61 protein-coding genes (1 of these 61 running past the window's edge) are annotated in these 54290 nt (G+C 70.7%); 28 read left to right on the top strand and 33 right to left on the bottom strand.

Annotation, left to right across the window (positions count from 1 at the left end; translation table 11 throughout):
• The 5 genes from trpE to EXE47_RS05830 all read right to left on the bottom strand — a co-directional run.
• Positions 1-233, bottom strand: the start of a protein-coding gene (trpE, locus tag EXE47_RS05850) for an anthranilate synthase component I (protein ID WP_137708088.1). Its footprint begins 1459 nt before the window's first position; the window shows 233 of its 1692 coding nt (coding positions 1-233); the start codon lies at positions 231-233; its stop codon lies off the left edge, out of view.
• Positions 230-874: a phosphoribosylanthranilate isomerase gene (locus EXE47_RS05845; protein ID WP_086219377.1), complete on the bottom strand. Its 645-nt coding sequence runs from the start codon at positions 872-874 to the stop codon at positions 230-232. The genes trpE and EXE47_RS05845 overlap by 4 nt, the downstream gene beginning before the upstream one ends.
• Positions 874-1947, bottom strand: coding sequence for an anthranilate phosphoribosyltransferase (trpD, locus tag EXE47_RS05840; RefSeq protein ID WP_049929811.1), 1074 nt, complete (start codon positions 1945-1947; stop codon positions 874-876). The genes EXE47_RS05845 and trpD overlap by 1 nt, the downstream gene beginning before the upstream one ends.
• 151 nt (positions 1948-2098) lie before the next feature.
• Complete coding sequence (locus tag EXE47_RS05835; protein WP_086219376.1) at positions 2099-2797, bottom strand: universal stress protein; 699 nt, start codon at positions 2795-2797, stop codon at positions 2099-2101.
• A gap of 158 nt (positions 2798-2955) precedes the next feature.
• Entirely contained in the window at positions 2956-4239 is a 1284-nt protein-coding gene (locus tag EXE47_RS05830) for a tRNA pseudouridine(54/55) synthase Pus10 (protein WP_086219375.1), read from the bottom strand.
• Between the two features lie 121 nt (positions 4240-4360).
• Between EXE47_RS05830 and nth the strand changes: the two genes are divergently transcribed.
• The 6 genes from nth (at position 4361) to EXE47_RS05800 (ending at position 8749) form a co-directional block, all read left to right on the top strand.
• Positions 4361-5044 carry an endonuclease III gene (gene nth, locus EXE47_RS05825; protein ID WP_049929815.1) on the top strand — a complete coding sequence of 228 codons (684 nt, stop codon included), beginning with the start codon at positions 4361-4363 and terminating at the stop codon, positions 5042-5044.
• A gap of 151 nt (positions 5045-5195) precedes the next feature.
• A complete protein-coding gene (locus EXE47_RS05820) occupies positions 5196-5753 on the top strand; it encodes a DoxX family protein (RefSeq protein ID WP_049929816.1) in 558 nt (185 codons plus the stop codon).
• 197 nt (positions 5754-5950) lie between these two features.
• Positions 5951-7030: a glutamate--cysteine ligase gene (locus tag EXE47_RS05815; protein WP_089307757.1), complete on the top strand. Its 1080-nt coding sequence runs from the start codon at positions 5951-5953 to the stop codon at positions 7028-7030.
• Positions 7031-7118: 88 nt separating this feature from the next.
• Positions 7119-7700, top strand: coding sequence for a winged helix-turn-helix domain-containing protein (locus EXE47_RS05810; protein ID WP_089307758.1), 582 nt, complete (start codon positions 7119-7121; stop codon positions 7698-7700).
• Positions 7701-7790: 90 nt separating this feature from the next.
• Positions 7791-8285 carry a phosphopantetheine adenylyltransferase gene (locus EXE47_RS05805; RefSeq protein WP_049929820.1) on the top strand — a complete coding sequence of 165 codons (495 nt, stop codon included), beginning with the start codon at positions 7791-7793 and terminating at the stop codon, positions 8283-8285.
• Entirely contained in the window at positions 8282-8749 is a 468-nt protein-coding gene (locus EXE47_RS05800; protein WP_089307759.1) for a hypothetical protein, read from the top strand. The genes EXE47_RS05805 and EXE47_RS05800 overlap by 4 nt, the downstream gene beginning before the upstream one ends.
• Positions 8750-8785: 36 nt before the next feature.
• On the opposite strand, the gene EXE47_RS05795 is transcribed toward EXE47_RS05800, so the two are convergent.
• The 5 genes from EXE47_RS05795 to EXE47_RS05775 form a co-directional block, all read right to left on the bottom strand.
• Positions 8786-10213 carry an FAD-dependent oxidoreductase gene (locus EXE47_RS05795; RefSeq protein ID WP_089307760.1) on the bottom strand — a complete coding sequence of 476 codons (1428 nt, stop codon included), beginning with the start codon at positions 10211-10213 and terminating at the stop codon, positions 8786-8788.
• Positions 10214-10335: 122 nt separating this feature from the next.
• Positions 10336-10773 carry an RNA-binding protein gene (locus tag EXE47_RS05790; RefSeq protein WP_089307761.1) on the bottom strand — a complete coding sequence of 146 codons (438 nt, stop codon included), beginning with the start codon at positions 10771-10773 and terminating at the stop codon, positions 10336-10338.
• Between the two features lie 21 nt (positions 10774-10794).
• Positions 10795-10983, bottom strand: coding sequence for a hypothetical protein (locus EXE47_RS05785; RefSeq protein ID WP_006113388.1), 189 nt, complete (start codon positions 10981-10983; stop codon positions 10795-10797).
• A 100-nt stretch (positions 10984-11083) separates the two neighbouring features.
• Positions 11084-11665 carry a hypothetical protein gene (locus EXE47_RS05780; RefSeq protein WP_176454919.1) on the bottom strand — a complete coding sequence of 194 codons (582 nt, stop codon included), beginning with the start codon at positions 11663-11665 and terminating at the stop codon, positions 11084-11086.
• 137 nt (positions 11666-11802) lie between these two features.
• The gene (locus EXE47_RS05775) at positions 11803-11997 is read right to left on the bottom strand and encodes a methytransferase partner Trm112 (RefSeq protein WP_004596226.1); all 195 of its coding nucleotides are present in this window, start codon (positions 11995-11997) and stop codon (positions 11803-11805) included.
• 142 nt (positions 11998-12139) lie between these two features.
• Here EXE47_RS05775 and EXE47_RS05770 point away from each other — a divergent pair, with 142 nt between their 5' ends.
• Entirely contained in the window at positions 12140-12424 is a 285-nt protein-coding gene (locus tag EXE47_RS05770; protein ID WP_049929827.1) for a ribonuclease P protein component 4, read from the top strand.
• Between the two features lie 108 nt (positions 12425-12532).
• Positions 12533-13195 carry an HAD family hydrolase gene (locus EXE47_RS05765; protein WP_004596230.1) on the top strand — a complete coding sequence of 221 codons (663 nt, stop codon included), beginning with the start codon at positions 12533-12535 and terminating at the stop codon, positions 13193-13195.
• Between the two features lie 115 nt (positions 13196-13310).
• On the opposite strand, the gene EXE47_RS05760 is transcribed toward EXE47_RS05765, so the two are convergent.
• The 3 genes from EXE47_RS05760 to EXE47_RS05750 form a co-directional block, all read right to left on the bottom strand.
• Positions 13311-13994, bottom strand: a complete 684-nt coding sequence (locus EXE47_RS05760) for an HAD-IIB family hydrolase (RefSeq protein WP_086219216.1) — start codon at positions 13992-13994, stop codon at positions 13311-13313.
• An 84-nt stretch (positions 13995-14078) separates the two neighbouring features.
• Positions 14079-15251 carry a Cdc6/Cdc18 family protein gene (locus EXE47_RS05755; protein ID WP_049929831.1) on the bottom strand — a complete coding sequence of 391 codons (1173 nt, stop codon included), beginning with the start codon at positions 15249-15251 and terminating at the stop codon, positions 14079-14081.
• A gap of 94 nt (positions 15252-15345) precedes the next feature.
• Entirely contained in the window at positions 15346-15549 is a 204-nt protein-coding gene (locus EXE47_RS05750) for a hypothetical protein (protein WP_049929833.1), read from the bottom strand.
• Between the two features lie 160 nt (positions 15550-15709).
• Here EXE47_RS05750 and EXE47_RS05745 point away from each other — a divergent pair, with 160 nt between their 5' ends.
• Positions 15710-16108, top strand: coding sequence for a hypothetical protein (locus tag EXE47_RS05745; protein ID WP_049929835.1), 399 nt, complete (start codon positions 15710-15712; stop codon positions 16106-16108).
• Positions 16109-16221: 113 nt separating this feature from the next.
• Here the strand turns inward: EXE47_RS05745 and EXE47_RS05740 are convergent, their stop codons facing one another.
• Together EXE47_RS05740 and glpK are read right to left on the bottom strand one after the other, a co-directional pair.
• Complete coding sequence (locus tag EXE47_RS05740) at positions 16222-17388, bottom strand: hypothetical protein (protein ID WP_080508546.1); 1167 nt, start codon at positions 17386-17388, stop codon at positions 16222-16224.
• Positions 17389-18927 (bottom strand): glycerol kinase GlpK, encoded by a 1539-nt coding sequence (gene glpK, locus EXE47_RS05735; protein WP_049929837.1) that lies wholly within the window; start codon positions 18925-18927, stop codon positions 17389-17391.
• A gap of 380 nt (positions 18928-19307) precedes the next feature.
• Here glpK and glpA point away from each other — a divergent pair, with 380 nt between their 5' ends.
• From glpA to EXE47_RS05665, 14 genes are all read left to right on the top strand, one after another.
• Positions 19308-21140, top strand: a complete 1833-nt coding sequence (gene glpA / locus EXE47_RS05730; RefSeq protein ID WP_086215703.1) for an anaerobic glycerol-3-phosphate dehydrogenase subunit GlpA — start codon at positions 19308-19310, stop codon at positions 21138-21140.
• Positions 21140-22519, top strand: coding sequence for a glycerol-3-phosphate dehydrogenase subunit GlpB (gene glpB, locus EXE47_RS05725; protein ID WP_089307762.1), 1380 nt, complete (start codon positions 21140-21142; stop codon positions 22517-22519). Before glpA ends, glpB begins: the two co-directional genes overlap by 1 nt.
• Complete coding sequence (locus tag EXE47_RS05720) at positions 22516-24024, top strand: anaerobic glycerol-3-phosphate dehydrogenase subunit C (protein WP_086215701.1); 1509 nt, start codon at positions 22516-22518, stop codon at positions 24022-24024. Before glpB ends, EXE47_RS05720 begins: the two co-directional genes overlap by 4 nt.
• Before the next feature lie 128 nt (positions 24025-24152).
• Entirely contained in the window at positions 24153-25145 is a 993-nt protein-coding gene (locus EXE47_RS05715) for a hypothetical protein (RefSeq protein WP_049929843.1), read from the top strand.
• An 80-nt stretch (positions 25146-25225) separates the two neighbouring features.
• On the top strand, positions 25226-26632 hold the full coding sequence (locus tag EXE47_RS05710) for a CRTAC1 family protein (protein ID WP_049929844.1): 1407 nt from the start codon (positions 25226-25228) through the stop codon (positions 26630-26632).
• A 92-nt stretch (positions 26633-26724) separates the two neighbouring features.
• Positions 26725-26925, top strand: a complete 201-nt coding sequence (locus EXE47_RS05705; RefSeq protein ID WP_049929846.1) for a hypothetical protein — start codon at positions 26725-26727, stop codon at positions 26923-26925.
• A gap of 98 nt (positions 26926-27023) precedes the next feature.
• Entirely contained in the window at positions 27024-27749 is a 726-nt protein-coding gene (locus EXE47_RS05700; RefSeq protein ID WP_089307763.1) for a ribosome assembly factor SBDS, read from the top strand.
• 160 nt (positions 27750-27909) lie between these two features.
• Positions 27910-28395, top strand: coding sequence for an aminoacyl-tRNA deacylase (locus tag EXE47_RS05695; RefSeq protein ID WP_049929852.1), 486 nt, complete (start codon positions 27910-27912; stop codon positions 28393-28395).
• A 133-nt stretch (positions 28396-28528) separates the two neighbouring features.
• On the top strand, positions 28529-29557 hold the full coding sequence (locus tag EXE47_RS05690; RefSeq protein ID WP_137708087.1) for a metal ABC transporter solute-binding protein, Zn/Mn family: 1029 nt from the start codon (positions 28529-28531) through the stop codon (positions 29555-29557).
• Between the two features lie 100 nt (positions 29558-29657).
• Positions 29658-30398 carry a metal ABC transporter ATP-binding protein gene (locus EXE47_RS05685; protein ID WP_049929854.1) on the top strand — a complete coding sequence of 247 codons (741 nt, stop codon included), beginning with the start codon at positions 29658-29660 and terminating at the stop codon, positions 30396-30398.
• Entirely contained in the window at positions 30398-31474 is a 1077-nt protein-coding gene (locus EXE47_RS05680; protein WP_049929856.1) for a metal ABC transporter permease, read from the top strand. Before EXE47_RS05685 ends, EXE47_RS05680 begins: the two co-directional genes overlap by 1 nt.
• 98 nt (positions 31475-31572) lie before the next feature.
• Positions 31573-31857, top strand: a complete 285-nt coding sequence (locus tag EXE47_RS05675; protein ID WP_049929859.1) for a hypothetical protein — start codon at positions 31573-31575, stop codon at positions 31855-31857.
• Between the two features lie 78 nt (positions 31858-31935).
• Positions 31936-32379 (top strand): hypothetical protein, encoded by a 444-nt coding sequence (locus EXE47_RS05670; RefSeq protein ID WP_049929861.1) that lies wholly within the window; start codon positions 31936-31938, stop codon positions 32377-32379.
• Positions 32380-32416: 37 nt separating this feature from the next.
• Entirely contained in the window at positions 32417-32929 is a 513-nt protein-coding gene (locus EXE47_RS05665; protein WP_049929863.1) for a DUF123 domain-containing protein, read from the top strand.
• 62 nt (positions 32930-32991) lie between these two features.
• Here the strand turns inward: EXE47_RS05665 and EXE47_RS05660 are convergent, their stop codons facing one another.
• The 3 genes from EXE47_RS05660 to EXE47_RS05650 form a co-directional block, all read right to left on the bottom strand.
• Positions 32992-33474 (bottom strand): acyl-CoA thioesterase, encoded by a 483-nt coding sequence (locus EXE47_RS05660; RefSeq protein ID WP_049929865.1) that lies wholly within the window; start codon positions 33472-33474, stop codon positions 32992-32994.
• 79 nt (positions 33475-33553) lie between these two features.
• Entirely contained in the window at positions 33554-34012 is a 459-nt protein-coding gene (locus EXE47_RS05655) for a bifunctional nuclease family protein (protein WP_049929866.1), read from the bottom strand.
• A 72-nt stretch (positions 34013-34084) separates the two neighbouring features.
• A complete protein-coding gene (locus EXE47_RS05650; protein WP_049929867.1) occupies positions 34085-34774 on the bottom strand; it encodes a winged helix-turn-helix domain-containing protein in 690 nt (229 codons plus the stop codon).
• A gap of 123 nt (positions 34775-34897) precedes the next feature.
• Here EXE47_RS05650 and EXE47_RS05645 point away from each other — a divergent pair, with 123 nt between their 5' ends.
• From EXE47_RS05645 to purM, 3 genes are all read left to right on the top strand, one after another.
• A complete protein-coding gene (locus EXE47_RS05645; protein ID WP_089307765.1) occupies positions 34898-36682 on the top strand; it encodes a TraB/GumN family protein in 1785 nt (594 codons plus the stop codon).
• Positions 36679-37353: a metalloprotease gene (locus tag EXE47_RS05640; protein WP_086215691.1), complete on the top strand. Its 675-nt coding sequence runs from the start codon at positions 36679-36681 to the stop codon at positions 37351-37353. The genes EXE47_RS05645 and EXE47_RS05640 overlap by 4 nt, the downstream gene beginning before the upstream one ends.
• 82 nt (positions 37354-37435) lie before the next feature.
• Positions 37436-38461 carry a phosphoribosylformylglycinamidine cyclo-ligase gene (purM, locus tag EXE47_RS05635; RefSeq protein WP_089307766.1) on the top strand — a complete coding sequence of 342 codons (1026 nt, stop codon included), beginning with the start codon at positions 37436-37438 and terminating at the stop codon, positions 38459-38461.
• 328 nt (positions 38462-38789) lie between these two features.
• Here the strand turns inward: purM and EXE47_RS05630 are convergent, their stop codons facing one another.
• The 3 genes from EXE47_RS05630 to EXE47_RS05620 form a co-directional block, all read right to left on the bottom strand.
• Positions 38790-39086, bottom strand: coding sequence for a DUF6360 family protein (locus EXE47_RS05630; RefSeq protein ID WP_089307767.1), 297 nt, complete (start codon positions 39084-39086; stop codon positions 38790-38792).
• 31 nt (positions 39087-39117) lie between these two features.
• Positions 39118-40881 (bottom strand): nitrite/sulfite reductase, encoded by a 1764-nt coding sequence (locus EXE47_RS05625; RefSeq protein ID WP_089307768.1) that lies wholly within the window; start codon positions 40879-40881, stop codon positions 39118-39120.
• 86 nt (positions 40882-40967) lie between these two features.
• Positions 40968-41279, bottom strand: a complete 312-nt coding sequence (locus EXE47_RS05620) for a hypothetical protein (RefSeq protein ID WP_089307769.1) — start codon at positions 41277-41279, stop codon at positions 40968-40970.
• Between the two features lie 216 nt (positions 41280-41495).
• Between EXE47_RS05620 and EXE47_RS19185 the strand changes: the two genes are divergently transcribed.
• Complete coding sequence (locus EXE47_RS19185; RefSeq protein WP_255509785.1) at positions 41496-41621, top strand: hypothetical protein; 126 nt, start codon at positions 41496-41498, stop codon at positions 41619-41621.
• Positions 41618-41794 carry a hypothetical protein gene (locus EXE47_RS18680; RefSeq protein ID WP_167373061.1) on the top strand — a complete coding sequence of 59 codons (177 nt, stop codon included), beginning with the start codon at positions 41618-41620 and terminating at the stop codon, positions 41792-41794. The genes EXE47_RS19185 and EXE47_RS18680 overlap by 4 nt, the downstream gene beginning before the upstream one ends.
• Before the next feature lie 19 nt (positions 41795-41813).
• Here the strand turns inward: EXE47_RS18680 and EXE47_RS05615 are convergent, their stop codons facing one another.
• The 12 genes from EXE47_RS05615 to EXE47_RS05560 form a co-directional block, all read right to left on the bottom strand.
• A complete protein-coding gene (locus EXE47_RS05615; RefSeq protein WP_137708086.1) occupies positions 41814-42353 on the bottom strand; it encodes a CBS domain-containing protein in 540 nt (179 codons plus the stop codon).
• A 96-nt stretch (positions 42354-42449) separates the two neighbouring features.
• Positions 42450-42821, bottom strand: coding sequence for a DUF555 domain-containing protein (locus EXE47_RS05610; protein WP_006113355.1), 372 nt, complete (start codon positions 42819-42821; stop codon positions 42450-42452).
• A gap of 95 nt (positions 42822-42916) precedes the next feature.
• Positions 42917-43915 carry an isocitrate/isopropylmalate family dehydrogenase gene (locus EXE47_RS05605; RefSeq protein ID WP_049929873.1) on the bottom strand — a complete coding sequence of 333 codons (999 nt, stop codon included), beginning with the start codon at positions 43913-43915 and terminating at the stop codon, positions 42917-42919.
• A 5-nt stretch (positions 43916-43920) separates the two neighbouring features.
• Positions 43921-44544 (bottom strand): 3-isopropylmalate dehydratase small subunit, encoded by a 624-nt coding sequence (gene leuD, locus EXE47_RS05600; protein WP_089307771.1) that lies wholly within the window; start codon positions 44542-44544, stop codon positions 43921-43923.
• Positions 44544-46004: a 3-isopropylmalate dehydratase large subunit gene (gene leuC, locus EXE47_RS05595; protein WP_049929875.1), complete on the bottom strand. Its 1461-nt coding sequence runs from the start codon at positions 46002-46004 to the stop codon at positions 44544-44546. The genes leuD and leuC overlap by 1 nt, the downstream gene beginning before the upstream one ends.
• A 58-nt stretch (positions 46005-46062) precedes the next feature.
• Complete coding sequence (gene ilvC / locus EXE47_RS05590) at positions 46063-47121, bottom strand: ketol-acid reductoisomerase (RefSeq protein ID WP_049929877.1); 1059 nt, start codon at positions 47119-47121, stop codon at positions 46063-46065.
• A gap of 33 nt (positions 47122-47154) precedes the next feature.
• Positions 47155-47898 (bottom strand): acetolactate synthase small subunit, encoded by a 744-nt coding sequence (gene ilvN / locus EXE47_RS05585; protein ID WP_049929878.1) that lies wholly within the window; start codon positions 47896-47898, stop codon positions 47155-47157.
• Positions 47895-49706 (bottom strand): biosynthetic-type acetolactate synthase large subunit, encoded by a 1812-nt coding sequence (gene ilvB / locus EXE47_RS05580; protein ID WP_086215685.1) that lies wholly within the window; start codon positions 49704-49706, stop codon positions 47895-47897. Before ilvB ends, ilvN begins: the two co-directional genes overlap by 4 nt.
• Before the next feature lie 370 nt (positions 49707-50076).
• Positions 50077-51237 (bottom strand): LeuA family protein, encoded by a 1161-nt coding sequence (locus EXE47_RS05575; protein ID WP_179235213.1) that lies wholly within the window; start codon positions 51235-51237, stop codon positions 50077-50079.
• Between the two features lie 392 nt (positions 51238-51629).
• Positions 51630-52382: an ABC transporter ATP-binding protein gene (locus EXE47_RS05570; protein ID WP_089307772.1), complete on the bottom strand. Its 753-nt coding sequence runs from the start codon at positions 52380-52382 to the stop codon at positions 51630-51632.
• Complete coding sequence (locus EXE47_RS05565; protein WP_086215682.1) at positions 52366-53235, bottom strand: ABC transporter permease; 870 nt, start codon at positions 53233-53235, stop codon at positions 52366-52368. Before EXE47_RS05565 ends, EXE47_RS05570 begins: the two co-directional genes overlap by 17 nt.
• Position 53236: 1 nt before the next feature.
• Positions 53237-54214 carry an aliphatic sulfonate ABC transporter substrate-binding protein gene (locus EXE47_RS05560; protein WP_089307773.1) on the bottom strand — a complete coding sequence of 326 codons (978 nt, stop codon included), beginning with the start codon at positions 54212-54214 and terminating at the stop codon, positions 53237-53239.
• Positions 54215-54290: the final 76 nt, after the last annotated feature.

Raw genomic sequence — 54290 nt, 5'->3', positions numbered from 1 at the left:
GCCTTCCCGCCGTTCGTGAACGCGCCGTCAGGGTCGCTGGAGGCGACCTTCTCGCCGGACTCCAGGAGGAACCCGTACGGCCCCTCGCCGACGAGGGTCGCGTACGCGCCGAGCGGGGTCACGTCGGCGTCGAGCGACGCGGACGCGCGGACGACGACCGGCTTCTCGGCATCGGCGGCCAGATCGACGAACTCGGCCTTCGGGCGGTCGAGCGAGGGGGCCGCGTCGCTCATGCCAGCTCCATCTCCCGGCCCGCGTTGGCGACGAAGCGGGCCACCGCGTTGTGGTCCTTCCGGCCGCCCTCGATCTCGACGCCCGACGCCACGTCGACCGCGAACGGGTCGGCGACGCGGACCGCCTCGGCGACGGTGTCTGCCGTGAGCCCGCCAGCGAGCACGACGGGCGTGGTGAGTCGCTCGGCGAGCTCGCCGGTCGCGCGCCAGTCGTGCGTCTCGCCGGTGCCGCCCGCGCCCGAGTCGTCCGTGGAGTCGACGACGAAGGCGTCGACCGCGCCGTCGAACTCCTCGGCGCGGGCCGGGTCGTCGGCGTCGACCGTGAGCAGCACCTTGCGCTCCGTCTCCGCGCGGATGTAGCGGAGCTCGTCGACGGTCCACTCACCGTGGAGCTGGATCGCGTCGGGCGCGGTCGTGCGGGCGAGCTCGACCGCGCGCTCGGCGGACTCGGGCATCGTCACGAGCGTCGCGGTGACGAACGCGGGCACGTCCGCGAGCAGCTCTGCCGCCTCGGCGGGGTCGACCTCGCGCGGCGAGTCGACCGGCACCTCCGTGATCACGCCCACCGCGTCGGCCCCCGCGTCGACCGCGGCGCGGAGGTCGGCCTCGCGCGTGATCCCGCAGATCTTCACCCGCGCCATCAGTCGTCGTCCTCCGCGGTCGTCGCGCCGTCCGCCGCTCCGCTCGTCCCCGCGTCAGCCGGGGGCGCCTCGTCGCCGTCGCAGAGGGCCGCGAACTTCTCGGCGGCCGCGCCGGAGTCGATCGCCTCCGCGGCGCGCTCGACGCCCGCGGCGAGGGTCTCGGCCTCGCCAGCGACGTAGACGGCTGCGCCCGCGTTCGCGAGGATCAGGTCGCGCTTCGGACCGGTGACCGAGCCGTCGACGATCCCGCGCAGGTCCGCGGCGTTCTCCGCGGGCGTCCCGCCGGCGACCGCCTCGATCGGGGCGCGGTCGAGCCCGAGGTCGGCGGGCTCGATCGTGAACTCCGTCACGTCCTCGCCGTCGACCTCGGCCGCGACCGTCTCGGAATGGATTCCGATCTCATCCATGCCCGCGCCGTGGACGACGAGCGCGCGCTCGACGGGCATGTGCGCCAGCGACCGCGCGATGACGGGGACGAGGTCGGGGTCGTACACGCCGAGCACCTGCGCGTCGGCGCCGGCGGGATTGGTGAGCGGGCCGAGGACGTTGAAGATCGTCCGCATCCCCAGTTCCTTGCGCGGACCGATGACGGCCTTCATCGCCGGGTGGAAGACGGGCGCGAGCATGAAGCCGATCCCGTCGTCCTCGATCGCCGCCTCGACGGCTGGCGGCTCCGCCTCGACGTCGGCCCCCGCGACCTCCAGCACGTCCGCGCTGCCCGAGGAGGAGGAGACCGAGTAGTTGCCGTGCTTGGCGATCGGGACGCCCGCGCCCGCGGCGACGACGGCGGCGGTCGTCGACACGTTGATCGTGTCGTGGTCGTCGCCGCCGGTGCCGCAGGTGTCGACGAGCGGCTCGCGGTCGGGCTCGATCGTGCGCGCCGCGTCGCGCATCCCCTGCGCGAACCCGGCGATCTCGGCCTCGGTCTCGCCCTTCGCCCGGAGCGCGGCGAGCAGCGCCCCGATCTGGGCCTCCGTCGCCTCCTCGAAGACGAGCCGCGCGGCCTCGCGCGCCTCCTCTACGGTCAGATCCTCCCCGTCCGTCACGCGCTCGACCGTGTCGTTGAGATTCATTGTGTCCACCGATGTAGTATTCCGCGTTATGATGTACAAGTATGTACACTGTTTTAACGCTGTCGCCGAGACGTGAGACGGTAACACGCAGTCAACGGGGCCGAGAACGGCGAAAACGGGCCTTTGTCGTAGCAACGACGGCGGTCGGCGCCTACTCCGCGTCGAGGGCGGTCGACCCGTCGGCCTCGACGACGACGACGGGGACCTCGGCGTCGCCGACGACCGTGTCGGTCGTGGAGCCGAACACGAACCGGCCGACGGTACCCGTCGTCGGCGCGCCCACGACGACCAGGTCGTAGTACGCGGACTGCTCGACGACCGCGCCCGCCGCGGTCCGGTCCTCGACGAGCCACCGGTCGGCGCGGTCGAACCCGGTGAGCCGGTCCTCGGCCGCGTCGAGGAGTCGTTCCCCCGCCGCGGCGTAGTCGGGGTCGGCCGCGCCGGCGGGGGCGACGGTCCCGGAGGCGTCGTCGTCGGGTGCCGCGTCGGCGAGCGCCGCGTCGGAGGGCACGACGTGGAACAGTTCGAGCCACGCGTCCGTGGCGTCCGCGATCTCCCGGGCGACGTCAACGGTGGCTCCGGAGTGCGGCCCGGGCCCGACGGCGACGAGGACCGAAGAGACCCGGTCGGGTCGCTCCGCGCGGTCGGCACCGTTCAGCGATACGTCGGCGGCGGTCGGAACCGCCCCCGCGTCGTCGACGGCGGGGCGGATCACGGGGTCGCCCACCGCGGGCGAGCCCGCGCGACCGGCGTCGCCGGCCGCGGTCGAACCGTTCGACTCGCCGCCGGGGGCGCCGTTTCGGGTGCCACCCTCTCGGGCGTTTCCGCCGTCGGCGTCGCTCCCGTTCATATTCGAACGTCTGACGCTCGTCAGATAAATCCCGTTGATTCCGCGTCCGCGGCCGGCTCGGTACGGTGCGTCGGGGCCCCCGACCGGAGCGGGCGGCGCCGGATCGGATCGACCGGACCGGACGAGATGCGACGGCATCGGCCGGGCCTCGGAGCGCGCTACTCCCGGAAGAACTCGTCGCGCTCGAACGGCTCGTCTTCGCCCTCCACCGCGAGGACGTCGAGCGCGGTCACCTCGGCGCCGACGCCGAGCAGGCCCGCGAGGCTCGGCTCGGTCCGGCCCTCGTCGCCGGAGATCAGCTCCTTGATGTAGAGGCCCCCCTCGCCGCGGATCTCGACGGTCGCGTGACGCGCGTCGTCGAGGTCGGCCGTCGCTTCGTACACGTCGCGCTCGCGCGTGATGCTCGCGCGGCGGTGGTCGACCCGGTTCGGCGTGTACTGCTCGACGGTCGCCCCCTCCAGCGTGGCGACCGCGTCCGCGAGGGCGTCGGCGTCCACGTCGGCGTCGAACGTCACCGCGGCGCGGTACCGCTTCGCGGCGTCGTGCTCCTTGACGCGCTCGACCATCTCGTAGGTCGCGAGGCGGAGCCCCTCCACCTCGACCGCGCCGTCGGCGAAGGCGTTGATGTCCGACTGGAGGCGGTCGGTGTCGACCCGGCGACGGCGCGGCTCCTCCACTTCGACCACGAACGGGCGGCCGGTGCCGAGCATGAGCGCGTCGACGTCCTCGCGGCCCGCACCGTGGAACGTCGCCTCCGTCCCGTCCATCACGTCCTCGACGACCGGCGCGGTGTACTCTTCGACGCTGTCGTCGTACAGGTAGCCGGAGCCGCCGCAGTGGTCGCAGGGGTCGGCCCCTTGCCGCCCGGAGCCCTTACACTCGCGACAGGGCCACTCGGTCTGGGGGATGTCCCGCTCCAGTTTCCTGTAGCGGCCGTAGACGAACGTGGAGTTCACCTTCGCGTCGATCTCGTCTTCGGCCAAGTCGATCGTGAACTGGACGTCGGGGCGGTCGAAGGAGACCTCGACGCCCGTGAGCCGCCCGAACCGCTTGCCGACCTCGCGGTTGAACTCCGACTTGAACGGCTCGCCCGCGTCCTCGTCGAGGCCGGCGTCGGCGCGGAGCAGCGCCTCGTTCTCCTCGATCAGCGGTGGCGGGCGCGTGCCGACGTTGTAGGTGGCGAACTCGACGCCCTCGACCGCCTCGGCGGCGCGGTCGGCCCAGTCGTCGAACGCGGCGCAGCGACCCTCGCACACCCAGCAGTCCGCGGTGTCGACCGCTTCGTGGTCCTCGTCGTCGCGCAACGCCAGCGACACGCGGAGCGCCGAGCCCCGGTCGGCGTTCGACAACCCGAAGCTCCGGTCGGCGACGAGCCGGCCGAGGCAGGCGTCGCACACCGGCCCGGTCTCTGTCGCGCGGGCCGCGACGTCGAGTACGTCCATACGCTCACCAGCGCGCCGCGTGGTAACTGTCTTACTACTCGGCGGGGCGGGCGGCGTGCCGATCCGTCGCGGCGGGGCGCACAGTCGGATCGTTCAATGTCGCCCGGACGGAGGGATTCGTATGGGAACGCCACTCGATCCGCGTGAGGAGCAGGTCGCCGAGGTCCTCGACCGGCTGTACGAGGAGTACCCTGACTCGACAATCTCGCTCAACTACTCGAATCGGCTGGAGCTGCTCATCGCGGTGATCCTCTCCGCGCAGTGTACGGACGAGCGCGTGAACAAGGTGTGCGCAGACCTGTTCGAGACGTACGAGACGCCCGAGGAGTACGCGAACGCGCCCCAAGAGGAGATGGCCGAGGCGATCAACTCGATCACCTACTACAACAACAAGGCGAAGTACATCCGCTCCGCGTGCGCGGACATCGCGGAGGAGCACGACGGCGAAGTGCCGGACACGATGTCCGAGCTGACGGACCTCGCGGGCGTGGGTCGCAAGACCGCGAACGTCGTCCTCCAGCACGGCCACGACGTGGTCGAGGGTATCGTCGTCGACACCCACGTCCAGCGGCTCACGCGGCGGCTGGGGGTCACCGAGGAGGAACGGCCAGAGGCGATCGAACAGGACCTGCTGGACGTCGTCCCCGAGAGCGACTGGCAGCAGTTCACTCACCTCATGATCGACCACGGGCGCGCGACCTGTACCGCGATCAACCCCGACTGCGCCGACTGCGTGCTCGCCGACATCTGTCCCTCAGAGAAGGGGGACGCCGAGGTCGACCTCGCCAGCGGCGAGGCGTGGTGAGCCCGGAGAAGCGGTCCGATCCGATGAAGTTCGGGAATTGTATTTAAAGACCCGACAGATAGGGGGCCAGGTCGAATTCGTCTCGGCGAAGGGGAACCCGCTTTCCGGTTTATATACTCGTCCGGCGTATTCGCAAGTGAGGAGAGACACAATGTCCACGAAGACCACAAACGAGTTCGGCGGCGAGTTCGGCGGAATCACGTTACTGGGGAAGGCGCACTCGCTGTCGGCGCTGTTCATCGTCCTGCTGCGGGCGACCATCGGCGGGATGATCCTGTTCGCGGGCCTCGGAAAGGTCTCGGAGTGGCCGTTCGACGCCAGCGGTTACCTCGTCCACGCGCCCGACGCGGCGAGCCCGGTCAGCGGCCTGTACGCCGCGATGGGGTCGACGCCGTGGTTCGTCGAGTTCGCGAACGTGTTCGTGCCCGCGACGCAGCTGCTGATCGGCACGGCGCTGATCCTCGGCGCGTTCGTCCGCCTGGCCGCGCTGGGCGGGGCGATACAGATGACGCTGTTCTACCTCGGCGGGTGGAGCGGCGACTTCCTCGCCCTGTTCGACTCGACGCTGGTGTACGCGATGGTGTTCCTCACCGTGGCCGCGTTCGGCGCGGGCCGTGTCCTCGGCCTCGACGCCTACATCGAGCAGATTCAGGTCGGCGGGCAGGCGCTCGTCGAGAAGGTCCCGGCGCTCCGGTACGTCCTCGGCTGAACGGGACGCGGGACCGAGCGTCGCAGCCCCCGGCGCGCGAACGCGCGCCGCCGACTCGTTTTCGACGCGCGGAGTGCGGTTCGGCCGATTCGATCTTCCCACTCGATTCACCTGCCCGAGCGCTCGTCGGAGAGCGACGGCGCCGCGCCTTCCGCCTTCCAATCCTTATAAGAGCGAGCGACCGGTACGGAGCGGTAATGGAACTCGGTTCGCGGGACGCGTTCTCCCGGATGGGGACGCTCGGCATCGAGGAGGAGTTCTACATCGTCGATGCCGAGGGCCGCCCGACGTCCGGGACCGACGACCTCGTGTACGGTCGCGACCCGCCCGCGGCGGTGCCGGAGGGGTTCGACCACGAGCTGTTCGAGTGTACGATAGAGGCCCAGACCGAAACGATCGAGGAGGGTGACGACCCCGCCGAGGCGCTCGCGACGGTCCGCGAGGCGCTCGTCGACCACGCCGCCGCCGACGGCTACCGGATCGCGGCCGCGGGGCTCCACCCGACAGCGAAGTGGCGCGAGCTCGACCACGTCCAGAAGCCGCGGTATCAGGCGCAGCTGGACCGCATCCAGTATCCCCAGCACCGCAACGTGACCGCGGGGCTCCACGTCCACGTCGGCGTCGACGACGCGGACAAGGCGGTCTGGGTCGCGAACCGGCTACGGTGGCACTGCCCGGTGCTGCTCGCGCTGTCGGCCAACTCCCCGTTCTGGAACGGGTTCGACACCGGGCTCGCCTCGGCCCGCGCCAAGGTGTTCGAGAACCTCCCGAACACCGGGATCCCCTCCGCCTTCGAGGACTTCGACGCCTTCCAGCGGTACGAGCGCCGGATGGTCGAGACGGAGTCCATCGCGGACCGCGGCGAGCTGTGGTTCGACGTGCGCCCCCACACCGGGCACGGGACCGTGGAGGTCCGCGCGCCCGATGTACAACGCGACCCGGCGATCACCCTCGCGCTCGCGGAGTACGTCCGTGCGCTGGTCGTCGACTACGCCGAGCGGTACGAGGACGGTGAGTCGCCCCGCTCCCTGCGCCGCGAACTCCTCGACGAGAACAAGTGGCGCGCGATCCGTCACGGCCACGACGCCGCGTTCGTCGACCGCGACGGCGAGGAAACGACCGCGCTCGGCGAGGTCGTCGACGCCGAGTGCGACCGGCTCGGGATTTCGGGGATCCGCGAGGTGTACGAGGCGGAGAGCGGCGCCACGCGCCAGCGCCGGATCCGCGAGGAGTCGGGCGTGGACGCGCTGTGTTCGGACCTCCTCGTGAGACCCTGACGGCGCTCAGGACGATCGGCGTCGAAGCGTTTCGTCGGAACGAAAGCGACGAGAAACCCTTTTGCCCGCGTGGCCCCCTGTTTCGGATATGACCACGGACGACACAGCCGCCGAGCCGGTCGACGACCCGGAGGAGTCGCCGACGGACCGGACGCGGGAGGAGCTTCGGAAGACGAAAGAGCGGCTCAGCGAGGGCGCCGACCAGGCGGTGAAGGGGTTCGACGACAACGTCGTCGACCTGCTCGCGTGGCTGCTCGACACCGAGACCCGGGCGCGCATCTACGTCTACCTGCGCGATAACCCCCACAGCACGAGCGACGAGGTCGCGGACGGGACCGGCCTCTACCCCAGCACCGTCCGCGAGGCGCTCGCCGAACTCCACGACGAGGGGACCGTCGAGCGCGGCAAGCGGAAGGCGGAGGGGGCGGGCAACAACCCCTACGAGTACGAGGCCATCGCGCCGAGCGAGCTGGTCCGCGGCGTCGTCGGCGACGTTCAGGCGGAGCTGAACGCCGTCTTCAATCTCGACCGGCGGCTCGGCGGCGAGTCGCCCGACGGCGACACCGAACCCGTCCAGATATCCGTCGACGACGAGGGCGGCGACGCCAGCGTGAGCGAAGCCGACGACGGCGCGGAGGGCGACGGAACGGACGACGAGACGGAGAACTGAGCCGGTCGACGACTCGGCCCCGCCGCCCGACTTCACCGGGCCGGGACGCGGTTCGGGACGTTTTAAGTTTGACCCACGCAACGGAGAGGCATGAACGTCGCGCTGGGAGGTACGTTCGACCCCGTTCACGACGGCCACCGCAAGCTGTTCGAGCGGGCGTTCGAGCTGGGTGACGTCACCGTCGGTCTCACCTCCGACGAGCTGGCGCCGGAGACCCGCCACGTCGACCGGTACGTCCGCCCGTTCGACCGGCGCGAGCGCGACCTCGAAGCGGAGTTGGCGCCGCTGGCCGAGTCGCACGGGCGCGACTACGAGGTCCGTGAGCTGACGGAGCCGACCGGCATCGCGGTCGAGCCGGAGTTCGACGCGCTAATCGTCTCCCCGGAGACGAAGGCGGGCGGCGAGCGGATCAACGAGATCCGTCGCGAGCGCGGGCGCGATCCCCTCGACTTGGTCGTCGTCGACCACGTCGCGGCCGAGGACGGCGAGCGCATCTCCTCGACGCGGATCGTCGCGGGCGAGATAGACGAACACGGCAACCTCACCCCGGACCGCGAGGGGCGGGGGGCGACGCGACCGGAATGACCGACGCGAACGCGACCGAGGGCGACGCGGGCGGGGCCGATGGTGCCGCTTCCGGTCGCGCGGCGCTCCGGCGGATCGCGCTCGGCGAGACGGGCTTCGAGCGAGCGACGGTGTGGAGCGCGGTCGGGCTCGCGCTGTCGTACGTCGCCTTCGACGCGACGGCGGCGGTCGGCGTCGGCGCCCCGGCGACCACCGGCGTCCTCGCCGCGGTGGCGGCGGTCGGCGCGGTCGCGTTCGCCGCGACCGGAGCCGGCGCCCTCCCGACGGCCCTCCTCGCGTACGGGCCCTTCGCAGGGACCCTGCTGCGGGGGCTCGGACCGACGCCGTACGCGGTCCCGGGCGGCCTCGGCGGCCCGCCCCTCTCGGCGGTCACCGCGCCGCTCGCGCTCGCCGCCGCCGCTGCGGTCGCGGTCGGCTTCGCGGCGGCGGTGGTCGGGTTCCTCGTCGGTCGGATACGGGAGTGAGCGACTTCGTCCGGGCCGCACCGCCGTCGCCGCCGTTCAGTCCTCGATTTTTCCGTTCAACACCTTCGCGGCGACCAGTATCGGGTCCCACACCGGACTGAACGGCGGCGCGTACGCGAGGTCGAGGCGCTCTACCTCGGGAACGGTCATGTCCGCCTCGATCGCGGTCGCGAGCGTGTCGATCCGGATCGCCGCGCGGTCGGTGCCGACGACGCTCCCGCCGAGGAGTCGCCTCGTGTCGCGGTCGGCGACGAGCGTCACGTCGGTCTCGGCCGCACCGGGGTAGTAGCCGGAGCGCGACCCCGCGGTCACCGTCTCGCTGACCGGGTCGAACCCGGCCGCCTCGGCCGCCTCGGGGTCGAGGATCCCGACCCGGGCCCCCTCGGTGTCGAACGCCTTCACCGCCGCCGTGCCCGCGATGTCCCCGACCGGCGCGGGATCCCCCGCGACCGTCGCACCGATCGCGCGACCGGCGCGGTTCGCGGTGAGTCCGAGGGGCATCCAGTCGGGCTCGCCCGTCACCGCGTGGCGCGCGGTCGCGCAGTCGCCCGCCGCGTACACGTCCGGGAGGCTAGTCCGGCCGTGGTCGTCTACCCGGACCGCGCCGCCCGGTCCGAGGTCGACCCCGGTGCCGTCGAGCAGTTCGGTGTTCGGTCGAATCCCGACCCCGACGACGGCCATGTCGACCGGAACGCGGTCGCCGCCGACGTCGATCGCCTCGATCCGCTCGTCGCCGACGAGCGCCTCGACCGGGGCGTCGGTGCGAACGCTGACGCCCTCGGCCTCGAGCGCGGTTTCGACGCGGTTCCCGACCGCCTCGCCGAACGGCGAGAGGAGGTGCCCGGACCGGTGGAAGACGCGGACGTCGACCCCGCGCTCCGAGAGCGCCTCGGCGACCTCGACGCCGACGTACCCGCCGCCGACGACCGCGGCGGTCTCGGGGGCCGGCATCGCCGCGTTGCGCTCGACGCGGTCGCGGTCGACCGCGCTCACGTCGACGCGGTCCGAGTCGTAGTCGTCGGGGTCCGCGACGTACGCGTCGATGGCGGCCGCCGCGTCCATGTCGTGAAGCGTGAACGCGCCGTCGAGGCCGCGCACGTCGAAGGGGCCGGAGTCGGCGCGCGCGCCGGTGGCGACGAGGAGGTCGCCGTACGCCTGCTCGACTCGATCACCGTCGGCCGTCTCGACCGTGACGCGCTTCGCGTCGGGGTCGACGGCGACCACCTCCCGGCCGCGTCGGAGGTCGATCCCCCGCTCGTCGACCTCGCTCGGCGACAGCGACAGGAGGTCCGACATGCGGTCGACGTAGCGGGCGATGAAGTACGGCATCCCGCAGTAGGCGTACGAGATCCAGCGACCCTTCTCGAAGACGACGACCTCTCGGTCGGGCGCCTCGCGACGGAACTTGCTGGCCGCGCTCAATCCAGCCGCGTCGGCGCCGACGACCACGAACGGATCGGTCATGACGTGACATCGACGGGACGGGTGAAAAAGTCACGCCGCGGGTGCGGCCGGGGCACGCGACCGGGAGAGCGCGGCTCGATCGCGCGGCCGTCGTCGATCAGTTGTCGCCGAGCAGTAGTCTGTCAGTCGTCGTCGGCCAGCCGCGAGAGCGTCTCGCGGGCGTTCGCGACTGCCTTCTCCTTCTTCGCCGGGTACGCCTCGACCTTCGTGCGGACGGTGAGACCCGGGCCGAGGCGGACCTCGTCGCGGAACGCCGCCTGTTTGTCGAGGCGGAGGAACAGCGCGCAGTTGTCGTCGACCCGCTCGTCAAGCTCGTCGAGGACGCGGTCGAGGTCCTCCAGCTCTGCGAGCCGGTCTAACACGTGTCGCATCTCGTCGGCCCGCTCGACCCGCGCCGAGAGCACGACGATGCGGTCCCCGTGGTGCCCCACGTTCTCGACGCGGTCGAGTTCGACCTCGTCGGAGAGGAGGGAGTACAGCGCCTGCTCGACCCGTTTGACGTCTTCGGTGGCGTACGAGAACGCGCGGAGGTCGACGTAGTGGAAGGGGACTTTCGGCATGCGGGACGGGTGGGGGCGGCGTTACTCCTCGCTCTCGACGGCGTCGAGCGCGTCCTCGGGGACGCCCGTCTCCTGGCCGTCCTCGAAGCTGACCGTGTACGTCGCGTCGCCGAACATGGTCTCCATCACCTGCGTGATCGTGCCCGACTCGCCGTCGTACTCGCTGTGTTTGTCGTGGAGCACGACTTCGTCTTCCTTCTCGAAGCTCATGGCGTTTCGTTCCGCCGGGACGGTTAAAAGCGCGCGGATCCCGACTGAGAGGACGCGGACCGCGCGCGGGGGAACGGGCGGGACGGCGACCCGCGTCGCCTCACGTCACCGCGAGCAGCACCGCGCCGAACGCGGTCATCAGCGCGACCCCCACCGCGAGCCAGACGACGGCGCTGTCGGCGGCGAGCGCGACTCCCACCGCGGCGACGACCGCGATCAGCCCGAACGCCGCGCCCGCGACCCCGCCGCGCCGAACGAGTCGGTCGAGCGCGTTCACCGCGCGCTGCCCGGGCGGCACCTCCGGGGTCTGCTCCGGGGGGGCGGAGAGCGTCTCGTCGACGGCGACGGGCTCGCTCGGGGAGTCGGGCGACGGATCGACCCGCACGTCGACGTAGCGCGTGTTCGACCCGTAGCCGGTGACGATCTTCAGCTTGCCGCGGACCCGCTCGTCGACGTCGGCGGTCGACACGTGGACGTGACGGGTGGCCTCGTCGGCGACGAAGTGGTTCCCCTCGTCGAGCGTCGCCACCCGGTCCAGCTCGTCGTCGAAGTGAAGGTGGACGTGCGTCGAGCGGCCGCTGTTCTCGAGCACGACCGGGAACGGCCCGTCGGTGACGAACGAGTCCGGCGCGTCGATGTCGTGGACCGCCTCCCCGTTCAGTTCGACGTCGAGTGTCGGCACGGGTGGAACCACGACCCCGCACTAAAAAAAGATTCACACGAGCGAGGAGTTCGGGCGGCGGCGTCGACCGCCGGAGGCCGTCGCCGCGGTCGGCGCCTCGGGGCGGATCCGCTCCCGCCGCTCCGGAGCGGAACCCCCTACGCAGCCGCCTCCTCGCGCATGTCCGGCGGGAGGAGGTTCGGGATCCCGTCTTCGATGGGGTACGTCTCGCCGCACTCCGTACAGGTGAGCGTCCCGGCGAGGACCTCCTCGTCGTCCGCGTCGTCGACGTCGAGTTCGAGAGTCGCCTTGTCGAGCGGACAGCAGATCACGTCCATCAGGGATTCTTTCATATCACTCGGTTGGGTCGGACCGATAAAAAAGCGTGCGGGTCCCGGCCGGCGCCCCGCGTCCGGAGCGTCGGCACGGTCCGGGCGGCCGCCCCGCCCGACCCGGATAACAACCTCTTTGGCGCCGCGCGCCGCCCTCGGTGACATGGGCATCCCGGCGGAGCGGATCGAGCGGCTGTTCGCGCTCGCTCGCGAGGCCGTCGTCGACGACGAGTACGATCGCGCCCGCGAGTACGTCGCCCGCGCCCGCCGGATCGCCGAGCGCAACCGCTGCGGCGTTCCCGCCGAGCTCTCACGGCGCGCCTGCGACGACTGCGCCGTCTACCTCCGCCCCGGCAAGACGAGCCGCGTCCGGACGCGACCCGGGCGCGTGGTCGTCCGGTGTACGGAATGCGGGTCGACGGCGCGGTACCCGTACGGTGAGGAGTGATCGCAGCGGTCGCTGGCCGACGACGCCACCCTCTCGACGCGGCCGCCGTGTGGCCGGTCGAACCGGGACACCGAAACGACTAATCCGAATTTCGGGAAACACGGAGACGTGACCGGATACGACGCGGTTCTCTTCGACAACGACGGCGTCTTGGTCGAGCCGCCGGCCCACGAGACGGCGGTCGAAGCGACGCGGGAAGCGTTCGAAGCGGTAGGCGTCCGAGACCCGGACCAGGCGCACGTCGACGACGTCGTACGCGGGACGACCGTCGAGAGACTGCGTGAGATGTGCGCGGTCTACGACGTGGACGTGGAGGCGTTCTGGCGAGCCCGAGAGCGGCTCGACGAACGGTCTCAGTTCGAGAAGTTCGAGTCGGGGTCACGGGCGCTCTACGACGACGTTCAGAGCGTCACGAACCTCGATCGACCCCGCGGCGTCGTGAGCAACAACCACCACAGCACGGTCGCGTTCGTGTTGGACTTCTTCGGCCTGCGGCACGCGTTCGACACCTATCACGGCCGAGAGAAGAGTGTCGAGAGCCTGGACCTGAAGAAGCCGAACACGCACTATCTCGACCGGGCGCTCGCGGAGCTCGGCGCCGAGTCGGCGCTCTACGTCGGCGACAGCGAGAGCGACGTGAGAGCGGCCCACCGGGCCGGGCTGGACTCGGCGTTCGTCCGACGGCCACATTGCCGGGACACGACCCTCTCCGTCGCGCCCACCCACGAAATCGACTCGCTCCGCGAACTCGCGGCCGTGACGGACGCGTGAGCGGAGACCGACCCCGAGGGCGATGCCCCCGAATCGAACAGATGACCCGTACGCGTCCCCCGGAGTCGCCGGGACGAGCTGAGCAGAGCGGACGCGCTCCGCCGTCGGATACGGACTACTCGGCGCGCTCGCGCAGCCGTTCGAGCACCGAGACCGTCCCGTTCATGTACCCGTCGTCCACCACCTCGTCGGCGGCATTGCGGGCGGCGGCGTCGGCGTTGGCGACCGCGTACGACTCGCCGGCGACGCCGAACGTCGACGCGTCGTTCTCGCTGTCGCCGATCGCGACGAACGCGGCGGGGTCGACGCCGAGCGCCTCGGCGACGACGCGGAGCGCGCGACCCTTGCTGACCCCCACCGATTTCACGTGGTAGGCGTAGCCGGTGTCGACGATCTCCACGTCGTCGCCCGCGGCCGCGGCGACCTCGCGGAGCAGCCCCGCGTCGACGTCGGGTCCGAGCGCGACCTCCGTCTCGCGCCAGCGGTTCACCGTGTCGCCGTCGCCCCAGCCGATCGCTCCGCCGCGCTCGCGGAACGCCTCGACGACGGCCCACGCCGCGTCCGGGTCGCCGACGAGCGTCGTCTCGCCGCCGACGTACGCGACGCCGCCGTTCTCCGCGATCACGGTCTCCTCGCGGCCGAGGAAGTGCGCGAGCGCCACCGGGTACGGGAACGCCTTGCCGGTGGCGAACACGACCGGCGCGTCCCACCCGGGCAACAACTCGAAGACTCGCGGATCGATCCGGCCGCTCGGCGTCGTCAGCGTACCGTCGATGTCGAGCGCGAGGGGCGGAACCATACCATCGGGTCGGCGGCACGGCGACAACTGTCTTCCGTTCGAACGGAGGCGGGGCGGACCGGACGGCGGCCGCCCGCGCGGCGCCTACCCGGAGCGGGTGCGACGGTCGAACAGCTCGCTGAAGACGACCGTCGGGAACAGCGGGACGAGCCGGCTCGGCGGTCGGCCCTTACCGTCGGTCTCGCGGACGGTGACTCGTTCGAGCAGGCCGGCGTCGGCCAGCTCGTAGAGCACGCGCCTGACCGTCGACGCCGAGAGGTCGACGCCCGAGCGCGCCGCGATGGTCTCCGTCGCCACGCCGACGGTCGAGCGCTCGTCCTCGGAGAGCCCGGCGAGCTCGTAGAGGAGCCGCTGGCGGCTCTCGGGGAGCGCGAGCACACGCCCCAGCGCCACGCAGGGCCGGGGAACGCCGTCGACGCCGGCGTCGACGTCGCCGGATCGGATCGTCGACGCCCCCGACCGCTCCGCGTTGACCGCCGCGCCCATCACGGCCGCGAGGGCGTCGTGGGCGTCGCCCGCGGCCCACTCGACGACCTCGCGGATCTGGTCGTGGCTGAGCGCGTCTCGGCCGAGCCCCGTCGAGCACCGGCTCGTCAGCAGCTCGACGAGCACGTGTCGGCGGTACTTCGCGAACTCGACGGTCGTCTCCGGCTCCCAGCCGATCGCGTCCGGCGGATCGCGGCCGAGGAACGCGGGGACGAGCCGCTCGCCCACGTCGTTCAGCCAGTCGATCAGCGTCGCCGCCGTCGGCGTCTCGGCCTCGTTCGCGTGGTCGACAGCGACGACGAGGTCCGGACCGGTGCGCATCGCGTCGCGCAGGGAGGCGGCCAGCTCCTCGGTCCCGATCCCGTGGTCGGGAACGGAGTCGTCGCTCATGGCGGCCAGCATCGCGTGGTACAGTCGGAAGCGGGTCGACGCCCGCCGGGCGTCGACGTAGACGAACCCGGGGATCGTCGGTTCGACCGCCCGCGTCGTCGTCTGGATGGCCCGACGGGGGCCGCTGTGCGCCGCGAGCCGGTCGAACAGCGAGGAGACGACGGCGGACTTCCCGCTCCCCTTCGGGCCGTACACGTAGACGCTCGGCGGGAGCGACCCGGAGAACGCGGGCTCGAACACGTCGAGCAGGCGCTCGATAGCCGGGCCGCGGCCGACCGGCGAGTCGACGTGGGTGACCGGGGAGACGGCCTCGAAGTCGGCGAGAACGCTCATGCCCGCGTCGTAGCCGAGCCGTCGCTCGATCCGGTCGTCGATGTTCACGGGCCCCCCTCCGTGATCGCCGAACAAAACTGTCGCGACTCGCGGAGCGCGCGCGGCGGCGCGGTCGGGCGGGTTCGGCGCGCCGACCGGCCCGTTACCAGTGTTCGGGTTTGTATCGGTTGATGAGCGCCGTGGAGACGACAAAGACGACTCCGCTGATGAGGCCGGCTATCACGCCGACGACGAGCCGAACGGAGATCGTTCCCGCCGAGACCACCGCCGTCACGGCCGCGACGACTGCCATCACGACGAGGAGGTTCCGCCGATCCCGCCGGTCGAGCCCGAGCCGGTCCAACATACCACCACCTCCTCGGCGCGGTGATTAAATACCCCACGTTCGCTCCGTGGCGAGGGCTCACCGGACGCGCGCCCTCGACGGCGCCGACCGCGGTCGCGGGAGCGAGCGCGGGACTCGCCCGATGGAAACCTATACCAGCGTCGGGCGAACTACGACTGGTATGTCGAACGACCCGGGCGTGGAGGCGCTCCACACGGTCGACGACCGGAGCAAAGTTGTCGCCGTCCTGACGACCGTGGCCGCGTTCGGTGCCGGCATGTTCACCGTCGGCGACATCGAGTTCGTCTCGATCGCCGCCGCCGCGATCGGGATCGGCGCCCGGTTCGGCTCGGTGTGGTGGGGCGCCCGGATCTTCGTCGACCGCGACTCGGCGGCGGTCGCCGACCAGCCGACTGCGGGGCGCTACCACCACGGCGCGGTCGGAGTCGCGCTCGTTCTGGCGGGCGCGCTCGCCCTGATCGCCCGGTATCTCGGCGTCGAGGTGACGACGGTCGCCGTCGCCGCGTCCGCGGTCGCCGCCGGCGCGTTCCTCGCCTTCTCCGCGTTGCTCCCGGACTGACGGTCGCACCGGGGCGCCGTCACCGAGACACCGGTCGCTGTCCGGGCGATTCCGACCGACCGCGGATGAGCGATGTGCCATAATAAAAGACCCCTGCCGAAAGTGAGGACGCGTTAGATCCCCGTGCCGGGGATCCAGACGGCCCAGTTGAGCAGTCCGGCGATGACGAGCAGGCCGAGCGTCAGCGACCAGACCACGATGGCGGCCGCCGGCGGGTCGAAGTGCGTGTCGGAGTGCGCGTAGAACACGCGCTGCGACGCCTCACCGACGACCGCGGCGAACACGCCGAACAGCGCGCCGAACAGCAGCGCGGGCGCGGCGCCGAACGCCAGCGGCGCGGTCAGGTCGGCCGCCGAGAGGTCCGTGAGCGTCGTGATGCCTCCCTGCCACACGGAGAGGAAGGCGGTCGACCCCGCCAGCGTCATGTGGTGGGTGACCGGGATCCGGTCGACGCCGAGGTTCAGGAACAGCAGCGACCCGGCACTGATCCCGAAGCCGGCGAACACGGCGATGAGGCCGTGCCCGCCGGTGATCATGTTGTACGTGATGACGGCCGAGGCGAGACCGGCGAAGAAGCCGATCGCCGCGACGTGCGACCACTTGTACATGTTCGGCAGCCACGGCTCGACGGCGAGGCGGTCCTCGCTGGCCTTGCCGCCGTCGCCCACCACTTCGCCGGGCTCGCGCATCTGCTCGCGCTCGAACGGCCCCATGTCGAAGTAGCCGTTCGCCTTGTCGCTCACCTTGCCGACGATGCTGTATCCGAACACCGCCCGAACGACGAGGGCGCTGATGACGATGCTCACCGGGATCGGGTCGACCGGGATCGCCAGCTGCCGGGAGAGCTGCTCGATGAGGACGCCGAAGACGCCGAAGACGGCCCCCACGGCGAGGATGTCGGGTTTACTCCCCAGCGCGAAGCCGATGTCCTTCGCGTTGTGGTAGTCGAATCCGGACTCCATATAGCCCTTGTTGGCAGCGTAACCGGCGGCCGCGACACCCCCCGCGAAGGAGATATGCGGGCCGAAGACGGGACCGAACCCGACGTCCACGCCGAATCCACCGCCGCCGAGCGACCCGCCGATCACGAGGAAGCCCGTGAAGATGAACGCCGGCAGGGCGCCGAGCGCCGCCCCGAAGGCGCCGCCCGCGAGCGCCCCGAGAAGGATCGCTGGATTGGTCAGGCTCTGGATCACGTCGGTCGGCGCGCCCGGGTCGTAGCCGACCTGTAGCACGGTGTCGGCCGCGACGGCCAGTTCCGGCAGCAGTTCGACGCTCATCTATTCGTCCTCCTCGTCGATCGCCCAGTTCTTCGAGCGCTCGACCGCGTCGTCCCAGCGGCCGTAGAGTTTGTCGACATCGGCCTGGTCCTTCTCGGGCGTGAACTCGCGGTCGATCTGCCAGTTGTCGCGCAGCTCGTCGACGTTGTCCCAGTAGCCGACCGCGAGCCCGGCGGCGTACGCCGAGCCGAGCGCGGTGGTCTCGTCGACCTCGGGCCGCGCGATGTCGGTCTGGATGATGTCGGACTGGAGCTGACAGAGGAAGTTGTTCTTCACCGCGCCGCCGTCGACGCGGAGCGTCGTGGTCTCCACGCCGGAGTCGGCCTCCATGGCCTCAGCGATGTCGCGGGTCTGGTAGGCGATCGATTCGAGCGTCGCCCGGACGATGTGCTCCTTGCTCGTGCCGCGGGTCATCCCGACGATGGTCCCGCGTGCGCGGCCGTCCCAGTGCGGCGCGCCGAGTCCCGTGAACGCCGGGACCATGTAGACGCCGTCGGTCGAGTCGACCGAGCGCGCCAGCTCCGCGGTCTGTGCCGCGTTGTTGATCAGGTCGACGTCCTCGAGCCACTCGATGGCGGCGCCGGTGATGAAGATGGACCCTTCGAGCGCGTACTGGACGGGCTCGCCGGACATCTGGAACCCGATCGTCGTCAGCAGTCCGTGGTCGGACTCGACGGCGTCGGTCCCGGTGTTCATCAGGTAGAACGAGCCGGTGCCGTAGGTGTTCTTCGCGTCGCCCTCGTCGAAGCAGGTCTGGCCGAACAGCGCGGCCTGCTGGTCACCGAGCGCGCCGGCAACCGGGACCTCCTCGCCGAGGAAGCCGTCGGCGTCCGTGTGGCCGTAGTAGTCCTCGTCGGAGGAGGGGCGTACCTCGGGCACCATCTCCTTGGGCACGTCGAACTCGTCTAAGAGCTCGTCGTCCCACTCCAGTTCCCGGATGTTGTACAGCATCGTCCGGGAGGCGTTCGTGACGTCCGTGATGTGGTTGCCCGTCAGGTTGTAGATGAGCCACGAGTCGATGGTGCCCATCACGAGTTCGCCTGCGCGAGCGCGGTCGCGGAGGTCGCCGCCGCGCGAGCTCTGCATCTTGAGCGGCTCCGCGTTGTCGAGGATCCACTCGGTCTTGGTCGCCGAGAAGTACGCGTCGGCCTCGAGGCCGGTCTTCTCGCGGATCTCCTCGACCTTCTCGTCCTCTTGTAGCTCCTCAACGCGGTCGGTCGTCCGACGGTCCTGCCACACCAGCGCGTTGTGGACCGGCCGTCCGGAGTCTTTGTCCCAGACGATGGTCGTCTCGCGCTGATTGGTGATGCCGATGGCCTCGAGCTGATCGGCGTCGAGCCCGGCCTCGGCGAGCCCGTCGAGGACGACTTCTTGGGTGTTCTCCCAGATCTCGATCGGGTCGTGTTCGACCCAGCCCGGGTTCGGGTAGATCTGTTCGTGCTGTTCGTAGGCGTTCGCGACGACCTGGCCCTCATGGTCGAACACCATGAATCGAGTCCCGGTCGTCCCCTGGTCTATCGCACCGACGTACTGTGTCATGTTGTGGATCCCTCCTGTGGCGCTGGTCCGCGTGCGTCGGCGACCGGCTCGGCCTCGTCGTCGAGGGCGAATCCGGGGTCGCGTTCGCCGTCACGGCGTCCGACCGTCGAGGCCGACCCGTCCGGAGCCGGACCGAAACGGCCGGAAGACGCACCGCCGCCGCCGCGACATATCTTCACGGAAGCTACCACGCCGATCGTGAACATAATGTACTACCATAATAATCTTCCTGTTGAAATCCGGACATCGGCGCGAATGAAAAAGTCTAGTATATAAATAAATCGGCGCTGGCAGGGATTACACTACTTGAATATCCGTGATAGTTATGGGTGGGGCACCTCGGGAGGTAAAGTAAAGTGGTCGGGGTCCAAGTGGCTCGCATGGACAGACAAGTGGACGTCGTCGTCGTCGGTGGGGGCTCGACGGGGTGCGGCGTCGTCAGGGACCTGGCGCGACGGGGGCTCGACGCAGTCCTCGTCGAGAAGGGGAACCTGACGCACGGCACGACCGGACGGATGCACGGGCTCCTCCACAGCGGGGGCCGCTACGCGGTCTCGGACCAGAAGAGCGCGGAGGAGTGTATCGAGGAGAACCGAGTTCTCCGCGACATCGCGGCCCACTGCGTCGAGGAGACGGGGGGAATGTTCGTCAAGCGACCCGAGGACTCCGAGGAGTACTTCCAGGAGAAGCTGGAGGGATGTAAGGCGTGTAACATTCCCGCCGAGGTGATCGACGGCGAGGAGGCGCGCCGTCGCGAGCCGTACCTCGCGCGCGACGTCGAGAAGGCGATCGCCTTACCAGACGGCGCGATCGACCCGTTCCGGCTCTGCGTGTCGAACGCCGCGGACGCCCGCGAGCATGGCGCGCGAATCGAGACCCACGCACCGGTGACCGACGTGCTCGTCGAGGACGGCGAGGTCGTCGGCGTCGAGATCGAACACGAGACGGGACCGGGGAAGCGCGTCCACCGCGAGCCGGGGACGACCGAGGAGATCCGCGCGCGGCACGTCGTCAACGCGACCGGCGCGTGGGCGGGGAACGTCGGCGAGATGGCCGGCGTCGACGTGGAGGTGCGCCCCTCGAAGGGCGTGATGACGGTGATGAACACCCGGCAGGTCGACACCGTGATCAACCGCTGTCGGCCGAAGGGCGACGCCGACATCATCGTTCCCCACGAGACCGCCTGTATCCTCGGCACGACCGACGAGGAGGTCGACGACCCCGAGGACTACCCCGAGGAGGACTGGGAGGTCGACCTGATGATCGAGACGCTCTCGGAGCTCGTGCCGGCGCTCGAAGACGCCCGCACGCTCCGCTCGTTCTGGGGGGTCCGCCCGCTGTACGAACCCCCGGGGACCGGCACCGAGGACCCGACCGACATCACGCGCGACTACTTCCTCCTCGACCACGGCGACCGCGACGACCTTCCGGGGATGACGACCATCGTCGGCGGGAAGCTCACCACCTACCGGATGATGGCCGAGTCCATCTCCGACCACGTCTGCGAGACGCTCGGCCACGAGGCGACCTGCGACACCGCCGAGGCGCCGCTGCCGGGCTCCGAAGACCCGGCGCGCATGGAGGAGCTGATGGACGAGTTCGGGCTCCGGTCGCCCGTCGCGCGGCGCTCGGGCCAGCGGCTCGGCTCCCGGGCCGACGACGTGCTCGACGAGTACGACCCGAACCCGATCGTCTGTAACTGCGAGAGCGTGACCCGCGCGGAGGTCCAGGACGCTGTCGACGACGCCGGCTCCGACCTCAACGCGGTCCGGCTGCGGACCCGCGCCTCGATGGGGAACTGCCAGGGCGGCTTCTGTACGCACCGCATCGCGTCGGAGCTCGCCGAGGAGTACCCCGAGCCGGTCGTCCGCGACGCGGAAGACGAGCTGTACCAGGAGCGCTGGAAGGGCCAGCGCCACGCGCTGTGGGGCGAACAGCTCTCGCAGGCGATGCTGAACCACCTGCTCCACGCGACCACGATGAACCGCGACGGCGACCCCGCGAACCTCGACGGCGAGGTGGACTTCGGCGCGTTCGACGCGGGCGCCGACGCGCCGGGCGCCGACGGCTCCGGCGGCGACACGGGGACCGCGGCCGCGGACGGTGGCCGCGCAAGCGACGACGCGGCGACCGACGGGGGCCGCGCAAGCGACGACGCGGCCACCGACGGGGGCCGCGCAAGTGACGACGCGGCCACCGACGGAGGGCGCTGATGGCGATAAACAGCGACGTGCTCGTGATCGGCGGCGGCCTCGCCGCGATCACGGCCGCGGTTTCGGCCGCCCGCGAGGGCGCGGACGTGCGGCTCGTCTCGCACAAGTCGAGCACGCTGCGGCAGGCCTCCGGGCTGATCGACGCGCTCGGCTACGTCCCGGCGACCGAGCCCGCGAAGCCGCTCCGGGACGGGCCGCCGACCGCGGGCCGGAACCTCGACCGCGACGAGTGGCCGGACCCGGAGGGGCCGCTCGCCGACCCGTTTGAGGGGATCGACCGGCTCCCCGAGTCGCACCCGTATCGGGTCGTCGGGAGCGACGCGCTCCGGGAGGGGCTCGACCTCTTCGACGACCTCGCGGGCGACGCGTACCGCGGCGGCCACACCGACCGCAACGCCCTCGTCCCGACGTTCGGCGGCGCGGTGAAGCCGACGGCGCGCTACCCCGCGGCCGCCGAGGCGGGGCTCGCGAGCGACGACCGCCCGATGCTGGTCGTCGGGTTCCGGTCGCTCACGGAGTACGACGCGCGCGCCTTCGCGGGGCGGCTCGAGGCCGCGGGCGTGCCGTTCGACGCCGCGGGCGCGGAGGTCGAGTTCGCGGAGGCGTTCCGCGCCGACGCGAAGATCACCCGGCTCGCGAAGGCGCTCGACCACGACGAGGAGATAGACGGCGTCCCCGCCCGCGAGGCGCTCGCGAAGGCGGTCGCGCCGCACCTCCACGACGTGGTCGACGAGGCAGGCGGCGTCGACCGCGTCGAGCGCGTCGGCTTCCCCGCGTTCCTGGGCGACGACCGGGGCGAGGAGGTCCGCGAAGAACTCGCTGACCGGCTCGGCGCCGACGTGTTCGAGATCCCGATGGGCCCGCCGAGCCTCCCCGGCCTGCGGCTCGAAGACCGCCTGTTCGACGCGCTCGACGCCGAGGGCGTCCGGTTCGAGACCGGGAACCCCGTCGTCGGCGTCGAGTCCGCGACCGGCGGTCGCGTGGAGACGGTCGCGGTCGATCGGAAGGGTCGCACGGCGCCGTACGGCGCCGACGCGTTCGTGCTGGCGACCGGCGGGCTCGTCGGGAAGGGGCTCGACTCCGACCGGGAGGGGGTCCGGGAGCCCGTCCTCGACCTCCACGTCGACCAGCCGGACGACCGGTACGAGTGGTTCGTCGACGACGCGTTCGGCGACCAGCCGTACGCGCGGTTCGGGGTCCGGCCCGACGAGCGGTGTCGCCCCACGGACGCCGAGGGAACGGTACAGTACGAGAACGTGTTCGCGGCCGGCGGCGTCGTCGGCGGCGCGGACGCGGCGCGGGAGAAGTCCGCGAGCGGGGTGTCGCTTGCGACCGGCCTCGCGGCCGGGCGACAGGCGGCGACGGAGGCGAACCAATGACACGACACACGGACGACGACGGAGACGCGGGGGAGTCGAACGAGGCGACCGAGTCGAGCGACGGCGGCTACGAGGGGCCGACGCCGGGCGTCCCGGAGTCCGGCCGCGACGAGCAGCCGTCGGTGTTCGTCCCCGACGAGGGGGAAGTCGCGGAGACGGACGCGACCGCGGGCGACCGCGCCGCAACCGACGGCGGCGTCGAAAGCGCCTCGGCCGGAGCGGATTCGACCGAGCTCGACCCGGACGCGTACGACCCGGTCGACGTGTTCCCCGGCGGCGACCTCGACCTCCGCGAGGGGGCCGACTCCTGTTACAAGTGTACGAGCTGCGATACCTCCTGCCCGGTGGCTGAGGTCGACGACGAGTTCCCCGGGCCGAAGTTCCAGGGCCCCGAGCAGTGGCGGCTCAAACGGAAGGACGACCACGACATCGACGAGTCGATCACCTCCTGTTCGAACTGTATGCGCTGTGACGACGCCTGCCCCTCGGGAGTGCCGCTCTCCCAGATGCACAACGAGGCCCGCGGGCAGTTCGTCGAGCGCCAGATGGAGAAGCTCTCCGTCGAGTACATCCGGAATCGGGTGTTAGCGAACTACCGCACCTCGGCGAGCCTCGCGAGTATGTTCCCCCGGACCGCATCGTTCGCGATGAACTTCGGCCCCGCGCGGTGGGCGATGGAGAAGGTTATGGGGATCCCGAAGGAGCGCGACTTCCCCGAGTTCGCCACGGAGACGTTCCGCGAGTGGTGGAAGGCGCGCGGCGGCGCACAGGTGGAGAACCCCGACAAGCGCGTGGCATACTTCCACGGCTGCTACTCCAACTACAACACGCCCGAGGTCGGCAAGGCGTTGGTCTCAGTCTACGAGCACTTCGGCTACGAGGTGATGGTCCCGCCCCAGAAGTGCTCGGGCACGCCGATGTTCGCGAACGGGATGCTGAAGGACGCCCGCCGCCACGCGGAGACGAACGTCGAGAACCTCGTCGAGGCCATCGCCGACGGCGCGGACGTGATCGCCTCCTGTACCTCCTGTTCGCTGTCGCTGCGCCAGGAGTACCCCGAGCTGTTCGACCTCCACGGGATCGACGACGTCGCCGAGCACACCTTCGAGGCGCTGGAGTACCTCCGCATCCACGAGGACCTAGAGGAGGCGCTCGACGAGGCCGGCGGGCTCGACGACGAGCGCGCCTTCGCGTATCACGCGCCGTGTCACGCCCGGAATCAGGGGCTCTCCCGGCAGGCAGTCGAGACGTTCCGCGACGTCGACGGCGTGAAGATGGAGGACGTCGGCGACTCCTGTTCCGGCATCTCCGGCACCTACGGCTGGAAGGAGGAGAAGTACGAGAAGTCGATGGAGATCGGCGCGGAGATGTTCGAGCACATGGAGGACGCCGAGGGCGAGGTCGGGATGACCGAGTGCCCGACCTGCGCGATGCAGATGGAACACGGGACCGGCTACGAGATCGAACACCCGCTCCAGCTGCTCGAGGACGCGCTGGGAGCGTAAGGTCCCGTCGCTCCGCCCCCGCGCCGGACCCGACTCGGCACGTCGCGGTTTCCCCGCTCACCGGTGGTTATCGGACGCGATAACTGTGCGAGAATCCTTATGAGGAGGACACGCCCACACCGGTACACGTGACACTCGAACAGTTTCTCGATCGCTTCGACGGCCCCGAGCGCTCCGTCGTCATCGTCAACCGGACCGACCCGGACCCCGTGCTGAACATGCTCGTGGACACGTTCGGCGACGACGCGGTGGGAGTGGTCGACGGCCGCGTGATCACCGGCTCGGGCGATCGACGAGTCACCGACGGCGCGGGGCCAGCCGGAGCCGCGAGCGGCGAGCGGACGCACGGTCTCACCGCCCGAGAACTGGCGACGACCGGCGTGCTCGACGATGACACCGGGACCGTCCCCTCCCTCGACGTCGAGGTGCTTCGCCGCCACGACGACGTTCCGTTCGACGGCGGCGACCCCGACGAGATCGAGAACCTCGTGCTGCTCATGGAGGGCGGCGAGGTGGTCGCCGGCTCGACGCTCGCCGAACTCGGCGACGCGGTGCTCTTCGTCAACTCGGACCTGTACGTCACCGGCAGCCGGTCCCTCGGCGACGTCGATCTCCCGTCGGTGATAAGCGGCCTCGGCGACGCGACGTTCACGCTCCGCGGGTATCCCGAATCGAACCGACAGAAGCTGCTCCTCATCACCATCTCGCGGTTCATCGAGCGCGCGGCGTGGGCCGCCGGCGACGGCACCCTGCGCTCGTCGTTCCAGCGGCTCTCGCGGATCGACGACGAGGTCGGCACGCGGAACGTCTACGAGCGCGTCACCGAGACCGCCGTCGACACGCACCTCTACGGGGTCCCCGACAGGCTCCCGGCGGACCTCGACGCCGTGATCCACGCCGGGAACGACCCGGACTTCACAGATAGCTGGTTCGTGGTGTACCGACCGCCGGAGGGACCGCACTCGGCCGCGAGCGACCCGAGTAGCGACCTCAAGCGGGGTGTCGAGGGCGGCGTCGGACTCCTCGCGGTCGAGACGGAGCCGCGAGTCTGGCGCGGGCTGTGGACGTTCGACGCCGACCGGATATCGCGGGTGAACCGGTACATCGAGCGGAACCTATAGCCTCGGTTACCATTTCTCACCGCGGGAGCCGCTCGTATCCAACCCGTGCGTTCATATTCTCGGAGCGGTGACGGGCGGCCATGTTCACGGAGCGGTCCGGTCTCCTCGACGACGGACGCCCGATGCGCGGATACGGGGTCGCGGTGACGCCCGGCCGCGACGGACCGCTCGTCTTCGTCGCCGGCTACGGCGAGCCGAATCGGCTGTACGCCCGGAAGGACGGCCGCTACGTCGACACCGCCTGCGGGATCGTCGCCGACGGGACGCGCCACGGGATGGGCGTGTGCGCGGCCGACCTCGACGCCGACGGCTGCGAGGAGGTGTACGTCCACAACTGCGCGCGCGGCGTCGACGGCGGCGACCCCGACCTCCTCTTGAGCCGACTGGAGGCCGACCGGTACCGCTGGACCGACGTGTTCGCGCGGGAGGTGAACGCCGACCGCCTCGACGTCCGCGCGGGCCGGTCGGTCGCGGCGCTCGACCGACTGGGGACCGGCCGGTACGGCGTCGCGGTCTCGGGCTACGCCGCCCCGCTCGCGTTCTACGAGCTCGGCGACGACGGCGAGGTGACCGACATGGCCGAGGCGGTCGGGCTGGAGGTCGACGGCGGCTGTCGGTCGCTGCTCGCGGTCCCGTACCGCTCCCGCGAGGGCGACCTGTTCGCGGGCGTCGAGGGGGGACCGAACCGGCTGTTCAGCAACCGCGACGGCCACTACGACCGCACGGACGGCGGTCCCGCCCTCTCCGATCCCAGCGGCGACACCCGCGGCGCGGCGGTCGTCGACGAGGGCGGGACGTTCGCGCTCGCGGTCGGCAACGAGGCCGCGCCCAGCCGCCTCCTGCGCTGTTCGCCGGCGGGCGGCTACGACGACGTGGCCCCCGCCCCGCTCCGCGAGGTGGGCGCGGTCCGGACGGTTGTCGCCGCGGACTTCGACAACGACGGGCGCGAGGAGCTCTTCTTCAACGTCTGCGGCGCGGAGAACCGGCTGTTCGAGCGCGTCGACCGCCCAGGCGAGCCGCCGGAGTGGGAGCCCGTCTCGCTCGGGGCGGCCGCGGAGCCGGACGGGTTCGGCACCGGCGCGGTCGCGGCCGACGTCGACGGCGACGGGGCCCTCGAACTCCTCGTCGTCCACGGCGAGGTCGCCGCGCAGCCGGTGACGGTGTACGGCGCCACGGACGCGCCCGACGCCGGCTGGCTCCGCGTGCGCCCGACGACGCGGCAGGGCGCGCCGGCGCGCGGCGCGGTCGTCACGCTGGAGACCGCCGACGGCGTCCAGCGGCGGGCGATCGACGCGGGCGGCGGCTGCCTCTGTCAGACGGAGCCGGTCGCGCACTTCGGGCTCGGCGGCGCGAAGCCGCTGCGCGTGGACGTGCGGTGGCCCGACGGCCGCGAGCGGACCGTCGTCGGGCCGAGCCCCGACCGAGAGATCACCGTCGAACACCCGTCGCGCAGGGCGACCGACCGCGACGCGCGAACGAGGCGGTAGCTGCCGGACCCGTCCCGCCGAGGGTCGGGCGTCGTCGTGGCCAGAACTGCCGCCCTTCGCGGGTTCAAGTGCCCCCGGACGTACGGGGAGGTATGGTAGATCCGACCTCGGACCTCGAGGAGGACGTCGACGAGGAGTCCGCGCCCGGGTGCGCCACGTGCGGCCAGCCGGCGCTGGGGAGCGGTCGTCGAACGATCACGTGGGTCGACGGCGACGACATCGTCCACCGACACTTCTGCTCGGAGTCGTGCCGCGAGGAGTGGGACGACGAGCGGCCGTCTGCGGGAGGGTAGCCGGGTCGGCGCGGGGGCGCCGCGACCGGACGCCGCGGTTCATTGCGGCGAAGACGGCGGCGGGAGGCTTTTTGCCCGCGGGGGTGGTAGCGTCCGGTATGATATCGCTCGACGAGGCCGTGACGGCCCGACTGGAGTCACACGGGGAGCGCTTCGAGGTCCTGATCGACCCCGACGCCGCGCTCGCGATCAAGCGCGGCGAGTTCGACGGTGACTTAGAGGAGGTCATCGCCGCGGAGGACGTCTTCGAGAACGCCTCGCGGGGCGACCGACCGGCAGAGGAGGATTTAGAGACCGTCTTCGGCACCACTGATCCGCTCTCGATCATTCCGGAGGTCGTCGATCGCGGGGAGATACAGATCACCGCCGAGCAGCGCGCGGAGATGCAAGAGCGGAAGCACAATCAGCTGGTGACCACCATCACGCGCAACGCCGTGAACCCGCAGATGGACGACTCGCCGCACCCGCCCGAACGGATCGAGCGCGCGCTGGATGAGGCCGGGTTCCAGATCGACCCGATGGAAGCGGTAGAGAACCAGGTCGACGACGCGCTCGACGCGCTGCGACCGGTGATCCCGATCCGGTTCGAGGAGGTGACGATGGCGGTCCAGCTCCCGGCCGACTACGCGGGGTCCGGACAGGCGCAGATCCGGGAGTTCGGCGACCTTGAGCGCGAGGAGTGGCAGAACGACGGCTCCTGGGTTGGGGTACTCACCTTCCCGGCCGGGCTCCAGAACGACCTCTACGACCTCGTCAACGAGGTCACCTCGGGCGAGGGCGACGCCCGCGTGATCAAGGACAAAGACGAACTCCGGACCCGGTAACGGGTCCTGACGGCCCGGCGACGGCGACCGCGCCCGGAGAGCGACTGCAACGCCGACCGCGCTCGCGACACCGACCACGACGCGGACCGCGACTCTGCCCGTCGCCGCAGTTTCACCGCCTCCGAGAGGTTGATGTCCGCGGGGCGCGGTCTCGTATCGCATGCACCCACGCGCGGCGGAGTTCGAACGGCGGGCTCGGGAGCGGTACGGCGTCGAAATCGACGTGCTGGAGTTCGACGCCGGCACGGAGACGGCGGCCGCGGCGGCCGACGCGCTCGACCGCGAGACGGGCGCGATCGCGTCGACGATCGTCGTCTCGCTCTCCGGCGGCGACCGAGACGGAAGCCTCGTCGCCGCGATCACGAGCGGCGCGAACCGGCTTGACCTCGACGCCGTCGCTGACCACTTCGACGCCGACGACGCCGAGATGGGCGACCCGGGGCGCATCCGCGAGGTCGTCGGCTGGAGCATCGGCGGCGTGCCGCCCATCGGCCACGACGCCGCGCTCCCGACGGTGTTCGACCCGACGCTCACCGAGTACGACACCGTGTACGGCGCCGCCGGGACGCCGAGCGCGGTGTTCGCGGTCGACCCCGAGACGCTCGCCGACCTCGCGGACGCCGCGGTCGTCGACCTCACCGAATGAGGCGGCGTCGCGACAGGCCCGACGCCGCTCCGACTCCGGCGTTGTTAATCGACGGTCGGTTTCGGGGGCGAGATTATTAAGACTGAGTTATGAAATAATAACTTTTTTCTATTAATCCGCGTTACAGATCGGTATGACTCACTCACGGCGGTCGGTGCTGCGGCGCGGTGCCGGGTTGGCGGTCGCGGGAACGGCGGCGTCGCTCGCGGGGTGTACCGGGAACGGGGGCGGCAGCTCCGAGGAGTTCGACTCCGGGTACGCCGCGTTCTTCACGCTCAACGACTGGGCCAACGAGGTCGCGGGCGACAACGCGAGCTTCGAGGACCCGGTCGACGTGGGCCAGCTCGGCCACGGGTGGACGCCCGACGGGACCCTCGCGGCGGACGTCGCGGCGACGGACGCGTTCGTCTACCTCGACAGTCCGGAGTTCGCGTGGGCGCAGGACCTGGCGGCGACGCTGGAGAGCGACTACGACACGGTCGCCACGGTCGACGTGCTCGACGGGCTCGAAGGCGATCTGCTCGAGTGGAACCACTCTCACGGGGAGAGCCACGACGAGGAGGGCCACGACGAGGGGGACCACGACGGGGAGGGCCACGATGAGGGAGACCACGACAACGGGACCCGGTACGACCCCCACGTCTGGACGGACCCGGTCCTCGCGGCCGAGATGGTCGACACGATCGCGACCGGGCTGGGCGAGGCGGACCCGGACAACGCCGAGGCGTACGCCGCCAACGCCGAGGCGTACGCCGCGGATCTGGACGCGATCGACGACGCCTTCCGGTCGATCGCCGAGGACGCCGCGCGCGACGTGGCGGTGTTGGCGGGCCACAACTCTTTCCAGTACCTGGAGGCGCGCTACGGGTTCCGGCTCCGCTCGCCGGTGGGCGTCTCGCCGCAGAACGAGCCGACCCAGTCGGAGATCGCCGACACGATCGACCTCGTCGACGCGGAGGGGATCGACGTGGTGCTGTACGACCGGTTCCAGTCGCCGCGGCTCGCCGAGTCGATCGTCGAGAACAGCGGCGCGACGGAGGCGGTTCCCGTCACGCCGGCCGGGGGGACGACGCGGGAGTGGAACGACGCCGGGTACGGCTACCTCGAACAGATGACCGAGATCAACGTCCCGGCCTTCGAGCGGGCGTTCGGGGCGCAGTGACCGGCACGGTCGCCGGCGCGCCGAGCGACGCCCCGACCCGGCGGCGCGGCGACGGAGTAAAAGAGCTAAACGTGCGGCCGGTCCAGATGGGGCACACGAAGTGACCGCGATCGTCGACCTCGACGGCGTGACGTTCTCCTACGGCGACACCGTCGCCGTGAGAGACGTCTCTCTCACCGTCGAGGAGGGCGACTTCCTCGGGCTCGTCGGACCAAACGGCTCCGGGAAGACGACGCTGCTCCACCTCATGCTCGGCCTCCACGAGCCCGACGAGGGGTCCGTCGAGCTGTTCGGCCGGCCGGTCGACGAGTTCGACGACGGCGGCCGGATCGGCTACGTCTCCCAGAAGGCGACGAGCCGCGGCGGCGCGATGCCCGTCACCGTCCGTGAGTGCGTCACGATGGGGCGGTTCGCGCACGCCGGGCGAGGGCGGCTCTCCGCGGCCGACCGCGCAGCCGTCGCGGACGCCATCGAGACGGTCGGGGTCGGGGACCTGGCCGACCGGCTCGTCTCGGAGCTGTCCGGCGGGCAGAAGCAGCGAGCGTACATCGCTCGCGCCCTCGCGAGCGACGCGGACCTGCTCGCGCTCGACGAGCCGACGGTCGGCGTCGACGCCGAGTCGCGCGACGCGTTCTACGCCCTCCTCGACGAGCTCAACGAAGACGGGATTACGATCATCCTCATCGAACACGACATCGGCGTCGTCACCGACCGCGCGGACCGCATCGCCTGTATCAACACCGAGCTGTACCACCACGGGGACACGGAGTCGTTCGTCGATAGCGACGCCCTCGCGGAGGCGTACGGCGCGACCGGACAGGTCGTCCACCACCACCACTGATGACCGGGGAGACACCGGCCGACCGGGAGCGGGAGCGTCCGCGTCCGGACCGGACCGGCCGCGAACGAGGACTCCGCCGGACCGCGGAGCTCGCCGGGATCGGGCTCACGGGCGTCGTCGCGGCGGTCATGCTCTCGTTCCTCCTCCTCTACTGGACGCAGGACCTGCCGGTGGCGAGCGAGCTGTACGCCGCGTTCCGCTCGATGGGGCGCGCGATGGACGCCGCGTTCGGGACGAACGTCTTCCGACACCCGATCATGTGGCAGTCGATGGCGGTTGGCGTGCTCGTCGGGGTGGTCGCCCCGCTCGTCGGCTCCTTCCTCGTCCACCGCGAGATGGCGCTGATCGGCGAGACGCTCGCGCACACCGCGTTCGCCGGGGTCGCCGTCGGGATCCTCGTCACCTCCTCGACGGGGTGGAACGGCTCGCTGCTGCTCGTCGCGCTCGCGGTCGGCATCCTCGGGGCGCTCGGGGTCCAGTGGCTCACCGAGCGCACCGACGCGTACGGCGACGTACCCATCGCGATCATGCTCAGCGGGAGCTTCGCGGTCGGGACCCTGATCATCAGCTACGGCGACGGGCTCACCGGCGTGAACATCCAGGGGTACCTGTTCGGGAACCTCGCGGTCGTCACGCCGGAGGGCGCGCGCCTCATGGGAGCGCTCTCGCTGATCGTCGTCGCAGGCGTTGCGCTGACGTACAAGCAGCTCCTCTTCATCACCTTCGACGAGCAGGCCGCGCGGGTCGCCCAGCTGAACGTCACCGGCTACAACACCCTGCTCGTCGTGCTGACCGCGGTCGTCGTCGTCGGCGCGATGCAGGTGCTCGGCGTCATCCTCGTGGCGGCGATGCTCGTCGTCCCCGTCGCGGCCGCCTCGCAGGTGGCCCGGAGCTTCCGCGAGACGATGTACCTCGCCGTCATCTTCGGCCAGCTGTCGGTGATCGGCGGCTTCGCCGTTTCGATCGGACTCGGCCTCCCCTCCGGGGGGTCGATCGTCGTCACGGCCATCGCGGTGTACCTCGGCAGCATCGTCGGCTCCGGCTCCTCGGTGAAGGCGATCTCGTCGCACGGTTGACGGGTCGGACCGGCGGGCTCGGAGGCCGCAGGCGGCGGTCGTGCGCGGCTCGCGTCCGGTTTCCACAGACCCTTATGTCGCGGCCGCGACCGACGGATATGGGAGAGACAGAAACCTACACGGTCACCGGTCCCGACGGTGACGAGGAGTCGTTCGAACTGCCCGCCGGCCTCGTCGACGTGCTCAGCGAGCAGGGCGAGGCCGCGACCGCCGTGGTCTCAGACGTCGTCGTCCAGGCGATGGCCCAGCAGGCGCACGTCATCGTCCACCACAGCGAGGGCGACGTGCCCGAGGACATCGCGGAGATGAACGAGACGGCCGCGGAGCTGTTCGAGGAGCGGTTCGGGCAGTCGCTCGAAGACGCGCTCGGCCACTCGCACTGAGCGGGTCCGACGCGCCCCGGCACCCGAACGAGTTCGTCCGACCGGCCGCTTAAGACGGTCGAGTCCCTACGTTTTCGCATGTCTACTGACCCGGACGGCGCGGACGCGCCGGTGCTGATCTTCGACGGCGACTGCCCGTACTGCTCGGTCGCCGCCGTCGCGCTCCGCCGGCTCGAGGGCGTCGTCGCGGTCCCGTGGGAGGCCGACCCGGTCGGCCCGTTCCTCGACGCGCAGTTCGGCTCGCGCCCGTTCGCGATGGTGCTCGTCGACCCGGTCGAGCGGCGGGTGTACGCGGGGCGGTCGGCCGCCGAGGAGCTGGCCGACCGCGCGGGAACGCCGGGCATCGTCGGCGGGCTCGTGCGCGACAACTACGACCGCATCGCCGACGTCGTCGGGACGCTGTCCGGCCGGGGCCGCGACCCCGCGGACGTCCACGACACCTACCGACTGGACGACGACGCGGGCGAGATGGTCGGGTCGCTCCGGGCGGCCGCCGACGAGGCGCCGACCGCGCTGTCGTGAGCGCGACCGGGACCGGGTCGCGGCCGGCGGGGGACGGATGACCGACGCCGACGGCGGCAGCTACACCCTCATCGTCGCCCTCGCGGCCGACGCCACGCTGTCGGCGGGCGCGCTCGGCGAACACCGTCTCCCGGCCGGCGCGTACGCGTACACGGGCAGCGCGCTCGGCGCCGGCGGGTTCTCGCGGGTCGACAGGCACCGGCGGACGGCGCGGGGCGACCACGACGTCCGCCACTGGCACGTCGACTACCTGCTTGGTCACCCGGCCGCGCGGATCGACCGCGTCGTGCGGAGCCTCGGCGTCGACGTCGAGTGTCCGGTCGCGGAGCGCCTACCCGCCGGCCCGGTAGACGGGTTCGGCGCCTCCGACTGCGACTGTCCGAGTCACCTCGCGGCAGGCGACGCGTCCGAGGCGGCCGAGGTGAGCGGACCCGACCGCGACGCGCTCGACGGCCTCGCGGAGCGCGCGCTGGCGGCGCACGAGGCCGCGGTCGCGGCCGCCGCCGACCCGGACGCGACCGTCGAGGTCGTCGCGGGCTCGGGAGAGTAACGGGCCGTGCGGTCGGCGGTCGTGCCGGTTCACGGGGCTGGAGGTCGTGTCGGTCTGCGCGGTCAGAGGTCGTACCGGTTCACGACCTGTCGCAGCTGCTCCTCGCGCCCGTTCATAGCGTCCTCGCGGAGCGCTTCCTCGTCGGCGGTCGGACAGTCGAGGTCGGGGACCGGCGTGGGGCGCCCGTCGTCGTCGAGCGCGACGAAGGTGAAGTAGGAGGTGGTGGTCCGGCGCGTCTCGTCCGTGCGGGGATTCTCCGCGCGCACGTCGACCTTCACGTCGACGCTCGTCCGGCCGGTGTTGAACACGTATCCCTCGACGATCGCGACCTCGCCCATCTCGATCGGCGAGATGAAGTCGACGTGGTCCATCGACGCGGTGACCACCTGTCGGTTCGAGAACCGCATGCCGGCGATGGCGCCGCAGATGTCCATCCAGTGGAGCACGGCGCCCCCGAGCGCCCGGCCGAGGTTGTTCGTGTCGTTCGGGAGGAGCATCTCCGTCATCTCCGTGTGCGAGGAGGCGAGCGTCGCGGTCTCGTCCATGCCCGTGGTGGGAGATGCGGCAACTTGAACGACGGGCTTCGGCGCGGGCCCGCCGCCCGCCGAGTCCGGGGCCCCGGGCTCAGCGCTCCTCCGATGGGTCGCCGTCGCCGCTAAACTGGACCGAGTCGGGCGGTCGCCCCGCTTCGTCTATCACCTCGTCGGTGACGACGATCGGACAGTCGAGGCGCACGGCGAGCGCGAGCGCGTCGGAGGGACGGGCGTCGAAGACGAACCGCTCCGGCTCGCCCTCCTCGTAGCGCTCGGCGTCGACCTTCGCGTAGAAGGTGCCGTCGCGGAGGTCGTCGACGCGGACGCGGTCGATGGCGCCGCCGAACTCCGTGAGGATGTCAACGAGCAGGTCGTGCGTGAGCGGTCGGTCGAACGGTTCGCCCTCCAGCGCCATACCGATCGATCGGGCCTGGTCGCCGCTGACGAATATCGGGACGTACTCGTCGCGCGCGGAGAGGATCACCGCCGGGACGTCGCCGCTCGGCGCAGACCCCGCACCGACCCCGACGACCTCGGCTTCGTGTTCCATATCGGAACGTGGTGACGGCCGCTTGAATAGCTGTCCCACGCGCGTCCCGTTCGGTCCGCGACCCCCGCCGCCCTAGCTCGACGCTCGGTACCAGTACGCCCACGCCAGCGTGAAGACGAGCGCGGCGGCGACGAAGAAGACGACCCCCGGCTCGACGAGCGAGACCGCGTACTCCGCGAGCGGGCGGCCGACGAGGTCGACCGCACTGTCGGCGCCGTCGGCGGCGGTGTTCTGGTCGGGGACGCTCTCTATCGAGGGGCCGTCGGTGCTGGCCGTCCCAACGTCGTCACCGCCCGAGGCGCTCGTCCGCGGGTCCGCGAGCGAGCCGACCGCGAGGAGCCGCTGGGCGGCGACCGCGGCGAGTCCGATGATCCCGTACCCGCCGAGCAGACGCATGAGCGCGGTCTTGATCCCCGTCGACTCCTCGGAGCCGCCAGCGAACAGCACGAGCGGCTCGTCCGCTGCGGCGTACACGTCCATCTCGCGGCCCTTCTCGGAGTAGGCGGTGTCGACCACCTCCACGAGGTCGGCCTCGTCGAGCCGGGAGAGGTGGTACTGGACGTTCTGGAGCGAGGTGTCGACCTCGTCGGCGATCTCCGACTTCGTCGCCGGGCGGTCGTGGAGCGTCGAGAGGATCGCGCGCGCCGTCTCGGAGCCGAGGGCCGCGATGAGGTCGTCGGCCTCGTCGTCGTCGACGCCGACGACCCGGGGCTCGCGCTCCTCTGGCGTCGCGTCCGGCAGGGAGGGCAACAGCCGGGACATACGACATCCTGTGGCGCGTGAGGATACAAACTTGTTGGATCGTTGGGGACGGGTCGACCCCGCCCGAGCGGGAGCCGGGACCGACGCACAAACCCTAAACGCGGTGACCGAGTACGTCGGGTGATGACAGAGACGTCACGGGGGACCGACGACGAGGCACCCCCGTCGACCGACAGACCGCCGCGCACCGACGGCGGCGACCTCGACCGGGAGCCGGGCCGCGGACCCGCCGCCGACGGCGAGGGGAGCGTGACGGTCGTCGGGACCGCGCACGTGTCGGAGCGCTCCGTCGACGAGGTCGAGGAGACGATAGAGCGGGAACGCCCCGACGTCGTCGCGGTCGAGCTCGACGAGGGGCGCTACCGCCAGATGAACGGCGAGACGCCCGACGACCTCGACGCCGGCGACCTGCTCAGGGGGAACACGGTGTTCCAGTTTCTGGCGTACTGGATGCTCTCGTACGTCCAGACCCAGCTCGGCGAGCGGTTCGATATCGAGCCGGGCGCCGATATGAAGGCCGCCGTTGACATCGCCGAGTCGCTCGGCATCGACGTCGCCTTGGTCGACCGCGACATCCAGACCACGATCCAACGCTTCTGGGCCCGCATGACGATCACGGAGAAGCTCCGGCTCGTCGGCGGGCTCGCGTTCGGCGTCAGCGACCCGCGGGTCGCCGGCGCGATCGGCGGGCTCCTGGTCGGGATCCTCGCCGGGCCGGCCATCGGCCTCTTCGGCGGCGCCGTCGGGATCACCGACGCGATCCTGACGAGCGTCGCCGCGGGCGTCCTCGTCGCGCTCGGCGTCGGGATCGCCGTCGACCAGGTCGGCTCGCTCGCGCTCTCCCCGGACCAGCGGCTCTACGCCGCGGTCGGAACCGGGTTCTCGACCGGCGTCGCCGCCGGGGTCACCGGGGCCGCGAACGGACCCGTCTCGGCGTACCTCGGCGGGTTCCCCGTTGCGGCGATCGGGGGCTTCGGGATCGGGATCGGCCTCGGTCTCGTCGTCGGCGCCGTCCTCGCGATCGCGGTCAGCGGGTTCGGCGGCGGCGAGGTGGACCCGGAGGCCGGGGGTATCGAGGAGCTGGACGCCGCGGACCTCACCGACACGGACGTGGTGACGATGATGATGGAGGAGTTCCGGCAGTTCTCCCCGGGCGGCGCGGAGGCGCTCATCGACGAGCGCGACGCGTTCATCGCCCACCGGCTCGTCGCGCTCCGCGAGGCCGGGCACGACGTGGTCGCCGTCGTCGGCGCGGGCCACCAGGCGGGGATCGAGCGGTACCTCGCCGAGCCCGCGACCCTCCCGGCGATGGACGACTTGGTCGGCGAGGAATCGGGACGCGGGCTCCCCTGGAAGAAGGCGATCGGCTACGCGATCACCGTCGGCTTCGTCGGCTTCTTCCTCCTGCTGGCGCTCGGCGGCGCCGGCAACGCGTTCCTGCTCCGGCTGTTCGGCGCGTGGTTCCTGATCAACGGCGTCTTCGCCTTCGCCTTCGCGAAGGTCGCCGGCGCACGCTGGCTCTCGGCGGGCGTCGGCGGCGCCGTCGCGTGGATGACCTCGATCAACCCGCTGCTCGCGCCCGGCTGGTTCACCGGCTACGTCGAACTGCGGAGCCTGACCGTGAACGTGGCGGACATCGGCGCGCTCAACGACCTGCTCGGCGACGAGACGCGGTCGGTCGGCGAGTTAGTCTCCGCGATGCTCGACGTGCCGCTTTTCCGGCTCATCGTCGTCGTCGCGATGACGAACGTCGGCAGCATCGTCGCGAGCTTCCTCTTCGCGGCGTACGTCATCCCGGCGATGTTCGGCGCCGAGGTCGGCGGCGTCGACGAGGTCGGGCGGCTGCTCGTCGAGGGCGCGGTCAACGGCGCCGACCTCGTGCGCGGCGCCGTGGGGGGGATCGCATGAGCGGCGGCGCGACGTTCTCGGGGCGGCGAATCGCGGGGCTCTACTTCAGCGGCGCGGAGCTCCGCGACCTGCTCGTCGCGTGGCTCGCCTTGGGCGTGGCGTTCACCCTGTTCTTCGTCGGCGGCTCGGCCGGGATCGGTCGCATCCTCGCCGCGGGCGTGATCCCGCCGCTGTTCGTCGGGCTCGCGACCGCTGGGGTCGCCTTCCTCCTCCACGAGGTCGCGCACAAGGTCGTCGCGGTCCACTACGACCAAGTCGCGGAGTTCCGCGCGGACAACAGCATGCTGTTCCTTGCCGTGATGAGCTCGCTCCTCGGGTTCATCTTCGCCGCGCCCGGCGCCGTCCACCACCGCGGGCGGCTGACGCCGCGGGAGCACGGGCATATCGCGCTCGCCGGCCCGGCCGTGAATCTCGGGCTGATGGCCGTGTTCTTCCCGCTGTTCGCGCTCGGCGGGCTCCTCGGCAGCGAGCTCGTGACGATCCTCGGCGCGCGCGGCATCGCGATCAACGCGTTTCTCGCGGCGTTCAACCTCGTCCCGTACGGCCCGCTCGACGGGAAGACGGTGCTGTCGTGGAGCAAGCCGGTCTGGGCGGCCGTCTTCGTCCCCTCGGTCCTGCTCGCCGTCGGGCTCGTCTTCGTCGTCGGGCTCGGCTTCGGCGGCCCGTTCTGAGCCGCGGTCGGGCGACCGCCGCGCGTCCGGCGGCTTCGCCCGGAACGGTGCGTTTTTGCTCCGCCGGCGTGCCTCCACACACATGACCGAGGGCGACGGGAGCGGCGGCGGGGGACCGGACGGCGACGACGAACTCACCTACGCGGACGCGGGCGTCGATATCGACGCGAGCGAGGCCGCCACCGCCGCGCTGATCGGCGCGGTCGGCTCGGACGCGGACGACGACGCGAGCGACTACGCCGGCCTCCTCGACATCGGCGACCGCTACCTCGCGCTCGCGACCGACGGCGTCGGGACCAAGCTGCTCGTCGCGGAGGCGCTGGGCGACTACTCGACGGTCGGGATCGACTGTATGGCGATGAACGTCAACGACCTCGTGGCGGCCGGCGTCCGCCCCGTCGCCTTCGTCGACTACCTCGCCGTCGACGAGCCGGACGAGCGGTTCGCCGAGCAGGTCGGCGAAGGGCTCGCCCGCGGCGCCGACCTGGCGGACGTCGAACTCGTCGGCGGCGAGACGGCCGTGATGCCGGAAGTGGTCCGCGGGCTCGACCTCGCCGGGACCTGCGCCGGTCTCGCCGCGAAAGACGGCGTGTTCGACGGACGGGCCGAACCGGGCGACGCGCTCGTCGGCTGGCGCTCGTCGGGGATCCACTCGAACGGGCTCACGCTGGCGCGCGAGGCCGTCACGCGCGACCACGCCTACGCGGACCCCTGCCCGTTCGGCGACTACGAGACACTCGGCGACGCGCTGCTCGAACCGACCGCGATATACACGGACCTGCTCGACCCGATGCGCGAGCACGGCGTCCGCGGCGCGGCCCACATGACGGGCGGCGGCTGGACCAACCTCGACCGGCTCGGCGGCCACCGCTACGTCGTGGAGGACGCGTTCGACCCGCAGCCGGTCTTCGAGTTCGTCCAGTCCGAGGGGGGCGTCTCCGACGAGGAGATGTACCGCACGTTCAACATGGGGACCGGGTTCGTCGCTGCGGTCGACCCGGACGCGGCCGAGCCGCTGGCCGACGCGACCGACGGGCGCGTGCTCGGTCGCGTCGAGAAGCACGCGGGCGACGGGGGGAACGTCGCGATCCGCGGGCTGGAGCTGTAAGAGAGGGCCGTTCGGATCGAGGTCGCCGCCGGTGCGGTGAGTCGGGCAAAAGTCCCGGCCGCGATGGCCCGCAGGGCTGCCGTTTCGCTCTCACCCGACCGCACCGTGACCGCACCTCACACCACCGCGGTCGGTTCAGACCACCTACGGTCGTCCGTCACTCACCGCGTCCAGCGGGAAGGGGAGACTCTCCGGCGGCCGGTCGGCTCCGCCGCCAGCGACGGCGAGGCGCGACGCGCCTCCGGCGGTCAGGCGACGCCCGACGACCCCGCGCGTGCGACTCGCGTCCAGTCGGGCGCTCACCGACGCGCGCTGCCGCACCGGTTATCTATCGCGAGCCGTCGCCGTTTCGCGCGGCTTCGACGCGGTCCGCCGTCGACTCCAGCGCCTCGGCGAGCGTTCTCGCCTGCGCGGGCGAGAGGTCGATCTCGTCGGCGTGGGCGGCGATGTCGTCGATTTCCGTCCCGTCCAGTTCGACCTCCAGCGTGACCTGTTCGGGGTCCTCTCGCGGCGCCGTGACGTTCACGACGCCGGGCGCCTCGGCCTCGAACTCGTGTCCGCGGGCGCGACCCTCGACGAGATCGAGCGTCGTGTAGGCGTTCACGCGGAGCAGGCGGTCGCTCATCGGCCCGCCTCCGGGGTCGTTCCTCGCATCGTCAGTCGTCCGCCGGCGGCGACGGAGCGTCGTCCATCGAGTCGTTCTCGGCGTACGGGTACCACGTGCGCTTCGTGTTGTGCATCATCGGGTCCTCGTAGTCGGTCTCTTCCGGGTCCACGAGGGCGTCGAGTTCGTCCTCGTCGTGGCGAGCGACGAACGCTCGGAACGACTCGCCCTCGTCGCGTTCGGCGGCGAACGAGTCGATCAGGTTGGCGATCGCTCCGGGGGCCTCATCGACGGGCACGCGCTGGGTGACCCAGCGGGCGAACCCCGGGTCCTCTCCGAGCCCGCCGCCGAGACCGACGTCGAGCGCCTCGACCGGCTCCCCGTCCTTGCGGGTCTTCATCCCGCGCAGGCTCACGTCGGCGATCTGTGGCTGCGCGCACGAGGCGGTACACCCGGAGAGGTGAACGTGGAACTCGTCGACGCCGTCGGGGAGGTCGACGTTCTCCTTCAGCCAGCGCGCGAACCGGACCTGTCGGTTCTTCGTCTCGACGATCGAAAGCGAGCAGAACTCCGTGCCGGTACACGCGACCGAGCCGCGCATGAACGGCGACGGGTAAGGCGAGTAGTCGTCGAGCAGCGGTTCGTCGAGGAACGCGTCGAGGGCGTCGTCCGGCACGTCGGTGACGATGACGTTCTGCCGCTGCGAGAGCCGGACCTCGCCGGAGCCGTACTCCGCCGCGAGGTCGGCCAAGTCGAGCACGTCGGCCGCGCCCATCCGCCCGACGAGCACGTTCAGGCCGACGAAGTTCGCCCCGTCCTTCTGGTCGTGGACGCCGATCAGGTCGTTCCGCTCGCCCTCGCCGGCGTTGTAGGTGTACTCCTCGCGCACGTCGCGGCCGGCGGTCTCAAGCTCGAAGTCGACGTACTCTGCTTGAAGCGTCTCGCGGACCTCCTCGGCCCCCCACTCGTCGACGAGGAACTTCACCCGGGCGTTGTATCTGTCCTCGCGGTCGCCGTGGTCGCGGAACAGCGCGGAGAGCCCCCCGGCGACGTCGGGGACTCGCTCCGGCGGCACCCAAACGTCGATGTCGCGGGCGAACCGCGGTTCGTTTCGCGCGAGCCCGCCCCCGACCCTGACGTTGAAGCCGACCGCGTCCCCGCTCGCGTCGCCGTCCCCGTCGACCGACTTGTACGCGGGCTCGAACGCGAGGTCGTTGATGTCGCCCTGTCCGGAGCCGTCGGCGGAACCGGTCACGGACACCTTCCACTTGCGCGGGAGGTTCGCGTGGTCGTCGTTACCCTTGAACCGTTCGTTGAGGTCGCGGATGACGGGCCACGCGTCGATCACTTCCTGCCCGTCCTTGCCCGCGACCGGGTTCCCGACGATGTTCCGCCACGAGTCCCCGCAGGCCTGCTGGGTCGAGAGGCCGTTCGCCTCCAGCTTCTCGAAGATCGCCGGCACGTCCGACAGTTCGATCCAGTGGAGCTGGATCGACTGGCGGGTGGTGAAGTCGGCGTACGCGTCGCCGAAGACCGGGTTCGTTCCGGGACCGCGGGCGTACTCGTCAGCTATCTCCCCGACGACGCGGAGCTGTCCCGGTTCGAGCACGCCGTTCGGAGTCCCGATCCGCAGCATGAAGTAGCCCTCCTGTCCGTTCCGCTGGTGGTACAGGCCCCACCACTTGAACCGCTCGAACCACGCGTCCCGCTCGTCGTCCGGGATCGAGTCGTACCCCTCCTCGGCGAACTCGAACAGCCGGTCGCGCACCTCGTTGCCGTACACCTCCGATTTCCAGTTTTCGACGTCCGTTGGCATCGATCCGACCTACAGCCGACACCCACATAGCTGACAGCGTGGCATCAACCTTCCCCGGTGCCCCACCGATGTGGCACGTGTTGCCGCTACTCTCGCCGCCGCGCCCGTCGAACGGCGGAACGGTCGAATTCGGCAAATTCGTCCCCGTGTACCCGTCCAATCGGCACCCACGCGGTGATCTCGGTCGCCCCGCACGCGACACACTGGCCGTACACCTTCGCATCCACCGTCGAGCCGTCCACGCCGACCGACTGGAAGTTCTCGACGGCTAGGTCCGCGAGCGCGCACTCGCACAGATCCGGCGCGTCGAGCCGCCAGAGTTCGCTGACACGCACTTCCCGGCTGTCGTTGACGGAGATCCATGCACCGTCGTCGAGGACGCGTAAACGAGTGGTCACGCCCGGAGTTCGGCCGCGACGACCCAATGGGTGACGCTGCTCGCAACCGACGACAGTACCGGTGACGACCAGATACGCGAAAACCGGCAGACTACACCGAGATACTGTGTAAAATAAGTCTCCGATCTACCGGACATGAAATCCGGTATCCGAGAGTAGTGGTCCGATTTACGCGCTTGCCGACGCTTATGACCCGCGCCCGCGTACGTCGGTGTAATGACGGACCCGGATCCCGACTCCACCGACGATCGACCCGTCGACCCGCCCGACGGGAGGCACCGACAGCACGCGTCCGCGGACGTGGCGCCCGAGCTCTTCGAGGACGCCTCAGAGCGACGATGACCGAGGGAGGCGACAGCCGAGCGACCGACGATGAGCGGTGCGACGCCGGGGACGGGACCGACGCGGAGGGAGAGACGGACGCCGAGCCCGCCGACGGCCACCTCGACGGCGTCGAGGACGGCGCAGGCTGTACGGAGATCTGGGAGCGGCTCTCGGAGCGGAGAGAGGAGTGAGCGACGGTCCGCGGCCCGGTCAGGACAGCTGCGCCGCGATGTCGGCCTCGGTGATGATCCCGACCGTCTCGCCGCCGTCGGTGACCATCACGGCCTTGTAGTGGTCGAGGAGGTTGCGGACCTCGTCGACGGTCGCCGACGGCGCGACCGTCGGGAACGACTCGCTCATCACCTCGCTGACCGGGTGATCGCCGACATTCTCGCCGGCGTGGACGACGTCGCCCTGGCAGATCGAGCCGACGGGCACGCCGTTCTGGAGGACGGGGAGCTGCGAGTACGCCTCCGCCTCCATCAGCTCCACGGCCCCGCTGACGGCGTCGTCGGGCGCGACGCTGATCACGGTCTGGTTCATCAGGTCGGTCGCGCGCACGACCTCGCCCTCCGCCTCTTGGAGGGCGTTGACGATCCGGCGCAGCGTCGAGAGCCGCGGGTCGACGTCGCCGCCCTCGATCCGCGCGATGAGTGGCTGGGAGACGTCCGCGGCGTCGGCGAGTTCGCTCTGGGTCAGCTCCAGCGCGGTCCGGCGCTCGCGGAGGTCCTGTGGCGTCGGCAGTTCCATGCCGGCTAATTACTTAGGGTTATTAGAAAAGCTTTCGGCACCGACCGGGCACCGGGATCGCTCCCGGCAGATCCGTCCGACGCCCCGCGTCCGTGCCTATCGCTCCGGCTCTTCGTCCTCGTCCGCGTCGGTCTCGAAGACGTCGATGACTTCGAGGGGAACGTCGCGGAGGGCGCCGCCGACCTCGCTTTTCGCGATCCGTTCCGCGTGCTCCTCGCTGTCGGCGTTGAACACGTCGATCTCTAGGAGCAGCCCTACGAGGGCCGTGTTCGCCGCGAGGAACGCGGCGTCGAACGGCTCGCCGCAGGCCGGACAGCCGGTGACGCCGGGCTCGACCTCGACGTACTGCTTGTCCGTCTCGTTGAGTCGCTTGCCGGCTTCGCTGACCGCGACGCCGATGGCGTCGTCGGTCTCCTCGACGTCACGGACCAACCAGGCGGCTTCCATCGCGACTTCGTAGTTGCTCATACGCGGTCGGAGGAGCCGCAGGGTTTCTTGTCTTGTGGTTTGGCCGCGGTCGAAAACGAGCCGTCGATCGCGCGGAACCGGCGGCGAGACGCGCCCTACAGGCGGTCGACGATCGCCGCGGTGACCTCGTCGGTCGTCGCCGAGCCGCCGAGGTCGCCGGTGCGCGGGCCGTCGGAGAGGACGCCCTCGACCGCGTCGCGGACCCGCTGCCCCGCCTCGACGTGGCCGAGATACTCGAGCAGCATGGCCGCCGAGAGGACCGCCGCGGTCGGGTTGGCGACCCCCTCGCCCGCGATGTCCGGGGCCGTGCCGTGGACCGGCTCGAACAGCGCGTTGTCGTGGCCGATGTTCGCCGACGGGAGCAGACCGAGGCCGCCGACGAGCCCGGCCGCGAGGTCGGAGAGCACGTCGCCCGCGAGGTTCGGGCAGACGATCACGCCGTACTGGCCCGGGTCGAGCGGGAGCTTCGTCGCGAACGCGTCCATCAGCTCCTCGTCGGCGTCGACGCCGCGCTCGTCTGCGACCGCCGCGACCTCGTCGCGGAACCGGCCGTCCGTCTCGCGCATCACGTTCGCCTTGTGGGCGACGGTGAACCCCTCCTCTGGGTCCCCGGCGGGGCCGCGCCCGTCCTCGACAAAGTCACAGGCGTACTCGGCCAGCTCGCGCGAGGCCGACGACGTGACGACGCGCGTCAGCGTCGAGAGGTCCTCCGAGAGGCGGTCCTCGTGGCCCGCGTAGACGCCCTCGGTGTTCTCGCGGAGGAACACCACGTCCGTCTCCGGCCGGAGCGCGTCGACGCCCGGGAGCGCCTTCGCGGGCCGGACGTTGACGAACGAGTCCACCGCCTCACGCAGCGGGAGGATCACGTCGGCGGCCGTCTCGCCCGCCGCGCCGAACAGCGTCGCGTCCGCGTCGGCCACCAGGTCGTACGTCTCGTCGGGGAGCGCCTCGCCGGTCGCGTCCCGGGTCGCGTCGCCCGCGTCCCCGCGGACGAACTCGAAGTCGGGGTCGAGCGCGTCCAACACCTCGACGGCGGCCGGCACGACCTCGCGGCCGATGCCGTCGCCCTCGATGACGACGATCTCGTCGGTCATCCGGCTCAGTCGTCCCCCTCGACGTACGGCAGGTCGGCAACCGTCTCGTCGACCTTGCTCCGGTTCGAGTACATCAGCGCGGTCGTGTCCCAGATCCCTTCGACCAAGGCCTCGCGCATCGCGTCGTCGACCTCGACGTCGATGACGGTGTCGCCATAAGTGACCGTCTCCCGTTCCACGTCGACCTCGATGTCGCCGTCGGGGTTCGCCTCGATCCACTCTTGGAGCTCGACCACGGTCTCGTGGTCGGCGGTGACCGCGGGGATGCCGAGCGACTTACAGTTGTCGCGGAAGATCTCGGCGTAGGACTCGCCGACGACGCCGTCGACGCCCCACCGCATCATCGCCTGCGGCGCGTGCTCCCGGGAGGAGCCGCAGCCGAAGTTGGAGTTAACGACCGCGATCGACGCGCCCTCGAAGCGGTTGAGCGGGTGGTCGTTGAACTCCCCGTCCTCGTCGCGCCGGGCGTCGTAGAAGAGGTAGTCCGCCATGTTGTCGAACGTGACCTCCTTCATGAACTGCGCCGGCAGGATCTGGTCAGTGTCGACATCGTCGCCGGGGATCGGGACGCCCGTGCCCGAGACCTCGGTGATGTGTTGGTCGTCGCCCGCGTTGGCGTCGGGGGCCATCAGTCGGCCACCTCCTCGACGCCGCCCGCGCCGCCGGTCGGCCCGTCGTCCAGGTAGTCGCGCGCGTCGACGACCTCGCCCTCGACGGCCGCGGCCGCGACCATCGCGGGGCTCATCAGCACCGTCCGCCCCTCCTTCGAGCCCTGCCGGCCGACGAAGTTGCGGTTCGACGATGACGCACACACCTCGCCGGCGCCGAGCTGGTCGTCGTTCATCGCGAGGCACATCGAGCAGCCGGCGCGCCGCCACTGGAAGCCGGCCTCGATGAACGTCTGGTCGATGCCGCGCTCCTCGCACTGGGCGCGGACCGTCTCCGAGCCGGGCACGGCGAGCGCGCGCACGTCCTCGTCGACGCTGTGGTCCTCTAGGATCCGCGCCGCTTCCTTGAAATCCGAAAGGCGGCCGTTCGTACAGGTGCCGAGGAACGCCACGTCGACGTCGTACCCGAGCATCGACTGCCCGGGCTCGACCTCCATGTGGTCGATCGCCTTCTCGGCGGCCTCCCGGTCGGTCCGCTCCTCGAAGTCGTCCGGGTGCGGCACCGCCTCGTCGATCCCGACCACCTGCCCGGGGTTGATCCCCCACGTGACCAGCGGGTCGAGTCCGTCGGCGTCGACCGTGACCACGTCGTCGTACTCGGCGTCGTCGTCGGAGGCGATCGATTCCCAGTACCGCTTCCGCTCCTCGAACGCCTCGCCCTCGGGGACGTACTCGCGGCCCCGCAGGTACTCGTAGGTGGTCTCGTCGGGGTTGATGTACCCCGCGCGGGCGCCGCCCTCGATGGACATGTTACAGACGGCAAGCCGTCCCTCCATGTCGAGCGCCTCGATTGCGGGGCCGCCGTACTCGTACACGTGGCCGACGCCGCCGTCGACGCCGAGGTCCTTGATCACTTTCATGATCACGTCCTTGGCGTAGACGCCCTCGCCGAGCTCGCCCTCGACTTCGATCCGGCGGACCTTCTGCTTGTCCGCGGCGATACAGCCGGTCGCGAGCACGTCGCGGATCTGGCTGGTCCCGATGCCGACGCCGATGGAGCCGAACGCGCCGTGGGTCGCCGTGTGGCTGTCGCCGCACGCGACCGTCATCCCCGGCTGCGAGAGGCCGAGTTCGGGGGCGACGACGTGCGTGATCCCCTGCTTCCCGGAGTCGAATCCGAAGAAGGTGATCCCGCTCTCGCTCGTGTTGCGTTCGAGCGCCGAGAGCATCTCCTCGGCTTGGTCGTCGGCCAGCGGGCGCTCGCGCTTGTCCGCCTCCGTCGGCGCGATGTGGTCGGTGGTCGCGAACGTCCGCTCCGGGTACGCCACGTCGAGGTCGCGCTCGCGCAGCATCCCGAACGCCTGCGGGCTCGTCACCTCGTGGACGAGGTGGAGCCCGACGAACAGCTGGTCCTGCCCGTTCGGCAGCTCCGTCACCTTGTGGCGCTCCCACACCTTGTCGTACAGCGTTCCCTCGCTCATCGGGCGTCACCCCGGACCGCCGCGCAGTCGGAAGACCGACCGCTCACCGCTACGCCCATCAGGCGGTCACCTCGGCGCTCTCCTCCTCGTCGCCCTCGGCCGACTCCTCCCACGCGAACAGGCCGCGCAGCTCCTCGCCGACGGCCTCGATCTCGTGGGTCTTCTCCGCCTCGCGGAGCTGGGTGTAGGAGGGGCGGCCCGCCTGGTTCTCCGCGATCCACTCGCGGGCGAACTGGCCGTTCTGGACCTTCTCCAAGACCTCTTCCATGTTCTCGCGGGCGTGCTCGTCGACGACCACGTCGCCCTGCGTGAGGCCGCCGTACTCGGCGGTGTCGGAGACGGAGTCCCACATCCCGCCGAGCCCGTCCTCGTACATCAGGTCGACGATGAGTTTGAGTTCGTTGAGGCACTCGAAGTACGCCATCTCGGGGGAGTACCCTGCGTCGACGAGCGTCTCGTACCCCTGTTTCACCAGCGAGGTGACGCCGCCGCAGAGCACCGCCTGCTCGCCGAACAGGTCGGTCTCCGTCTCCTCGCGGAACGACGTCTCGACGACGCCGGCGCGGGTACAGCCGATCGCGGCCGCGTACGCGAGCCCCTCGTCGTGGGCGTCGCCGGTGGCGTCCTGGTACACCGCCAGCAGGCCGGGCGTCCCCTGGTCATTCTCGTAGTTGCGGCGCACGAGGTGGCCCGGCGACTTCGGCGCGACCATCGTCACGTCGACGTCCTCGGGCGGTTGGATCTGGTTGTAGTGGATGTTGAACCCGTGCGCGAACTGGAGCGTGTCGCCCGCGTCCAGGTTCGGTTCGATCGCGTTCTCGTACACGTCCGGCTGAACCGTGTCGGGGACGAGGACGCTCACCACGTCGGCCGCGGCGACGGCGTCCGCGGGGGCCTCCACGCGGAGCCCGTCGCCTTCGGCGGCGGCCCGGGAGGAGCTGCTCTCGCGGAGGCCGACGATCACGTCGACCCCGCTGTCGGCGAGGTTCTGCGCGTGCGCGTGGCCCTGCGAGCCGTAGCCGAGGACGGCCACCGTCTTGTGCGCGATCGCCTCCTCGTCGGCGTCTTCGTCGTAGTATACTGTCGAGTCGAACGTCTGCGTGTCGTCTTCGGTCATGTGTATCGTTGTGAGTTCCTGTGTGGTCGCGTGTCAGTCGTCGTGCGTGGTCGGTTCGGCGGCCGTGCCGGGCTTCTCGCCGGGCGCCGTGGGGGTGTTACCGCGAGCGAGGGCTGTCGGCCCCGTCCGCGCGATCTCGACGATACCGAACCGGTCGAACGCGCCGATCGCGTTGTCGATGCTCGCCTTGTCGCCGGTGAGTTCGACGGTGATCGTCTCGGGGCCGGCGTCGACCGTCCGGCCGTCGTACATCTCGGCGACCGCGTGGACCGCCGCGGGGTCGTCGGCCTCGACCTTCAGCAGGACGAGCTCCGAGGTGACCGCGTCGCCGGCGACCTCGCCGACCGAGATGACCGGCTTCAGCTTCGACATCTGCTTTTCGATCTGGTCGATCCCGGGGTCCGTCTCCTCGACGACCATGGTGATCCGCGAGTGACCGTCGACGGTCGTCGGCCCCACGGTGAGGCTCTCGATGTTGAACTGGCGGCGGGAGACGAGGCCGGAGACGCGCGCCAGCACGCCGGGCTCGTCCTCGACGAGTGCCGAGATGACGGCGCGGTGCGACTCGTGTTCGGCCTCGACGACGGGGTCGATCCGGATCCCCTCGAGGTTCCGGCGCCCCTCCGGGTGGTCGCGCTCGTTCGGACCGGGCTGTTCGCCCGGGAGCGGCCGGGAGTCGGCGCCGGGCGCGACGGGCGACCCGCCGTCGGCCGCCGCGGACGCCTCATCGCGCCCGGTGTGCGGCCCCCCGTCGGACGCCGCGGTGTCGTCGCTCATAGCTGGTCCTCCGCGGCCGCGAACTTCCCGTTCGCACCGCCGCTCGGCACCATCGGCAGGACGTTCTCCGCGGGGTCGACGTGGAAGTCGACCACGGCCGGCCCGTCATAGTCGAGGGCTTCCTCGACCGCGGGCGCGACCTCGTCGTAGTCGTCGACGCGGAGACCGAGCGCGCCGAACGCCTCCGCGAGCTTGTCGAACTCGGGCATCCACGTGTAGTCGGAGGCCATGTGTCGGCCCTCGTAGAACGCGTCCTGCCACTGGCGAACCATCCCGATGTACTCGTTGTTGAGCACGGCGATCGTGATGTCGAGCTCCTCGCGGACCGCGACCGACAGCTCCTGCATCGTCATCAGGAAGGAGCCGTCGCCGTCGAAACACACCACGTCGCGGTCCTCCTCGCCCATCGTGTCGGCCGCGACCCGCGCGCCGACCGCGGCGGGCACGCCGTACCCCATGGTCCCCAGCCCGTGGGAGGAGACCCACGTCCGCGGCTCCGTGTACGTCCAGAACTGCGAGGCCCACATCTGATGCTGGCCGACGCCGGTCGTGACGATCGTGTCATCGTCGGTCGCCTCGTCGAACGCCTCGACGACGAACTGGGGCTTCAGCGGCTCGTCCTCGGGCGTCGCGTACGTGAGCGGGTACGTCTCCCGCCACTCGTCGCACCGGTCGCGCCACGCCTCGGCGTCGGGCGCGTCGCGGACCGCGGCGGTCAGTTGGTCGAGGACGCGCCCGGCGTCGCCGATCAGCGGGTAGTCGGCGTGGACGTTCTTCGAGATCTCCGCGGGGTCGATGTCGACGTGGATCACCTCGGCCTCGGGCGCGAACGTGTCGATCCCGCCCGTGAGCCGGTCGTCGAACCGAGTGCCGACCGCGATCAGGCAGTCGGTGTGGGTGATCGCCAGGTTCGCGTAGCCGGTTCCGTGCATCCCCGCCCACGAGAGGCAGAGGTCGTCGTCCTCGGGGAACGAGCCGATCCCCGGCATCGTCGTCGTCACCGGGATCCCGTAGCTCCGGGCGAACGTCCGCGCCTCGTCGCTCGCGTCCGCCTTGATGACGCCGCCGCCGAACAGACAGACGGGGCGCTCGGCGGCCTCGATGGCGCGCGCTGCCTCCTCGACCGACTCCGCGTCGGCGTTCGGGTCGGGGTCGGTCCCCGCGGGCGGCGTCGCCGGACCGGGCGTCCGGTCGGTCTCGTCCTGCGTGACGTCCTTCGGGAGGTCGACGAGCGTCGGCCCGGGGCGCCCCGCGCGCGACAGCTCGAACGCCTCGCCGACAGTGTCGCCGACGGTGTCGGCCCCGCTCGCGAAGTAGTTGTGCTTCGTGATCGGGCGCGTGACGCCGACCGTGTCGGTCTCCTGGAACGCGTCGTTGCCGACGAACTCCGTGGGCACCTGCCCGGTCAGCGCCAACATCGCGTCGGAGTCCATGTCGGCGTCGGCGATGCCGGTGACGAGGTTCGTCGCGCCGGGGCCGGACGTGGCCATACAGAGCCCGGGTTCGCCCGCGACGACGCCGTACGCGTCGGCGGCGTGCGCGGCGCCCTGCTCGTGGGCCATCGTCACGTGCCGGACGGAGGAGTCGTACAGGGCGTCGTAGACAGGCATGATCGCGCCGCCCTGAACGCCGAAGGCGGTCTTCGCGCCCGCGGCCTCGAGGGCGGCGACGACCGACTCGGCGCCCGTCGAGACGGGCCCCGCCGTCTGGTGTTCGTCCGGTTCGGTCGGCTCCTCGGTCGCGGCCGCCGTCGAGCCGTCGTCCGACTCGTCCGCGTCGGATCGCGGCTGTGCTGCTGTGTCGCTCATTGTCGTGGTTGGTGTGGCATCTGGTGGGTCGTCGTGTGGGTCGCTGCGAACGCGCGACGGGCGGGCCCGCGCCGCGTCCCTCGGGGGCGCGGCTTCGCGCGTCGAGAACGGCTCGGCCGCCGACGTTCGGCGGCGCGTCGCGTCGGTGAGGAAGGGGTAATGTAGGGGCTTATACCCCTACAATGATCGGCGCGACGGCTCCGAACGCGGTAGCGCGTTCCGCGAGCGCGGTGTGCCGTCGCATCTCGCCCGAAGCAACGCGGCCGGGGTATAAATTCCTGTCGGGCGTCCGGAACGGAACGCCGTCGGGACTGCTCCCGCGACCGCCCTCGCGGTCGCTCGGGGGGCGCTCCGGTCGGGGAGTGGGTCATCAGACCCGGACCTCCTCCTCGCGCGTGACGTTCGCCTCCTCGGCGAACCGCTCGACGTCGCCCGCGGTCACCTGCCGCTTGCCGGCGCCGTACTCCTTGACCCGCTTCGTGATCGTCCGGACCTCGGAGTCGGTCGGGTCGAAGCCGGCCTCCACCAAGTGCTTGCGCACGCTGTGGGTGCCGGTGTGTTTGCCCAGCACGAACTCGCGCTCGGCGCCCACCATCTCCGGAGTCATCACGCCGGTCTCGAACGTGTCGGCGTTCTCGATGACGCCCGCGGCGTGGATGCCGGACTCGTGGGCGAACGCGTTCCGGCCGGTGATCGGCTTGTTCGCGGGCACCGGGATGTCCGAGGCCTCCTCGACGATCCGGGCCAGCTTGGTGATCTGGGTCGTGTCGATGCCGGTGTCGACGCCGTACACCGACTCGACGGCCATGACGACCTCCTCGTAGGCGGCGTTGCCGGCGCGCTCGCCGATACCGTTGACCGACACCTGCGCCTGCTCCGCGCCGTTCTCGAAGCCCGCGACGGCGTTGGCCGCGGCCATCCCGAAGTCGTCGTGGGTGTGGACATCGACGCGGGCGTCGGTGGCCTCGACGACGGCGTTCACCGTCTCGCCGAAGCTGGTCGGCATCCCGACGCCGCAGGTGTCGGGGATGTTGATCCAGTCGGTGCCGGCGTCGGAGACGGCCTCGACGATGTCGATCAGGTAGTCCGGGTCCGTTCGAGTGGCGTCCATCGGCGAGAACATACACTCGACGCCGGCGTCTTTCACCTTCTCGACCGCGTCGACCGCGCGCCCCTTCGCCTCCTCGCGGGTCGCGTGCATCGAGTCCTCCAGCTGGACATCACTGGTGGAGACGAACACGTGGACCATCTCGACGCCGGAGTCGATGGCGGCGTCGATGTCGCCGTCGACGACCCGGGCCAGTCCGCAGACGGTGGTGTCCGTCGCGGCGGCGATGTCGCTGACGGCCTCGAACTCCGCGTCCGAGTTGACCGGGAACCCCGCCTCGATAACGTGGGTGTCCATGTCGTCCAGCGTCGCCGCTATGCGGCGTTTCTCGTCGTAGCTGAACGATGTCCGTGGTGACTGTTCTCCGTCTCGCAGGGTCGTGTCGAAGATCCTGACAGGACCGATATCGACGTTAGAAGCTATCGTGCCCTGGAAGAACTCGATCCGCCGGGGTGTCCGACGAAGCCTCCGTGATGTCTGTCATCGATTCACGACAAGACGGTCGAGTACTTAATCGTTTGGACAATCGCAAAATCGGTGCGGACCGGCAGTTCGGAGCCGAAGAGGCGAAGAGCAGTAGATCGCATGACTGCGGCGGTGTCAATACACCTTAAGGAGGTAATACACACACCGGGGATCCGGCACGTATTCCGATTCGGAAGTTAGTTAATAAGTGATCTCGACGTTCGTTTCGTTCGTACTGCGGGCGGCCGGCGGTTCACGCGCGAGACGAGTCAGCGAGTCTCACGGCGCCATCTCCACCGTGATCGGCGGTCGGTCCGCACCGATATCCGGGTCGACCGGCGGACGCGCCGCTACCGACCGAGCGCGTCGGTCACCTCGCGCCGGAGCGCGACGAGGTCGGGGTCCGCCCGCTCGCGGGGCCGGTCGATTTCGACATCGACGACCGACGCCACCCTCCCGGGCTGCCCGCCGAGCACGACGACGCGGTCCGCGAGGTAGACGGCCTCCTCCACGTCGTGCGTGACGAGGACGACGGTCGTCCCGCGCGCGTCCCAGACGTCGAGCAGGTGGTCCTGCTGGTCCGCCTTCGTCAGCCGGTCGAGCGCGGAGAACGGCTCGTCGAGCAGCAGCACGGCGGGGTCGTAGGCGAGCCCCCTCGCGAGCGACACGCGCTGAGCCATCCCGCCGGAGAGCTCGTCCGGGCGGCTCACGGCGAACCCGTCGAGCCCGACCGTCTCGATCAGGTCGTCGACGCGCTCGCGAGCCGCCGGGGTGTCCGGGTCGACGTCGGCCGGGAGTCCGACGGCGACGTTCTCCCGGACGTCCGCCCAGTCGAGCAGCCGCGGTTCCTGGAACACCATCCCGACGGCGTCGCTGCCCCCCTCCCTGACGTCCGCGCCGTCGACGGCGACGCGCCCGGCGAACTCGGCTTCGAGTCCGGAGAGCACGCGGAGCAGCGTCGACTTCCCGCACCCGGAGGGGCCGACGACCGCGACGAACTCGCCGTCCGCGACCGCGAGGTCGACGCCGTCGAGCGCGACCGTGTCCCCGTACCGCTTCCGGAGGTCGTCCACCGCGAGGACGGGGTCAGCGTCCGACGACACGGTCTCTCACCTCTCTGACCGCGACATCCGAGCAGTTGCCGAGGAACGCGAACAGCAGGATCGACCCCACGATGATGTCGGGCCGCGCGAGGGTCCGCCCGTCGCTCAGCAGGAATCCGATGCCCTGACTCGCCGCGATCAGCTCGGCGGCGACGACGAACATCCACGCCAGTCCGACGCCGCCGCGGATCCCAACGAGCAGGTCCGGGAGCGCGGCCGGGAACACGACCCGGCGCAGCGACTCGACGCGCCCGAGGTCGTACACCTCGGCGACCTCCAACAGCTCCTCGTCGACCGCGGCGATGCCGGTCGAGAGGTTGAGGTACACCGGGAAGAACGCGCCGACAGCGATGAGCAGCACCTTCGCGCTTTCGCCGATGCCGAACCAGAGGAGGAACAGCGGCACCCACGCCAGCGACGGGATGTTCTTCAGGCTCTGGAGGAGCGGGTCGAGGAGGTCGCTCGCGGTCCGCGAGAGCCCGGTGGCGGTCCCGAAGACGGTTCCGACGACGATGCCGAGGCCGGCACCGAGAACGACGCGCTGGACCGTGATCGCGACGTGGCCCCACAGCTCGCCGGTAGCGGCCATCCCGTAGAGCGTCTCCGCCACGCGCAGCGGGGTCGGCAGCTGGTACGCCGCGATGATCCCGGTCGCGACGACGAGGTGCCAGACGACGACGAGCGCGGCGGGGACGAGCAGCCCGAGCAGGGGCCGGAACCGGCTGGCGGCGGGGAGGGGAACCGGGCCGAGGCTGCGAGACTCGGCGCCGCCGGCCGACTCGCCGGCCGTCGACCCACGGCCGGAGTCGGAGTCGCGGGACACCCCGGACTCCCGGCGGGTGTCGGCGGCCATCTCAGACGACCTCGCTCGCGAACTCGGAGTCGATCAGGTCGTCGACGTTGCCGGCGGGGTCGGCGTCGTCGGTCACGAGCCCCTCGCGTTCGAGAATCGGCGAGAGGTCCGCGAGCAGTTCGCGGTGGGGCTCGCCCGGGATCGGCTCCGAGAGGTCGTTCCGCTGGGTGAACACGCGCTCCGCGACCGGCTCGGACATCTCGGAGGCGTCGGCGAGGATCCCGGCGGTCGCCGTCGGGTTCCCGATCGCCCACTCGCGGCCCCGCTCGTAGGCCTCGATCACGCGACGCGCGTCCTCGGGCCGGTCGGCGAGGAACCCGTCGAGGAAGTTCAGGAACCCGTACGTGTTGTACCGCGGCTCGCGGAAGAACAGCTCCGCGCCGTCGTGTTCGAGCTCCAACTCGGCCATGTGCGGGTCGAGTCCGGCCCACGCGTCGACCTCTCCCCGGACGAGAGCGGACTGTCCCTCGGGGTGCTGGAGGTTGACGACCTCGACGTCCTCCTCGCTCAGCCCGGCGTCGTCGAGCGCCTGAAGCAGGAAGAAGTACGGGTCCGTCCCGCGGGTGGCGGCGACGCGGCTCCCTTCGAGGTCTTCGACCGATTCGATCCCGGTCTCCTCGAACGTGACGAGCGCCGTCCACTCCGGCTCCGAATAGACGTACGGCGTCGTTATCGGCACGCCGTTCGTGCGGGCCATCAGCGCCGCGATTCCGGCGGTCGAGGAGACGTCGGCCTCGCCGCTCTGGGCGTACTCGTTCGCTTGGTTGCTCCCGAGGCTCAACACCCACTCGACGTTGGTTCCGGTGTCGGCGAACGCCGCTTCGAGCCACCCCTTCTCGCGCAACACGAGACTGACCGGGTTGTAGTACGCGTAATCGACCGTCACTGTGCCCGAGTCGCCGCCTCCGCCCGCGCAGCCGGCGAGCAGCGAACCGCCGATCGCCGCGCCGGTGCCGCGGAGGAACTGTCTTCGCTCCATCGTACTTCCGCATACCGGTGCCACTCATAAGCCAATATGGCTATGGAGAATATTCAATTGCGTCTATGATGTTCCT

The organism is Halorubrum sp. GN12_10-3_MGM (assembly GCF_005435235.1).
In the GTDB taxonomy this organism is placed as follows: Archaea; Halobacteriota; Halobacteria; order Halobacteriales; family Haloferacaceae; genus Halorubrum; species Halorubrum ezzemoulense.
Note: the sequence above shows the minus strand (reverse complement) of the source record. Positions and strands in the feature narration are given on the sequence as shown.

What these genes read in the sequence shown, in the direction of transcription:
- EXE47_RS05845 (WP_086219377.1), bottom strand. Translation starts at nt 874, where the DNA reads ATGGCGCGGGTGAAGATCTGCGGGATCACGCGCGAGGCCGACCTCCGC.
- trpD (WP_049929811.1), bottom strand. Translation starts at nt 1,947, where the DNA reads ATGAATCTCAACGACACGGTCGAGCGCGTGACGGACGGGGAGGATCTG.
- EXE47_RS05835 (WP_086219376.1), bottom strand. Translation starts at nt 2,797, where the DNA reads ATGAACGGGAGCGACGCCGACGGCGGAAACGCCCGAGAGGGTGGCACC.
- EXE47_RS05830 (WP_086219375.1), bottom strand. Translation starts at nt 4,239, where the DNA reads ATGGACGTACTCGACGTCGCGGCCCGCGCGACAGAGACCGGGCCGGTG.
- nth (WP_049929815.1), top strand. Translation starts at nt 4,361, where the DNA reads ATGGGAACGCCACTCGATCCGCGTGAGGAGCAGGTCGCCGAGGTCCTC.
- EXE47_RS05820 (WP_049929816.1), top strand. Translation starts at nt 5,196, where the DNA reads ATGTCCACGAAGACCACAAACGAGTTCGGCGGCGAGTTCGGCGGAATC.
- EXE47_RS05815 (WP_089307757.1), top strand. Translation starts at nt 5,951, where the DNA reads ATGGAACTCGGTTCGCGGGACGCGTTCTCCCGGATGGGGACGCTCGGC.
- EXE47_RS05810 (WP_089307758.1), top strand. Translation starts at nt 7,119, where the DNA reads ATGACCACGGACGACACAGCCGCCGAGCCGGTCGACGACCCGGAGGAG.
- EXE47_RS05805 (WP_049929820.1), top strand. Translation starts at nt 7,791, where the DNA reads ATGAACGTCGCGCTGGGAGGTACGTTCGACCCCGTTCACGACGGCCAC.
- EXE47_RS05800 (WP_089307759.1), top strand. Translation starts at nt 8,282, where the DNA reads ATGACCGACGCGAACGCGACCGAGGGCGACGCGGGCGGGGCCGATGGT.
- EXE47_RS05795 (WP_089307760.1), bottom strand. Translation starts at nt 10,213, where the DNA reads ATGACCGATCCGTTCGTGGTCGTCGGCGCCGACGCGGCTGGATTGAGC.
- EXE47_RS05790 (WP_089307761.1), bottom strand. Translation starts at nt 10,773, where the DNA reads ATGCCGAAAGTCCCCTTCCACTACGTCGACCTCCGCGCGTTCTCGTAC.
- EXE47_RS05785 (WP_006113388.1), bottom strand. Translation starts at nt 10,983, where the DNA reads ATGAGCTTCGAGAAGGAAGACGAAGTCGTGCTCCACGACAAACACAGC.
- EXE47_RS05775 (WP_004596226.1), bottom strand. Translation starts at nt 11,997, where the DNA reads ATGAAAGAATCCCTGATGGACGTGATCTGCTGTCCGCTCGACAAGGCG.
- EXE47_RS05770 (WP_049929827.1), top strand. Translation starts at nt 12,140, where the DNA reads ATGGGCATCCCGGCGGAGCGGATCGAGCGGCTGTTCGCGCTCGCTCGC.
- EXE47_RS05760 (WP_086219216.1), bottom strand. Translation starts at nt 13,994, where the DNA reads ATGGTTCCGCCCCTCGCGCTCGACATCGACGGTACGCTGACGACGCCG.
- EXE47_RS05750 (WP_049929833.1), bottom strand. Translation starts at nt 15,549, where the DNA reads ATGTTGGACCGGCTCGGGCTCGACCGGCGGGATCGGCGGAACCTCCTC.
- EXE47_RS05745 (WP_049929835.1), top strand. Translation starts at nt 15,710, where the DNA reads ATGTCGAACGACCCGGGCGTGGAGGCGCTCCACACGGTCGACGACCGG.
- EXE47_RS05740 (WP_080508546.1), bottom strand. Translation starts at nt 17,388, where the DNA reads ATGAGCGTCGAACTGCTGCCGGAACTGGCCGTCGCGGCCGACACCGTG.
- glpK (WP_049929837.1), bottom strand. Translation starts at nt 18,927, where the DNA reads ATGACACAGTACGTCGGTGCGATAGACCAGGGGACGACCGGGACTCGA.
- glpA (WP_086215703.1), top strand. Translation starts at nt 19,308, where the DNA reads ATGGACAGACAAGTGGACGTCGTCGTCGTCGGTGGGGGCTCGACGGGG.
- glpB (WP_089307762.1), top strand. Translation starts at nt 21,140, where the DNA reads ATGGCGATAAACAGCGACGTGCTCGTGATCGGCGGCGGCCTCGCCGCG.
- EXE47_RS05720 (WP_086215701.1), top strand. Translation starts at nt 22,516, where the DNA reads ATGACACGACACACGGACGACGACGGAGACGCGGGGGAGTCGAACGAG.
- EXE47_RS05710 (WP_049929844.1), top strand. Translation starts at nt 25,226, where the DNA reads ATGTTCACGGAGCGGTCCGGTCTCCTCGACGACGGACGCCCGATGCGC.
- EXE47_RS05705 (WP_049929846.1), top strand. Translation starts at nt 26,725, where the DNA reads ATGGTAGATCCGACCTCGGACCTCGAGGAGGACGTCGACGAGGAGTCC.
- EXE47_RS05700 (WP_089307763.1), top strand. Translation starts at nt 27,024, where the DNA reads ATGATATCGCTCGACGAGGCCGTGACGGCCCGACTGGAGTCACACGGG.
- EXE47_RS05695 (WP_049929852.1), top strand. Translation starts at nt 27,910, where the DNA reads ATGCACCCACGCGCGGCGGAGTTCGAACGGCGGGCTCGGGAGCGGTAC.
- EXE47_RS05690 (WP_137708087.1), top strand. Translation starts at nt 28,529, where the DNA reads ATGACTCACTCACGGCGGTCGGTGCTGCGGCGCGGTGCCGGGTTGGCG.
- EXE47_RS05680 (WP_049929856.1), top strand. Translation starts at nt 30,398, where the DNA reads ATGACCGGGGAGACACCGGCCGACCGGGAGCGGGAGCGTCCGCGTCCG.
- EXE47_RS05675 (WP_049929859.1), top strand. Translation starts at nt 31,573, where the DNA reads ATGGGAGAGACAGAAACCTACACGGTCACCGGTCCCGACGGTGACGAG.
- EXE47_RS05670 (WP_049929861.1), top strand. Translation starts at nt 31,936, where the DNA reads ATGTCTACTGACCCGGACGGCGCGGACGCGCCGGTGCTGATCTTCGAC.
- EXE47_RS05665 (WP_049929863.1), top strand. Translation starts at nt 32,417, where the DNA reads ATGACCGACGCCGACGGCGGCAGCTACACCCTCATCGTCGCCCTCGCG.
- EXE47_RS05660 (WP_049929865.1), bottom strand. Translation starts at nt 33,474, where the DNA reads ATGGACGAGACCGCGACGCTCGCCTCCTCGCACACGGAGATGACGGAG.
- EXE47_RS05655 (WP_049929866.1), bottom strand. Translation starts at nt 34,012, where the DNA reads ATGGAACACGAAGCCGAGGTCGTCGGGGTCGGTGCGGGGTCTGCGCCG.
- EXE47_RS05650 (WP_049929867.1), bottom strand. Translation starts at nt 34,774, where the DNA reads ATGTCCCGGCTGTTGCCCTCCCTGCCGGACGCGACGCCAGAGGAGCGC.
- EXE47_RS05645 (WP_089307765.1), top strand. Translation starts at nt 34,898, where the DNA reads ATGACAGAGACGTCACGGGGGACCGACGACGAGGCACCCCCGTCGACC.
- EXE47_RS05640 (WP_086215691.1), top strand. Translation starts at nt 36,679, where the DNA reads ATGAGCGGCGGCGCGACGTTCTCGGGGCGGCGAATCGCGGGGCTCTAC.
- purM (WP_089307766.1), top strand. Translation starts at nt 37,436, where the DNA reads ATGACCGAGGGCGACGGGAGCGGCGGCGGGGGACCGGACGGCGACGAC.
- EXE47_RS05630 (WP_089307767.1), bottom strand. Translation starts at nt 39,086, where the DNA reads ATGAGCGACCGCCTGCTCCGCGTGAACGCCTACACGACGCTCGATCTC.
- EXE47_RS05625 (WP_089307768.1), bottom strand. Translation starts at nt 40,881, where the DNA reads ATGCCAACGGACGTCGAAAACTGGAAATCGGAGGTGTACGGCAACGAG.
- EXE47_RS19185 (WP_255509785.1), top strand. Translation starts at nt 41,496, where the DNA reads ATGACGGACCCGGATCCCGACTCCACCGACGATCGACCCGTCGACCCG.
- EXE47_RS18680 (WP_167373061.1), top strand. Translation starts at nt 41,618, where the DNA reads ATGACCGAGGGAGGCGACAGCCGAGCGACCGACGATGAGCGGTGCGAC.
- EXE47_RS05615 (WP_137708086.1), bottom strand. Translation starts at nt 42,353, where the DNA reads ATGGAACTGCCGACGCCACAGGACCTCCGCGAGCGCCGGACCGCGCTG.
- EXE47_RS05610 (WP_006113355.1), bottom strand. Translation starts at nt 42,821, where the DNA reads ATGAGCAACTACGAAGTCGCGATGGAAGCCGCCTGGTTGGTCCGTGAC.
- EXE47_RS05605 (WP_049929873.1), bottom strand. Translation starts at nt 43,915, where the DNA reads ATGACCGACGAGATCGTCGTCATCGAGGGCGACGGCATCGGCCGCGAG.
- leuD (WP_089307771.1), bottom strand. Translation starts at nt 44,544, where the DNA reads ATGGCCCCCGACGCCAACGCGGGCGACGACCAACACATCACCGAGGTC.
- leuC (WP_049929875.1), bottom strand. Translation starts at nt 46,004, where the DNA reads ATGAGCGAGGGAACGCTGTACGACAAGGTGTGGGAGCGCCACAAGGTG.
- ilvC (WP_049929877.1), bottom strand. Translation starts at nt 47,121, where the DNA reads ATGACCGAAGACGACACGCAGACGTTCGACTCGACAGTATACTACGAC.
- ilvN (WP_049929878.1), bottom strand. Translation starts at nt 47,898, where the DNA reads ATGAGCGACGACACCGCGGCGTCCGACGGGGGGCCGCACACCGGGCGC.
- ilvB (WP_086215685.1), bottom strand. Translation starts at nt 49,706, where the DNA reads ATGAGCGACACAGCAGCACAGCCGCGATCCGACGCGGACGAGTCGGAC.
- EXE47_RS05565 (WP_086215682.1), bottom strand. Translation starts at nt 53,235, where the DNA reads ATGGCCGCCGACACCCGCCGGGAGTCCGGGGTGTCCCGCGACTCCGAC.
- EXE47_RS05560 (WP_089307773.1), bottom strand. Translation starts at nt 54,214, where the DNA reads ATGGAGCGAAGACAGTTCCTCCGCGGCACCGGCGCGGCGATCGGCGGT.